The sequence below is a fragment of the Variovorax flavidus genome (genome assembly GCF_030317145.1).
GTDB classification, from domain to species: domain Bacteria; phylum Pseudomonadota; class Gammaproteobacteria; order Burkholderiales; family Burkholderiaceae_C; genus Variovorax; species Variovorax flavidus.
Window position 1 is genome coordinate 55,439 of sequence record NZ_JASZYE010000003.1, and the last position, 55,354, is coordinate 110,792.

Below are 55,354 nucleotides of genomic sequence, written 5' to 3' on the forward strand. Positions count from 1 at the left end.
GCTGCCGAGTATCAACAAGGCGGTGTTGCCAGAAACGATTGGCGCAAGCCCCGTGAGCACAGCCTTCGCGTCGCCTGGGCGCAAAGCTGGCTTATCCATAACGCTTGCCGGTTCGCAGAAAAGCCGGCACCTGTGAGGAGAAGATCATGAATACGGAAGCGATCTGGATTTTCCTGACGACGCAAGGGGTGGATTTTGGCCTGAAAGTGATCGGCGCCCTGATCGCCTGGGGCATCGGCCGATGGCTCATCGGCCTCGCGCAGCGACTCGTGGGCAAGGCGCTCGAGCGCGGCAAGCGCATGGACCCGACGCTGAGCAACTACCTGGTATCAATCCTCGGCGTGGTGCTCAACATCGTCCTGATCCTCGCGATCCTGGACATGTTCGGCGTCAAGACGACTTCGTTCGCGGTGCTGCTGGCCGGCGCCGGGCTGGCGATCGGCACGGCCTGGGGCGGCCTGCTCACGCACTTCGCGGCGGGCGTGTTCCTCCAGGTGCTGCGGCCCTACAAGGTCGGCGACTACGTGACGGTGGGCGGAGGCGTCAACGGCACCGTCAAGGAGCTGGGCCTGTTCGGCACGACGCTGGTCACGCCGGACAACGTCATCGCCACGGTGGGCAACAACAAGGTGCTGTCGGAAACGATCCAGAACTTCAGCCACCTGCCATTCCGGCGGGTCGACACCACCGCGAAGGTGGCCAACGGCGTCGACGTGAACCAGGCCATCGAGTTGCTCAGGGCCGAGGTGAGCAAGATCCCCAACGTCTCGACCGAGCAGCCGCCCGACATCGAGATCCTGCAGTTCACGCCCGAAGGCCCCCTGCTCGCCGTACGGCCCTACACGCACACGGACCACTACTGGCAGGTGTACTTCGACACCCATCGCGCGGTCGTCAAGACCTTTGGCGCGGCGGGCTACCCGACACCAGAAACACCGCTCGTGCGCCGGGCGGTCGGACCGGCAACCGCATAGCAAAAAACCCGCCGAGGCGGGTTTTTCGTTTCGGCATGGAGCCGAAAGTCAGGGCTTCTCGCCCTTCTTGACGGCCTCGTTCTGGGCGGTGCCGGGGATCTTCTCGCCGATCTTGTCGCCGACCTTGCGCGTGCCCGCGGCGGCGTCGCTGGCCACGTTGTCGACGGCCTTGCCGGTCGCCTTGGCACCCTTCTCGGTGGCCTTCACGGCCTTCTTGGTGCCGCTCTTGGTCGCGTCCCAAGCCTTCTCGGTGCCGCTCTTGGTGGCATCCCACGCCTTTTCGCCGGCGTTTTCGGCCTTTTGGGTGGTGCTTTGCGCACCTGCCGATCCGCCAATGCAGGCGAAGGCCAGGGCCACTGCGGCCGACAGGATGCGAACGTTGGATGAGGTCATTGGAAAGCTCCTTGTATGAGTTGGAGTGACTGGCTCGCCACTGTGATGCAACGACTGCACAAGGTCAAAGGATGACACCAAAAACCGTTGCGCCGCATGCATGAATCCAAGTCGGGCGCTTTGCCTACGCCGGGCGCGGGCGTTCGGCCGACACGCCGATCAGCGCCGACAGACGAGGCAGGGCCGCGACGGCGTTGCGAGTGGTCGCTTCGGCCAGCGCTGCCGCGTCGATTCCGCGCAGGCCGGCCACCACATCGGCGATTCGGGGCAACTCGCCCGGTTCGTTGCGCCCCTGCGGCTCGCCCGCATCGCGCTCGGCCTGCGTCCGGTAGAGCCAGTGCGGCTGGATATCGGGCGAATCCGTTTCCATCACCATCGCCTCCAGCGGCAAGGTCGCCGCGAGCCGGCGCAACTGCAGTGCGCGTTCGAAGGTCACTGCCCCGCCGAAGCCCAGCTTGAGGCCGAGGTCGATGCAGGCCTGCGCCTGCTGCGCGCTCCCGTTGAAGGCATGCGCGATGCCGCGCCACTTTTGCCCCGGTGCCACTTGCCGCAGGTGCTTCAACACCTTGTCGACCGAGCGCCGCACATGAATGATCACCGGCAGTTCGTGCTTGCGCGCAAGTTGCAACTGAGTGTGAAAAAAATGCTCCTGCTTGTCCGCGTCGAGCCCTTCGACGAAGAAGTCCAGGCCGATTTCCCCGACCGCCACCAGGCGGGGGTCATCGCGCCGCCGGGCGAGTTCCGCGTCGAGCAGGGAGAGGTGCTCGTCCAGCGCATCGCCCGTGCACATCGGATGGATCCCGAGCGCGTAGGCATCGCCCTGAAGATGCGCGAGCTCCCGCACCGCCGCAAAGTTGGAGGCGGCCACCGCGGGAATCACGCAAAGCGCCACGCCCCGAAGCTGCGCACGGGCCCGGACCTGGGGCATTTCGGCGCCGAATTCGGGCGCATCGAGGTGGCAATGGGTATCGACGAAGACGGCCATCGACCGATGATGCCCGAACGGATGCACAGCCGCGGAAAGCGTGCTACCGTGCCTCCTCAAGCGTTCTCTTTTGCCGGAGGTGCCCGATGCGCAGGCCAGCTTTCTACAGCCGCTCGCCCCGAGGGCCGCAGGATGCGGCCGAACCCGGTGCGCCCGATGCATCCGGCGCTCCGGACGCGCCCGCGGCGACGCCGGCGGCCGTTGCCGAGCCACGCTGGCAACCCGGCCGCCGCAGCTTCGGACTGCTGCTCGCCCTCGTTGTCGCGATGGGCGCCACCGGCGTCGTGATGTGGCCCAAGCAGGGTACGCACACGCTCACCCAGAAGGACATCGACTCGGCCGTCCTGCGCACATTGCAGACCGCCACCCTGCCCTCGCCGGCTGCCAAGGCAGCCGACATCATCCGGCCGTCCGTCGTGCGCGTGGTGGGCTACGGCACCGAGAAGACCACGCCCGAAGCCAAGACCGAGAAGCGCGGCCGCAATCTCGCCAAGGGCAAGCCACCGGAGGCACCGCCGGACGCGGTGGCGCCCGGCCAGCAGGTGGAGCGCGGCGTCGGCACCGGCGTGGTGATCGTGGACAAGGGCATCATCCTCACCAACCTGCACGTCGTGGCCGGCGCGGAGACCATCAAGGTCACCTTTGCCGACGGGCTCGAGGCCCCTGCCACCGTCACCGGCGTGCAGCCCGAAAACGACCTGGCCGTGCTGCAGGCGCAAAAGCTGCCCGACGACCTCATCCCCGCGACCATGCGTTCGACGGCCGACCTCCAGCCGGGCGATCAGGTGGTGGCCGTGGGCTTTCCATTCGGCATCGGACCTTCCGTCTCGGCCGGCGTGGTGTCGGGCCTCAAGCGCTCCTTCCGCTCGCCCGAAGGCAAGCAGGAACTCGGCAACCTGATCCAGTTCGATGCCGCCGCCAATCCCGGCAACTCGGGCGGTCCTCTCATCAATATGAATGGCGAAGTGCTGGGCATCGTGACCGCCATCCTCAACCCGACCCAGCAGCGCACCTTCATCGGCATCGGATTCGCCGTGCCGATCGAGAACGCCGCCACGGCCGCCGGCTCACCGCCGTTCTGATTCCACCGATCCAACGAAGGCACTCCGCATGAGCACAGAGACCGAATCGCCTGCCGCCGCCACTGCCACCGCCGAACTGATGGAGCAGATCCTCTACCAGGTCAAGCGGGTTGTCGTCGGCCAGGACCGCTTTCTCGAAAGAGTCATGGTCGCGATGCTCGCGGGCGGGCACCTGCTGGTCGAAGGGGTGCCCGGCCTGGCCAAGACGCTCACGGTGCGGACGCTCGCCGATACGGTGCGCGGACAGTTCAAGCGCATCCAGTTCACGCCCGACCTCGTGCCGGCCGACCTCGTCGGCACGCGCATCTACAACCAGAAGACCGGTGACTTCAGCACCTCGCTCGGGCCCGTCTTCTGCAATTTGCTGCTGGCCGACGAAATCAACCGCGCGCCAGCCAAGGTGCAGAGCGCGCTGCTCGAAGTGATGCAGGAGCGCCAGGTCACCATCGCCGGCGAGACGCACAAGGTGCCTCGCCCCTTTCTCGTGATGGCAACGCAGAACCCGATCGAGACCGAAGGCACCTACCCGCTGCCGGAGGCGCAGGTGGACCGCTTCATGATGAAGGTGCTGGTCGACTACCCGACCGACGAGGAGGAATTCGTCATCGTCGAGCGCGTCATCGGCCCGCCGGTCGAGGCCGCCCCGGTCGCAACCACCGACCAGCTCGCCGCCTTGCAGGCCGAGGCGCGTCGCGTCTACGTCGATCCTTCGCTGATCCAGTACGCCGTCAAACTCGTCTCGGCCACCCGCACGCCCGAGAAGCACGGCCTGAAGGACATGCGCCGCTTCATCACTTTCGGCGCCAGCCCACGCGCCAGCATCAACCTGACCGAAGGCGCACGCGCGCTGGCCCTTCTGCGGGGCCGCAGCTACGCGCTGCCAGAAGACATGACCGCGCTGGTGCCTGACGTGCTGCGCCACCGCGTGACGCTCTCCTACGAAGGCCTGTCCGAAGGGCTCACCCCCGACAGCCTCGTCGACAGGATCATGCGGGCCGTGCCCGCTCCAGCCAAACCACTCGAACATGAAAAGCTGGTGGCCTAGACGCGCGAAGGCAGCGAACGACGAACAGCTCGCCGCGGCAGAAGCCGCGGCGAGTGGGGTCGAGCGCGCCTTGCGCCGCCTTGAGTGGACCGTGATCCGCCGGCTCGACGGCCTCCTGCAAGGCGATTACCGCACGCTCATGCGCGGCACCGGACTCGACCTGGCCGATCTGCGCGAATACCAGCACCACGACGACGTTCGCCACATCGACTGGAACGTCACCGCACGCCTGCAGACGCCGCACGTGCGTGTGTTCACCGAAGACCGGGAGATGGCCGCGTGGTTCGTGCTCGACCTGAGCCGCTCGGTCGACTTCGGCTCCGGCACCCGGGCCAAGCGCGAGATCTCGGCCGGCTTCGTCGGCGTCATAGCCCGTCTGCTGACGCGGCATGGCAACCGGGTCGGTGCGATGGTCTACGGCAACGACGTGGAAGCCGTGATTCCGCCGCGCAGCGGGCGTCGCCACGTGCTGCATTTGCTGCATGCGATGGAGCGCCGCGCGGACAAGGGCGCGCCCAACCAGAAAGGCATGACCCGCCTCGCGGACCTGCTCAAGTCGGCCGCGATGCTGATGCCGCGCCGCTCGACCGTGTTCGTGGTGTCCGACTTCATGAGCGAACCCGGCTGGGAACGCCCCCTCGCGCACCTGGTTCAACGGCACGACGTCGTCGCCGTGCGCCTCTTCGACCCGCTCGAACTCGAACTCCCCGACCTGGGCCTGGTTCCGCTGCGCGACGCCGAGACCGGCGAGCAGCTCTGGGTCGACACACACGATGCGGGCTTCCGCAAGCGCTTCGCACGCATCGCCGCGGAACGCGAGACCGCCTTGCGCGAGACGCTGGCCAGGATCGGCGTCGACGCGCTTGAACTTTCGACAGACGACGACCTGGTGGAAGCCATCGTGCGCTTTGCCGACATGCGCAAGCGCCGCGTGCGCGCCGGGCCGGCGAATCCCAAGGCGGTGGCAGCATGAGCCGCCCAGCCGCTTCGAAGGCGAATACCGCAGCGCGTAGCGCGGAGGTTGTCGAATGACCTTTCTCTGGCCCCAATTCCTCTGGCTGCTGGCAGCGATACCGCTGCTGGTGCTGCTGTATCTCTGGCTGATGCGCCGCAAGAAGAAGCTGGCGCTGCGCTACGCCAGCCTCTCGATCGTGCGCGAGGCGATGGGTGCCGGCCAGACCGTGCGGCGGCACATCCCGCCCTTCCTTTTCATGCTCGCGCTCGTCGCGATGCTGATCGCGGCAGCGCGGCCGATGGCGGTGGTGGTGCTGCCCTCGAACCAGCAGACAATCATCCTGGCGATGGACGTCTCCGGCAGCATGCGTGCGGCCGACGTGCAACCCAACCGCCTGGTCGCCGCGCAGGAAGCGGCCAAGAGCTTCATCAAGGAACTGCCGCGCACCGTGAAGGTCGGCATCGTCGCCTTCGCAGGCAGCGCCCAGGTCGCGCAACTGCCGACCACCAACCGCGAGGACCTCGTCACCGCGATCGACTCGTTCCAGCTACAGCGCGCGACCGCCACCGGCAACGCCATCGTCGTCTCGCTCGCCACGCTGTTCCCCGACGCGGGCATCGACATCTCCGACTTCGGGCCGCAAACCCGCGAACGCGGGGTGTCGATCGATCGCATCGGCAAGCCGCCACCGAAGGAATTCACGCCGGTCCCGCCGGGCTCCTACACCTCGGCCGCGATCATCATGCTGACCGATGGCCAGCGCACCACGGGCGTCGACCCGCTCGACGCGGCCAAGGTGGCGGCCGAGCGCGGCGTGCGCGTGTACACCGTAGGCATCGGCACCGTCGACGGCGAGACCATCGGCTTCGAGGGTTGGTCGATGCGCGTGCGGCTCGACGAGGAAACGCTCAAGGCCATCGCCAACAAGACGCAGGCCGAATACTTCTATGCTGGCACCGCGAACGACCTGAAGAAGGTCTACAACACGCTGAGCTCGCGTCTGACCGTCGAGAAGAAGGAAACCGAGATCTCCGCCCTCTTCGCGATGGGCGCCGCTGCGCTGGCGCTTCTCTCGGCAGGACTGTCGCTGCTCTGGTTCAACCGCATCCTGTAGTCCCGCGGCGCACGGCCCTCTTGCACTTTGGTGCAACGAGGGCTGCCCCATGAGCAGGTAGGCGCCGCGCCCCACCCCCGCAATAATTCCGAGCGTCTCGGCGATCCCGAGGCAAGGGAGCCACGGCCGCGACACAGCGGCGGCGAGGGGAGCAGATTCGTGTTCAGTGAGCTCGTCGACATCCTGCGAACGCATCCGGAAATCGCGCTCTTCCTGGTGCTCGCCCTCGGCTACGCCTTCGGCCAGATCCGCTTCGGCCCGATCCAGCTCGGAGGGGTCTGCGGCACCCTCATCGTTGCGCTGCTCGTCGGCCAGCTGGGCATCACGCTGGCCGACAGCGTGAAGAACACCTTCTTCATGCTCTTCATCTTCGCGCTCGGCTATGCCGGCGGCCCCCAGTTCTTCGCGAACCTGGATGCCAAAGGGCTTCGGATGGGCCTGCTCTGCCTCGTCGAGGTCGTCACCGTGATCGCGCTGGTGGTTGGCGCCAGCAGCATGTTCGGATTCGACCAGGGCACGGCCGCGGGCCTGATGGCCGGCGCGGCAACCGAATCGGCGGTCGTGGGCACTGCCACCGACGCGATCTCCAAGCTGGCGCTGCCCGCCGCCGAGATCCAGCAACTGCAGGCCAACGTCGTCACGGCCTACTCGATCACCTACGTGTTCGGCCTGATCGCGATCGTGGTGCTGACGAGCCAGGTCTTCCCCTTGGTGCTCCGCATCAATCTTCGCCAGGAGGCCGACAAGCTCTGGCGCTCGATGGGCGGCAGCGAAGACAACGGGGCCACCGCGCCGGCCACACCCGAAATGGTCGGCCGCGTGTTCGAAGTGACGACGGGCCAGGGCCGCACGGTGGCGGAGCTGATGGGCCCTCTCGATCGGCATGCAGGCATCGAGCGCGTCAAGCGCAATGGGAAGGACCAGGCGATCACGGCGTCGCTGCGCCTCGAAGCAGGAGACCAGGTGCTGGTGATCGGCCAGCGCAGCGCGTTGGTGAATCTCGGCGATCAGCTCGGCCGTGAATTCGCGGACACCACCGCATTCGACGTGGTGGTCGAGACCGCCGAGGTCGTCCTCAACAAGCCGGAGTGGTTCGATGCCGAGTTGCGCGACCTGAAGACACCCCGCGCCGGCAGCACGCTCACGCGCCTGCCGCAGAACGTCCACGTCGTCGGCGTGATCCGGGACGGGCATGCGATGCCGCTGCTTCCCGACCTCCAGTTGAAGAAGCGCGATGTCCTGAAACTCTTCGGCCCCGCCGCCGACATGACGAAGGTGGTGCCGCGCTTCGGCGACCGCGTCATCCGCTCGGTGCGCAGCAACATCAGCTACATGGCCGCCGGCATCCTGCTGGGCGTGTTCATCGGCGGCTTCAGCATCAAGCTGGGCGGCATTCCCTTCTCCCTCGGCACCGGCGGCGGCGCGCTGCTGACCGGCCTGGCCTTCGGCTGGTACCAGGCGCGCAACCCCCACCGCCTGAGCATTCCCGAAGACGCCCTCGCGCTGATGAAAGACATCGGGCTCGCCACCTTCATCGCCTGCGTCGGCCTGGCTTCGGGACCGCAGGCGCTGACGCTCATCCGCAAGTTCGGCGTGGCGCTGCCGCTGCTCGGGGTCGCGATCGCGGTGATCCCGGCGTGCATCTCGCTGGTCATCGGGCGTCACCTGCTCAAGATCCCGACGCCGGTGCTGCTGGGCGCCATCGCGGGTCAGCAATGCAGCACGCCGGCGCTCAGCGCGATCCAGAACGTGGCGGGCAATACCACCCCGCTGCTGGGCTACACCATCACCTACGCCATTTCGAACGTCGTGTTGCCGCTGATGGGCCCATTGATCGTGGGCATCGTCGGCGCCATGCAGGTGGCGAAATGACGCCGACACCCTGATTCACAGAAAGGAGCCGGACCATGGAGTGGTTGCACGATCTCTTCAAGAGGTCGCCAGAGATGGCGCTCTTTCTCTCGCTGTCCGTCGGCTATGCCATCGGCAAGATCAAGTTCGGCAAGTTCCAGCTGGGCGGCGTGGCCGGCTCGCTGCTGGTGGCGGTCGTGGTCAGCCAGGTCGGCGTGAAGGTCGACGATGGCGTGAAGGCCGTGCTCTTCGCGCTGTTCATCTATGCGGTCGGCTTCGAGAGCGGCCCGCAGTTCTTCAGCTCGCTCGGCAAGCGCTCGCTGAAGGAGATCGTGCTGGCCGCCTTCATGGCAGTCACGGGGCTCGCGACGGTGATCATCATGGCCAAGCTCTGCGGGCTCGACAAAGGCCTCGCGGCCGGCGTCGCAGCGGGCGGGCTGACGCAGTCGGCCATCATCGGCACGGCCGGCGACGCGATCGCCAAGCTCGGCCTTTCAGCCGCCGAGACGACCCGCCTGCAAGGCAACGTGGCGATCGGCTATGCGGTGACCTACGTCTTCGGCTCCTTCGGCGCGATCATCGTGTGCGTCAACATCCTGCCGAAATTCATGGGCCGATCCATCCGCGACGACGCGATCGCGGCCGAGACCGAAATGCTGGCCGGCGCCGCCGCGCTGGGGCCCGACCAGCAAGCTGCCGCACCCGCGCTGGTCGGCCGCATCTACCAGCTCACGAGCGATCCGCAGCGAACGGTCGCCGGCATCGAATATGCGAATCCGGAAACCACCATCACCATCGAGCGCGTGAAGCGCGGCGGCAAGTTCATCGAAGTCGGGCCCGACCTGAAACTGCAGCAGGACGACATCGTGCTCGTGGTCGGCCGGCGCGACGCCGTGGTGAGCAGCGCGCCGCTGATGGGCAAAGAGCTCTACGACGTCGATGGCATGGAGCTCACCATGCAGAAGCGCGAGATTGTCCTTACCAACAAGGAGTTCGATCACAAGACCTTCGCGCAGATCCGCGACGAGACGGCGGGCGGTGCGCGGCACGGCATCTTCGTCACCCAGATCAGCCGCATGGGCAATGCACTGCCCATGAAGCCCGACACGGTGGTCCAGGTAGGCGACCTGGTCTCGATCTTCGGTGCGGAGCAGGACGTCAAGCGCGTGTCGGCGCGCATCGGCGACGTCATCGTCCAAAGCACGAAGACCGACTTCGTCTACCTCGGCGCAGGCCTGGTGGTGGGTCTGCTCGTCGGGCTGTTGAGCGTCAAGCTCGGCGACATTCCGCTCACGCTGGGCAGCGGCGGCGGCGCGCTGCTGTCGGGCCTGCTGTTCGGTTGGTATCGCGCAAAGAAGCAGACCTTCGGGGCGGTTCCCCCGGGCGCGGTCCAGCTGCTCAAGGATCTCGGTCTCGCCGGATTCGTGGTGGTGGTGGGCCTGTCGTCCGGCCTGCAGGCCGTCGAGACGATCAAGCAGCACGGGCTGACGATCTTCGGCGTGGGCGTGGTGGTGACCATCGTGCCGATGATCATCACCATGCTGTTCGGCCGGTACGTCCTGCGCTACGACAACGTGGCGACCTTCGCGGGTGCGCTGTCGGGCTCGCGCAGCGCCAACCCGGCCTTCGGCGAGGTGCTCGACAAAGCCGAGAACTCCATGCCGACCGTTCCGTTCGCGATCACCTACGCACTCGCCAATGTGTTTCTCACCTTGCTCGGTCCGTTGATCGTCGCATTGACCTGAGCGCACCCACCCCTCTTTCAAACGAACCAAGGAGCACGCCATGGACTTCAGCGACGTCGAAAAACTGAGCAACCTGAGCCCCTTCGAACTCAAGGATGCATTGATCAAGGTCGCCTCCGAAGGCGACCGGCTCATGCTGAACGCCGGGCGCGGCAACCCGAACTTCCTGGCCACGACGCCGCGCCACGGCTTCTTCCAGTTCGGCCTGTTCGCGATGACCGAGTCCGAGCGCTCGTATGTCTACATGGACGACGTCGGCGGCTTCCCGCAGCGCGAGGGCATCGAGGCACGCTTCGAGATCTTCACGCAGACCCACAGGTCGCGCCCCGGCGTGCGCTTCATCGAGGCCGCGGTCTCCTACGTCCGCGACCAGCTCGGCCTCTCGGCCGGCGACTTCATCTACGAGATGTGCGAAGCCATCCTGGGCTGCAACTACCCGGTGCCCGACCGCATGCTGCGCCTGAGTGAAATCATCGTTGGCCAGTACATCCACCGCGAGATGATCGGCACGCACCCCTTCGTGGGCAAGTTCGACATGTATGCGGTCGAGGGCGGCACCGCGGCGATGACCTACCTGTTCAACAGCATGCGCGAGAACCACCTGATCGAGCCCGGCGACACGATCGCGCTGGGCATGCCGATCTTCACGCCGTACATCGAGATTCCGCACCTCAACGACTATCGGCTGATCGAGCTGAACATCGAAGCCGAGCCGGAGAACAACTGGCAGTACACCCGGAAGGAGCTGCAGAAGCTGCTGGACCCCAAGGTCAAGGCCTTCTTCCTCTGCAACCCGAGCAATCCGCCCTCGGTGAAGATGAGCGACGAGGTGCTCGCGAACATCGTGGAGATCGTCAAGAAGCGGCCGGACCTCATCATCCTCACGGACGACGTGTACGGCACCTTCGCGGACGACTTCACTTCGCTGTTCGCGATGTGCCCGCACAACACGATCCTCGTGTACTCCTTCTCCAAGTACTTTGGCGCCACGGGCTGGCGCATGGGCGTGGTGGCCACGCACCAGACCAACATCCTCGACCAGAGGATCGCGGCGCTGCCCGAGGCACGGCGAAAGGAACTGGACGAGCGCTACAGCTCCATCACCACCGAGCCCCGCGCGCTCAAGTTCATCGACCGCCTGGTGGCCGACAGCCGCACCGTCGCGCTGAATCACACGGCAGGTCTGTCGACGCCGGTGCAGGCGCAGATGGTCATGTTCTCGCTCTTCTCGCTGATGGACGAACCGCAGGCTTACAAGGCGGCCATGAAGCGCATCGTGCTGCGCCGCAAGCAGGCGCTCTACCGCGAGTTGGGCATCCCGATGGTCGTCGACCCCAACTCGGTGCGCTACTACCACCTGCTCGACATGGAGGACATCGCGACGCAGATGCACGGCGCGGACTTCGCGAAATGGCTGCTGACGCAACTCAAGCCCAACGAGGCGCTCTTCCGGATGGCGCAGGAAACCGGCGTCGTGCTGCTGCCGGGCCGGGGCTTCGGCAGCCAGCACGCATCGGGTCGCGTGTCGCTGGCCAACCTCAACGAATACGACTACGCCAACATCGGGAAATCCATCCGCGGCATGGCCTCCGAGTACTTCGAGCGCTACCAGCAGCAGGCCGCCGGGAGCCGCGGCAGCACGGGCGGCGCGGCAGCCGCCGGCAAGTCCCGGTCCGGCAAGAAGGGCAAGAAATAGCGCCGGGCTGGCCGGGGCCTGTCGCTCAGGTCTTGAGCGTGTTCTTGTGGATCCTGCCGTCCTTCATGACGATCAGAAGGCTGCTGTCGGGGTTCGCAAGCAGCGCGATGTTCTCGAGCGGATTGCCGTCGACCAGCAACAGGTCCGCGTACGCGCCTTCCTCGATGACGCCCAGCTTTCCGGGATAAGGATTGCGCGGACCTGAAAGGCCCAGCAGTTCCGCGTTGGTGGAAGTGGCCATGGTGAGGATCTCGGCGTTCGAGTACCACTTCGTCAGGTGCGTCAGCATCGTGCCCTGGCGGAGGGCCAGCGCCGGATTGAACAGCATGTCGGACCCCCATGCGGTCTTGATCTTGTACTTCCTGGCGAGCCTGTAGGCGTTGTCGGTTCCGGCGAACACCTGGAGCGCGGCCACGCGGTTCGGGCCGGTCAATTGGCCCGTGTCCTCCTCCGACAGGAAGGGCTGGATACTCAGCCACACGCCCTTGTCGGCCATCATCTTGGCGGTCGTCTCGTCCATCAGGTGCGCATGCTCGACGCAACGGGCGCCTGCGGCGATGGCGCGCTGCACGGTCTGCGACGCATAGGCGTGCACCGTGACGTAGGTGTTCCAGTCCTTCGCGACCTCCACGCCCGCACGCAACTCCGCCTCCGAGAGCGTCGTCAGGTCCAGCGGGCTGCGCGGCGAGGAGACGCCGCCCCCGCCCACGAGCTTGATCTGCGAAGCGCCTTGCGTGAGCTGCTCGCGCACGCGCAGCCGGATCTCGTCCGGACTGTCGACGATGGCCGCTGCGCCGGTCTGCTCCGAGAAGCTCAGGGTGCCCGGGTTGCGCGGCACATCGGACAACGGGCGCAAGTCGCCGTGCCCGCCACTGCCCGTGATCATCGCGCCGGAAGGATAGATGCGCGGGCCCGGCGTCAGGCCCTGGTCGATCGCCAGCTTGAAGGCGAACGCCGGCCCCCCGAGGTCACGCACCGTCGTGAAGCCCCGCAACAGCGTGCGCTGGGCTTCCGCGCTCGCCGCCACATGGATATAGCCCATGTTTCCTTGCAGGAGCACCTGGAGCGGCAGGGCCGCGAACAGCGAATGCCAGTGGGCGTCGATCATTCCGGGCATGACGACCCGCCCGCCGCAGTTGATCGTCTGGGCGCCTTCAGGCGCTGCCGGCGCGCCGCTTCCCACCGACTTGATCCGGTCGCCGTCGATCACCAGATGGAGACCGTCTCGCAGCGTCGCGCCCTTGCCGTCGAAGAGGCGGAAGTTGGTCAGGACGATCGGCCGGGCTTGCGCGCCGGGAGCGGGTTGGGCGCCGGCACCAAAGGGGAGCCCCAGCGTCGCGACCGAGGCGGCCATGCCGGCCACGAAGCCGCGCCTGGACAGGTCCGCGTTGATGAGTCGGGTGAGTCTCCCGATCTCGGGCCGATGACAAAGGCAGATGGCCCGGCTGACCGCCGAACCGTCCGCCATGGATTCGCAGGCGTACATCAATGACCTCCAGGGCTTGGCAAGGGAAACGCGCTTTGCACGCGTTCCCCGAGTCTGCCGTCACCGGCGCTGGATGCCAAGGCGAACGAAAGCGGCTTCCTACTTGCGAACCTTGGCGATCTCTGCCATCAGTTCCTTGACGGTGCCCTCACCCACGGATGCCGTGTACTTCTCGATCACCGGCTTCACCTTGTCGCGCAGCTTCGCCATTTCGGCGGGCGGCAGTTCGGTGACGGTCATGCCGGCCGTCTTGAGCGCTTCGAGCGCGCTGTCCGCGGCGCCGCGGGACACCTGGCGCTGGAAGGTCGTGGCCTCGGTCGCCGCATCGGAAATGATCTTCTTCTCTTCAGCGCTCATGCTGTCCCAGGTCTTCTTGCTGACGATCAGCGCCTGCGGGTTGTAGATGTGGCGCGTCTGCGTGAGGTACTTCTGCACCTCCGCGAACTTGGACGACAGGATCACGGTGTTGGGATTCTCCTGCCCATCCACCGCCTTCTGGTCCAGCGCCGAGTACAGCTCGGGGAAAGGCAGCGGCGTTGCGTTGGCGCCCAGCGTGTTGAAGAGGTCGATGTAGATCGGCGACTGGATCACGCGGATCTTCAGCCCGGCGATGTCGTCGGCCTTCGCGATCGGGCGCTTGCTGTTCGTCAGGTTTCGGAAGCCCAGGTCCCAATAGCCGAGGCCGTGAAGACCCTTTTCCTCGAGCTTCGCCATCAGCTTCTGGCCGAAGGGGCCGTCGGTGACCGCATCCGCTTCCTGTCCGTTGTTGAAGAGGAAGGGGAAGTCATAGGCGGCGAACTCCTTCACCTGCGCGGTCAGGATGCCGGCGTTCAGCACGGTCATCTCGACGGTGCCGCCCTGGAGCGCGGAGACCGTCTGCAAGTCACCGCCCAGCGAGCCGCCGGGGAAGAGCTTGACCGTGATCTTCTTGCCCGACTTCTCAGCCACCAGGTCGGCGAACTTCTGCGCACCTTGCGCCTGGGGATGGCCGGTCTGGTTCTGGAACGCGAACTTGATCGTGCGCTCCTTGACCTGGGCGCCTGCGGTGGTCATCGCGAGCACGGCAGCAGCCGCCAACAGCGTCTTTTGAATGAAACGGGACATGGACGAGTCTCCTCTAGAGTTTTTGGGAAATCAGCTCAACCGCCGAACAGCTTCGCCGGCCATATGACCAACCACGGGAACAGGACCATGATGAACATGATCACGAACTCCGCGATCATGAATGGCACCACACCGCGCGTGACATCGTCCATCGATATCTTCCCTACGCCGGCCACCACGTTGAGCACGGTGCCCACGGGCGGCGTGACGAGGCCGATGGAGTTGTTGATGATGAACAGCACGCCGAAGTACACCGGGTCGATGCCCGCGGCCTTCACGATCGGCATCAGCACGGGCGTGAGGATCAGGATGGTCGGCGTCATGTCCATGGCCGTGCCCACGATCATCACGAGCACCATGATCGCGAACATCAGCAGGATCTTGTTGCCCATGAAAGGCTGCAGCAGCCCGACCACCTTCGACGGCAGGTCGGCCACGGTGATGAGCCAGGCGCTCACCATCGCGGCGGCGATCAGGAACATGACGATGGCGCTGGTCTTCGCCGCGCCGACGAAGATGCTGTGCAGATCCTTCCAGGTCAGTTCACGGTAGATCACGGTCGACACGAACAGCGCGTACACCGCAGCCACCACGGCCGCTTCGGTGGGCGTGAAGACGCCCATGCGAAGGCCCACGAGGATGATCAGCGGCAGCATCAAGGCCCACAGGGCGCGACGGAACGCGGTCAGGATCTCGGCCGGCGACTTGCGCGGCGGCGGAATGATCTTTTCGCGACGAACGAGCCACGCCCAGGTGAGCCACAGCGCGGCACCGATCAGCAGGCCCGGCACGATCGCGGCGAGGAAGAGCTTGGAGATCGAGACGTTGGCCGCGACGCCGAAGATCACGAGACCGATGCTCGGCGGAATGACGGGGCCGATGACGCCGGTCGCTGCGATCAACCCGCCGGCACGCGCCTTGTCGTGCCCGGCCTTGACCATCATGGGCAGCAGCAAGGCCGTGAGCGCAGCCGCGTCGGCAACCGCCGAGCCTGACAGCGCCGACAGCAGGCATCCGGCCAGGATGGTGACGTAGCCCAGCCCGCCCTTCACGTGGCCGACCAGTGCCAGCGCGAAATCGACGATGCGCTTGGACAACCCGCCGACGTTCATAATCTCGCCGGCCAGCATGAAGAAGGGAACGGCCAGCAGCGGGAAGCTGTCGGCACCGCCGATGACGTTCTGCGCAAGGATCTGTGCATCGAACAAGTCCAGATGCCACATCAGCGCCACGCCGCTCGCCAGCAGCGAGAAAGCGATCGGAATGCCCATCGCCATGGCGAGGAGCAAGGAGCCCACGAAGACAAGGATGGTCATTTCTTGCTCCCGTGCGCGAATTCAGGGGTGGACGATTTTTCGGGCTCCGATGCCGAGCCGAGGATCTGCTGCAGTTGCACAGCCTCTTCCGACTCCTGGACCATGACGAGGTCTTTCTCCGCGATCTGCCCGGTCAGCAGCCGGTAGAGGTCGAGCGCCAGGATGAACGCAGCCAGCACCGAGAAGACGATGCCCGACGAATAGACCACCGCCATCGATGCCCCGGTGACGGGCGCCGTGACGTCCCAGTTGATGCGGGCCTGGGCCAGGCTGCCCTGGAAGAGCAGCCAGACGATGTACAGCATGATGAGGTGACCCAGCGCGAGGCAGATCTTCTTGCCCAGGGGCGGCAGCTTCTGCACGACCATGTCGACCCCGAGGTGGCCGTGCTCCTTGAGAGCCACGACGGCGCCAAGGAAGGTCACCCAGATGAAGAGCCAGCGCGAGACTTCCTCGGACACGGTGATGCCCGAGTTGAAGCCGTAGCGCAGCACCACGTTGCCGAACACCAGCACCACCATCACCGCGAGGAAGAAGGCGATCACTGCTTCGATGCCGGTACAGCATCGGTCAATCCATCGATTCATGTTGTTTGTCCCTGTGTGAATCCCGGGCCACGAGCTCAGACCGCTGCTCTTTGCCCCTTACTTGCGGATGCGTGCCAGCTCGTCGTTGTAGAGCTTGACGATGGCCGGGTCATAACTGGCTGCGAACTTGTCGATCACAGGCTTCGCGATCTGGCGCATGCGGGCCTGCTCGGCCGGCGTGACTTCGTTGAACTGCATGCCCTTGGCCTGCAGGTCGCCCACGGCGCGTTGCGCAGCCGCACGACTCACCTGGCGCTGGTAGCCGCGGGCTTCATCGGCGGCTTCCCGCATCCACTTCTGCTCGGTGGGCGAGAGACCGTCCCAGAACTTCTTGCTGACGAGCACGATGTTGGCAGCGTAGACGTGGTTGGTTGCGCTCAGGTACTTCTGCACTTCGAAGAACTTGTTCGACAGGATCACCGAGAAGGGGTTTTCCTGGCCGTCCACCGCCTTCGCCTCGAGCGCGCCATAGAGCTCAGCGAAGGGCATGGGGACCGGGTTGGCCTTGAAGGCCTTGAAGGTCTCGAGGAACACGGGGTTCGGGATCACGCGGATCTTGAGCCCGTCGAGGTCCTCGGCCTTGGCGATCGGTCGCTTGCTGTTGGTGACGTTGCGGAAGCCGAGGTCCCAGTAGCCGAGGGCGACCAGGCCTTTTTCAGGCAGCTTGGAGATCAGCGTCTGCCCCAGCGGGCCATCGAGCAGTGCATCCGCCTGTGCAAAGTTGGCGACTGCAAACGGGAAATCGACCAGGCCGAACTCCTTGACGATGCCGGCCAGCGAGGTCGTGGCGGGCGCGGACATCTGCTGCACGCCGCCCTGCAGCGCGGACTGCTGCTGCATCTCGGTGCCGAGCTGGGAGGCCGGGTATTCCTGCACCTTCATCTTGCCGCCGCTCTTGGCCGCCAGCAGCTCGGCAAATCGCTTGACGCCGAAGCTCACCGGGTGGTCGGGGTTGTTCAGGTGGCCGAAACGGATGACGCGCTCGTGTTCCTGAGCAAGGGCCGGTGCGGCCATGGCGAGGGTCAGGCCGGCCACTGCGAGGGTGCGGAAAAGAAGTCTCAAGACACTGTCCATAAGGAAGATCGACGAACGACAGCACGGTCCGGAAAAGGACGAGCCGCTGGAAAAACGGCGCGATCATATTCATATAGTGGAAAGCCTTTCCATTAGTGAAAACACTTTACAAAATGCCGACGAGCCGGATTAGGGTCATGGTCCGATCCGGAAACGTTGTCGCCGACGCATGCCGGTCCACCGGCCTCCAAGAGATTCCATGAGCTCAATACTCGAACGCAGCTTCAAAGTGATGGAGCACCTGGCGCAGCACCCCGGCGGGAGTGCGCTGTCGGCCCTGGCCGCAGACCTGGAGATGCCGCTGAGCGCCACCCACCGCCTGCTGGCCGAACTGGCGCGCAACGGCTATGTGCGGCAGGACCAGCGCCATGGCGACTACACCCTGACGATGAAACTGGTGTCGCTGGGCCTGAGCTTCCTGAGCAACAGCGGCATCGTCGATGTCGCGCAACCACTGCTCGACCGCCTGGCCACGGAATCGGGCGAACTCGTGCGCCTCGCCGTCGTCGACGGCGACGAGCTGACCTTCGTCGCCAAGGCCCAGGGTGCGACGCGGGGCTTGCGCTACGACCCGGACATGGGCCTCTCCGTCAACCTGTCATGCAGTTCGGCAGGCCATGCATGGTTGTCGACGATGACGGACGAACAAGCCCTTGAGCTGGTCGCCAGGCAAGGATTCGGCAAGCCGAAAGACTTCGGCCCCAAGGCGCCGACCACGGTCAAGGCCCTGCTGGCCTACATCCGGGCGGCACGCAAGCGCGGGTTCAGCATGATCAACGAGGTGTTCGCGCCTGCGATGGCGGCGATGGCCGCGCCAGTGCGCAGCGGCAACGGCGCGGCCATCGGCGTGATCACCATTGCGGGTCCTTCGGTGCGGCTGACGGAGAAACGCATGCTCGCGCTCGGCCCTGCCCTGCTTGCAACCGCCTATGACGTCGCCTTGGCCAGTGGTGGCTCGGCGATGTTCAAAAGAAGGGCTTGAAGTCCGCGCGCGTCAGGCGCCTTGCAGCGAGAGCGGGTCGCCGAAGTTCGCGAGCAGCCGCTCGCGGCCGGCCAGCACGTGGCGCTCGGCTGCCGCGCGGGCACGCGACCGGTTCGATGCCGCGATCGCATCGAAGATCGCACGATGCTCCACGTTCGATCGGCGCATGTTGCCCGGCGCGTTGAAGTACTTGCGCCGCACGAGGTGCAACTCCTTCACGTAATCGTCATAGGCCTGGTGGGCGCGGCGATTGTTCGAGAGGGTGAGGATCAGCGCGTGGAACTGCAGGTTCAGCTCGTAGTAGAGCGTGCCGTCCTCCGCTTCGCAGGCGGCGTCCATGGCGGACAGCAGGTCTTCCATCTGCTTCCTGGTCTCTTCGGTCAGATGCTCGCAGGCGCGCTCGGCCGCATAGCCGAACATGAGCGCGCGCAACTCGTAGATCTCGACCATCTCGCGAAGCGACAACTGCCGCACGTACACGCCGCGGTTCGCGACCGCCGTGACGATGCCGAGCCCCGCCAGCACCTTGATCGCCTCGCGGATCGGACCTCGGCTGGTGCCCATTCGCAGGGCCAGTGCCGCTTCGTTGAGCCGCTCTCCCGGCTTGAACTCGCCGGTGTAGATGAGTTGCTTGAGCTCGCTGACGATGCCCTCCGACAGGGCGGAACCACGGGTGCTGGAAGAAGGGGGAAGCATGCGCAATCCTAACGTCAGACCCTCACTCGACCTTGACGTTCGCGCTCTTCACCAGCTTGACCCAGAACTTCCCGTCTTCGGCCAGGAAGCTGTTGAACTGTTCGGGCGATGACGAGATGGACACCTCGGTGCCATCGCGCGCCAGCGAGGCCTTCACCGAAGGCTGCTGCATCGCGGTGACGGTCGCGTTGTAGATCTTCTGGACGATGGCCGGCGGCGTGCCGGCGGGCACGAACATGCCGTACCAGAACTCAAGGTTGTAGTCGGGCAGCCCCGCCTCCTTCATGCCGGGCAGATTGGGCACCAGCGGCGAACGCTCGCGCGTGCTGACGGCCAGGGCGAGCAGGCGTCCCCCGCTGGCCATGGGCAGCACCGAGGGCGAAGTGCCGAAGGTGAGCTGGGTATCGCCCGCCATCACCGACTGGATCGCCAGGCTGCCGCCGCGGTAGGGGATGTGCGTCATCTCCGCGCCGGTGACCTGGCTGAACAGCGCGGCGCCCAGGTGCGGCGCGGAACCGTTGCCGGAGGTCGAGTAGTTGAGCTTGCCCGGATCTTTCTTCGCAGCCGCGATGAGATCGGCGACCGAGCGGATGCCCGTGGCGGGATTGACCGCGAGCACCAGCGGCGAGGTCGTCATCTTCGTCACGGGCGCGAGGTCGCGTGCCGTGTACGACAGCTTGGGATTGAGCGCCGGATTGACGGAGATGCTGCTCGGGCTGGCGATCAGCAGCGTGTAGCCGTCGGCCGGCGCCTTGGCGACGAGTTCCGCCGCGATGCTCGATCCGTTGCCCGGCTTGTTGTCGACCACGACCGGCTGTCCGAGCGCCTTGCCGAAGGCCTCGCTCATGGCGCGGGCCACGTAGTCGGCAGCGCCACCCGGCGCGAAGCCGATGACGAGGCGAATCGGCTTGCTCGGGTAGTCCCCCGGCTGGGACCATGCGGCGGTTCCAAGGGCACAGAGGCCCAATGCCAGGACGCTCTTCTTGATGTTCATGTCTTGTCTCCTTCTTTTTCTGGTTTCAGGCCGCGGCTGGCATGCGCAGCACGATCTTCCCGACGTGGCCGCCGCTTTCCATGGTGGCCTTGGCTTCCCTCAACTGCGGAAATTCATAGACCCTGTCGATCTGCGGCCTGATGCGGCCGGCGGCGATGTGCGGCAGCACGTCCGCCACGAACCCGGGAATCGCCGCCGCACGCTGCGCCTTGCTGCGCAGCTTGTTCGACACGCCGAACACCGTCAGCCGCTTCGCATGCAGGGCCGCGAGGTCCAGTTCGGCGTGCACGACGCCGTCGACGTAGCCCACGGTGGCGAGCCGGCCTTCGAAGGCCATCGCGCGGACGTTCTCGGCGAACACCGTTCCGCCGACCGTGTTGATGACGAGATCGGCGCCGTGCCGATCGGTCACCTGCATCACCGCTTCGCCGAAATCGGGCGCACGCGTGCAGACGGCGAGATCGAGGCCCAGGGCCTTCAGCTTCGCCAGCTTTTCGGCAGAGCCCGAGGTGCCGATCACCTTCGCGCCCAGCACCTTCGCCAGTTGGAGCGATGCGACGCCAACGCCGGACGACACGCCGTTGATCAACACCCACTCGCCGGACTGGAGCCTGCCTTGCAGCACCAGCATGTCGTATGACACGAGGAAAGTCAGCGCGACGCTGGCGGCTTCTTCCCACGACAGGCTCGCGGGCTTGGCCATCGCCTCGATCTCCTCCATCAGCGCGTATTCGGAGAAGGCGCCGGAACAACGGCCCATGACCGCATCGCCCGGCTTGAAGCGGGTGACACCGGCTCCGACGGCGACGACTTCACCGGCACCCTCCCCGCCGATGGCTTTCCAGCTTCCCGGCTGGCCGTGCAGGCCGTGGCCCGCCACGAACTCGCCGCGATTGAGCGACGCGGCATGCATGCGCAACAGCAACTGCTGCGGGCCAGGCTGCGGCGCGGCCGTCTCGCGCATTTCGAGCACGGTCGACTCGTCGGTCATCTGCATCCAGTAGGACTGCATCGTTGGATCTCCTCGTTGTTCCATGGCTATCGGCCCGTGAAGACCGGCTTGCGCTTCTGCATGAACGCGGTGCGGCCTTCGGTGTAGTCGGCGCTCTCGAAGCAGCCGCGGATCAATGACGCGCACAGGGGCTGGTCCAGTTCCGGCGAAGGCTTGAGGATTTCGCGGGTGATGGCCTTGCCTGCCGCCACGGTCAGCGGCGCGTTGTCGGCCAGCGCCTTCGTGTACTCGGCCAGCAACTCGTCGAGCCCTTCCACGGTGCTGATGCGGGTCACGAGGCCGAGCGTTTTCGCCTCCGCGGCATCGATGCGGCGAGCGGTGAAGAAGAGATCCTTGGCCGCGCCGGGGCCGATCAGGTCGACCAGGTTCTTCATCGCGGAGTAGCGATAGCCCAGCCCCAGGCGCGCGGCCGGGATCGAGAACACCGAGTCGTCGGATGCAATGCGGATGTCGCAGCTGATCGCCACGTTCACGCCACCGCCGATGCAGTAGCCGCGGATGCAGGCGAGCGTCGGCTTGGGGAAGTCGTGGATGCTCATCAGCGCTTCCTCGGCCATCGCCTCGTAGCGGGTCACGGCCTCGCGGGCGGCGCGCATGTCCTCGAACTGCGAGATGTCGGCACCCGACACGAAAGCCTTTTCGCCCGCGCCGGAGAAGACGACGAGGCGCACCCTGTCGTCGTCCTGCGCGATACGCAGCAGTGGCGGCACGGCCTCCCACATGTCGACCGACAGCGCGTTGTGCCGCACCGGGTTGTTGAAGCGGATGTGCAGCGTGGTGCCGTCGAGCCAGGTCTGGACTCGCTCGGTGGTGGATTCGTAGGTGGGATTCGTCATGTCAAAAAACTCCGGTCGCTTTCATGCGGGCGAGGTCGTCCGCGCCGATGCCCAGTTCGAGCAGGACTTCCTCCGTGTGTTCGCCGCGACGCGGGGCCGCGCGGGCAATGGTGCTGGGCGTGCGCTCCAGTTGCATCGGCTGGCCGACCAGCCGCTGCGGGCCGAGGCGGGCCGACACGACTTCCTTGACCATGCCGAGGTGCTCGATCTGCGGCTCCGCGAAGACTTCGCGCATATCGCTGATGAGGCCGCAGGCCACGCCGCCGGCGTTGAACTGCTCGATCCAGTGGCTGCGGTCGTGCGCGGCGAGACGCCGGTTGATCTCGGCATTGAGCGCATCGCGGTTGACGGAGCGCGAGGGCTTGTCGTGGTAGCGCTCGTCGGTGATCCATTCGGGCGCGCCGAGGATGTTGCAGAAGCGCTCCCAGATCTTGGAGCCGAAGACCGCGATGTTCAGGTAGCCGTCGCGGGCCTTGTAGACGCCGGTCGGGATGCTCGTGGGATGGAAGTTGCCCGCCTGGTGGCCGACCTCGTCGTCGATCAGGTAGCGCGAGGTCTGGAAATCCATCATGTAGACCATCGACTCCAGCAGCGAGGTGTGCAGCCACTGGCCCTTGCCGGAAGACTCGCGCTCCAGCAGAGCGACCAGGATGCCTTGCGCCGCGAAGATGCCGGCGCACAGGTCGGCGATCGGGATGCCGACGCGCACCGGCCCGTCGCCCGGCAGGCCAGTGACCGACATCAACCCGCCCATGCCCTGCGCGATCTGGTCGAAGCCAGGGCGCGCCGCGAGCGGACCCGACTGGCCGAAGCCGGAGATGCTGGCGTAGACCAGCCCGGGGTTGTCGACCGCGAGCGTCTCGTAGTCGATGCCCAGGCGGAATTTCACGTCGGGGCGGAAGTTCTCGACCACTACGTCGGCGCCCGCGATCAGGCGCTTCAGGGTGGCGATGCCTTCGTCTTCCTTGAGGTTGAGCGTGATCGAGCGCTTGTTGCGGTGCGTGTACTGGTAGTCGGAGCCGTCCTGGCCGCCCAGGGTGTCGTCGCCGCGCATGTGCTCGGGCATTTGCACCTGGATGACGTCGGCGCCCCAATCAGCGAGTTGGCGGCAGGCGGTGGGGCCGGCACGAACCTGGGTCAGGTCGACCACGCGGAAGCGTTGCAGGGCGGATGAGGCAGGCAGATGGGGCATTCGGAATGAACTTTGAGGGCCTTTGAACGGACTGGATTGTTTGCATCGACGCACAAAGTGTCAACACTTTTATTGAAAACGTGGACATTTCAGTCGGCTGTCGTATACGATATGCGAACCACAACGGACTTTCGCATGCTGCCCTGGCTCACCGACCTCCCTTCCGACCAGCTCTCGACCTTGCGCGACGTTCCCCTCGCCAAGCTGGTTCGCGACGACATGCTGGCGATGATCCTGCGCGGCGAGTTGCCAACCGGGCAGCGCATCAACGAGCCCGACATCGCCGCGCGCCTGGGCGTTTCGCGGGTGCCGGTGCGCGAAGCGCTGCGCGAACTCGAAAGCACGGGCCTCGTCGTGGCGCGCAAGCATGCAGGCGTGTTCGTGCGCGAGCCGGATGCCGAAGAGCTGCGCGACCTCTACGAAATGCGCGGCCTGCTCGACGGCTTTGCCGGCCGCCGCGCCGCACGGCTGGGCGACGAGGCGCGCATCGCGCTGGCCGATGCGCTCGATGCCTCCATCGCCGACATGAACGCCGCCTTCGCCGCGCACGACGTGCAGCGCTACTACCGCGAGAACCTGAACTTCCACTGGGCCATCGTCGAAGCCGCAGGCAACCATGCGCTGGCCGACACCTACCGCGGCGTGGTGCAGAAGCTGCACCTCTCGCGCCTCAAGAACCTTTCGCAGGACATGGGCATGCGCGCATCGATCGCCGAGCACGTGGCGATCGCCCGCGCGCTGCGCGACGGCGACGTTGCCCGCTGCGAAAAGCTCATGGCACGCCACGTCGGCGATGCCTACACCCGGCTTTCGGGCCTGACGGGCTGACGCCCGCCCACCTTCAAGACAACAAGGAGACAACACCATGAAAAGACGCGCCTTCGTCCTCGCGCTTCCCCCGACCCTCGCCGGGCTGCACGGACTGGCCCATGCCCAGGGCTATCCGAACAAGCCCATCCGCTACATCGTGCCGGTGTCCGCCGGCGGCGGCAGCGACATGATCGGCCGCACCGTCACCGAGCGCTGGGGCAAGGTGCTGAACCAGACCTTCGTCGTGGACAACCAGGCCGGCGGCGGCGGCGTGATCGCGTCGCAGAACACCGCACGCGCGCCCGCGGACGGCTATACGCTCATGCAAGGCTATGTCGCCACCCACGGCACCGCCCCGGCCACGCGGCGCCTGCCCTATGACGCGGTCAAGGACTTCACCGCCATCGGGATGATCGGCGGCACGCCCAATGTGCTGGTGGTCAACGCCGACGTGCCGGCCAAGGACTTCAAGCAGTTCGTCGCCTACGTGAAGGCCAATCCGAGCAAGGTCAGCTACGGCTCCTCCGGCGCGGGCTCGCTCACCCACCTGACGATGGAACTGTTCAAGCAGCAGGTCGGGGTGTTCATGGTGCACGTGCCCTATCGCGGCATCGCACCGGCGTTCACCGACCTCGTGGGCGGGCAGACCCAGGTGATGTTCCCGGGCCTCGCCGCGGCGATGCCGCACCTCAAGTCGGGTCGCGTGCGCGCACTGGCCGTCACGGGTCTGAAGCGCCATCCCGCGGCGCCGGACGTGCCGACGCTCGAGGAACTGGGCCTCAAGGGCTTCGACGCCATGCAGTGGTATGGCGTGGTCGGCCCGGCCAACATGCCCGCGGACATCGTCCGCCAGCTCAACGAATCGCTCAACACGGTGCTCAAGGCGCCGGACCTGCGCGACAAGCTGTCGGTCGAAGCCGTCGAGCCCATGCCGATGAGCCCCCAGCAGTTCTCCGACTACATCCGCACCGACATCGCGCGATGGACCAAGCTCGCCCGCGACCGCAAGATCGAACTCGACAGCTAGCGCGCCACACTCTCCGCTTTTTTCCGTTTTTCTCCCCAACCTTCCAGCTAGAGCTTTCACATGGCACGCAATACCCAGGTCGCAGCCGACCACAACGCCCCTCCCATCACCCGCATCCTGGCCGAGTACGTCGCCGGCCACGCCTCGCGCGGCTGGAGCGATGCGGTGGACCACGAAGCCCATCGCACCTTCCTCAACTGGCTGGGTTGCGCCGTTGGCGCTGCACGCCACGAAGCCGTCGAAGCCGCACTGGCCGCCGTGCAGGAACTGCAGCCGGCACCGCAGGCCGCGGTGCTCGGCCGCGCCGAGAAGGTCGACATCGCGAACGCCGCAATGCTCAACGGCATCAGCTCGCACACCTTCGACTTCGACGACACGCACCTCAAGACCATCATCCATCCGGCCGGCCCGGTGGCTTCGGCCGTGCTGGCGCTGGCCGAGCACACCGGTGCAAGCGGTCGCGCCGTGCTCGACGCGCTGGTTCTGGGCATCGACGTGGCCTGCCGTCTGGGCAACACGGTCTACCCCGACCACTACGACCGCGGCTGGCACATCACCGGCACCACCGGCATGCTCGGCGCAGCCGCGGCTTGCGCGCGCCTGCTCGGCCTGGACGCAGACCAGACCGCAATGGCGCTCGGCATCGCCGCGTCGCAACCGGTCGGCCTGCGCGAGCAGTTCGGCACCATGACCAAGCCCTTCCATCCCGGCGGCGCGGCACGCGCCGGCCTGATGGCTGCGCTGATGGCCAAGCACGGCTACACCGCGAGCCCGAAGGCGATCGAGGCGCCGCGCGGCTGGGCGCAAGTGGTGTCCACCAAGTACGCGTGGAATGAAGTCACCGACGAGCTGGGCGAGCGCTTCGAAATCTCCTTCAACAGCTACAAGCCCTTCGCTTGCGGCATCGTGATCCACCCGAGCATCGACGCCTGCGTGCAACTGCGCGAGCGCGGCGTGAAGCCCGAGCAGATCGAGCGCATCGAACTCAAGGTGCACTCGCTCGTGCTCGAACTCACCGGCAAGAAGGAACCGGTGGACGGCCTGCAAGGCAAGTTCAGCGTGTACCACGGCTGCGCGGCCGGGCTGGTGTTCGGTCGTGCGGCCGAGGAGGAGTTCGCCGACGACATCGTGAATCGCCCCGATGTCGTGGCGCTGCGCCGCAAGGTCGTGGCCATGGTGGACGACAGCATCGACGAAGCCAGCGCCGACGTGACCGCGGTGCTCACCGACGGTCGCCGCGAGCACGTGTTCATCGAACACGCGATCGGCTCGCTGCAACGCCCGATGAGCGACGCCGACCTGGAGCGCAAGTTCCACGGCCTGTCCGACGGCATCCTCGGCGCGCAGCGGACTTCCGACCTGCTGGCCGCGTGCTGGTCGCTCGGCGAGGCCGCCGACGTCCGCACCCTGACCAGCCTCGCGCGCCCCTGAGCGGCTCGCGCAGTCCGGGTCCGCGCGGCACGGCGCGGCGGCATCACTTCATTCAGGAGACAAGTCGATGAAATCCAAAGAGATGTTCCTTGTTCTGCTTCTCATGGGGTTCGCCGCCTCGGGCGCATCGGCCCAGGCCACCGACACGACCCTGTCGGTGGAAGGCGGAAAGATCCGGGGTGTGTCCACCGACGTCGCGGGGGTCACGGTCTACAAGGCCGTGCCCTTCGCCGCGCCGCCCGTGGGGCCCAACCGCTGGAAGGCGCCGCAGCCGGTGGTGCCATGGTCGGGCGTGCGGGAAGGCGCCGCGTGGCCCAACCGGGCCTATCAACTCGCCAGCGCCAATCTGCCCGGCACCTTCTATTTCAACGAGTTCTATTGGGATCCGACAAAGGACCCGAAGGACAGCGAAGACTGTCTGTACCTCAACGTCTGGACACCGCAGAAGCCCGCGAGCGGATCGCTTCCGGTGATGGTGTTCTTCCACGGCGGCGGCAACCGGCACGGCAACATCTCCGAGGTCGAGTTCAACGCAGCCAGGCTGGCGGCCAAGGGCATCATCGTCGTCACGCCGGCCTACCGGCTTAACATCATGGGCTTCCTGGCCCTGCCCGGCGCGAAGGAATACGGCGCGGGCAACTTCGCGATCCTCGACGGCGTGGAATCGCTCAAATGGGTCCAGAAGAACATCCGCGCCTTCGGCGGCGATCCCGGCAAGGTGACCATCGCCGGCCAGTCGGCCGGCTCGCGCAACGTGCGAACCCTCATGTCGACGCCGCTGTCGAAGGGGCTGTTCCAGCGGGCCATCATGCACAGCAGCCCCACCGTCATGGCGCAGCCGGACAAGGCGAACTTCGTGACGTTCGACGACAAGACGACTGCCGCGGCGCCGGTGTTCGAGAAGCTCTATCCGGGCAAGACGCTCGAGGACCTGAGAAAGATCCCGGCGGAGGACTTCTACAAGGACGACGCCCGGGCCGAGCAGATGTTTGCCGTGACGAGCGGCAAATACGCCGTCATCGACGGTACCGTCCTGACGAAGGAATCGGTCGACCTGCTGCGTCCCGGAGCACTCAATGGTGTGGACGTCATGGTCGGCACCGTGGCCGACGAGCGCACGGCGCTGGATGGCGCGCCGGACAAGCAGATGGAAGTCGCCGATTTCCACGCGTACTGGAAGAAGCTGCTGGGTGACGAGCTGTACGCGAAGTACCGCTTCGAGAAGCTCTACCCGGCATCCACCAAGACCGATGCCTACCGCCAGCACCTCAAGGCCCAGGCCGACATGGCGCTGGAGCAGAACCGGATCGCGGGCACGGTACTGAAGGGGCAGAACCCCGGCAGCAAGGTCTACGTCTTCTACTTCGACCATCCCGCTCCCGGGCGCGACCGCGAGTACTACGGCTCGTGGCATTCGTCGGACCTCTGGTACGTGCTCAACTCGCTTCGCAATGAGCCGGGGCAGCGGTCATGGAGTCCGGCCGACTTCGAGCTGGCGGACCAGGCTTCCACCCTCTGGGCCAATTTCGTCAAGACGGGCGACCCCAACGGCGAAGGCCTGCCGACCTGGCGCCAGAGCGATCGCGCCAACAACGGCAGCTACCTGTGGATCGGCGAGAAGTCGACCGCATCGACCAACGGCTCGCCGTACCACGGCACGAGCGCCGAAAACCGCAACGCGCTGTTCCACGACTACCAGGTCAGGTTCTACGGCGTGGACCGTTAGCCCCTTCCCAGTTCATTTCCGCCAGTTCATTTTTTCAACAAGAAGAGAGAGAAGCACATGAAGAAACTGAGTTCCCTGCTTTCCACCGCCGCACTCGCCGCAGCCCTCGCCGGGTGCGCAGGCACCGCCATGCAGGCGCCCGCGTTGCAGCCGACGCAACCCGGGACCATCGCCGCGGGCAAGGCCGAAGTGCTATGGCTCGGCCAGGCCACCATGCGCATCACCACGCCCGGTGGCAAGGTCATCGTGATCGACCCCTGGCTCACCACCAACCCGAAGACGCCTGCCGCCTTCAAGAAGCTGGATGCGCTGGGCAAGGTCGACCTGATCCTGGTGACGCACGCCCACTACGACCACTTCAACGACGCGCCCGCGCTCGCGAAGATGAACAACGCGCCGGTCTACAACGCCGGCGGCATGGGCCCGGCCATCGTGAGCCTGGGCATCTTGCCGACGGCGCAGGTGCAGCGCTTCGGCAAGAGCGGCACCGTCGCGCCCTTCGGTCCGACGGGCCTGAAGATCACGGCCGTCCATGCCGAGCATTCGTCCGAACTGGTGTGGAAGAACCCCGCCACCGACAAGGAGGAAACGCACTTTGGCGGCGAGCCGGTGGGCTACATCATCGAGCTGGAGAACGGCTTCAAGATCTGGCACATGGGCGATACCGGCCTGTACGGCGACATGAAGCTCATCGGCGAAACGTACAAGCCCGACCTGGTGCTGATCCCGATCGGCGGCCACTTCACGATGGGGCCGCAGGATGCCGCCACCGCCGTGCGCGACATGATCAAGCCCCGGTACGCGATCCCGATGCACTACGGCACCTTCCCGCTGCTGCGCGGAACGCCGGCCGAGTTCACGTCGGCGCTCGGAGCCTCGACGACACGGGTGCTGGTGCCCGAACCAGGCCAGAAGGTCGACTTCTGATGGATGCCGCACGCCGCACCTTCTGTGCCGCGGGCGGGTTGCTGCTGGCCGGCTGCGCGAGCTCCCGGCCGGACGCCCGCGCAGCGGCCAGGGCCGAACTGGGCGCGACGGGCAAGCTGCGCGCCGCGATCAACTTCGGCAACCCGATCCTCGCGAGCAAGGACGCGGCGGGCGAACCGCGCGGCGTGTCCGTGGACCTGGCGCGCGAGGCGGGCCGCCGCCTCGACTTGCCTGTCGAACTCGTGCTCTTCAACTCCGCCGGCAACGTGGTGGAAGCGGTCAAGGCGCGACAGGTCGACCTCGCCTTCGTCGCGATCGACCCGGTCCGCGCGGCGGACATGGAGTACACGGCGCCCTACGTGATCATCGAAGGCGCCTACCTGGTGCGCAACGGCTCGCCGCTGCAGCGCAACGAGGATGTGGACCGCCCCGGAACGCGGGTCGCCGTGGGCCGCGGCAGCGCCTACGACCTGTTCCTGACGCGCGAGCTGAAGTCCGCGGCTCTCGTGCGCGCACCGACCTCGCCCGAAGTGACCAACCTGTTCCTCGCCCAGAACCTCGAAGTGGCCGCCGGCGTGAAGCAGCAACTCGAAGCGGATGCGAAGCGGGTGGGCGGCGTGCGCCTGCTGCCGGGGCGTTTCATGGTCATCGAGCAGGCCATGGGCGTGCCCAAGGGGCGCGTCGCATCGCAAGCCTGGCTCAGCGGCTTCATCGAGGAAATGAAGGCCTCCGGCTTCGTGGCGGAGTCGCTCAGGAAGCACGGCATCGAAGGCGCCGGCGTGGCGCCTGCCGATGGTCGTAACAGACGCTGAAAGGCCCTCCCGGACGATCGCCACGCAGGCGGTCGTCGTCTCCTGGTGTTGTTGACGGTCGCTCGCGCGCGGCACAGCAAAAAGCAATGGCTGGCCGCAGCTTTTTGATGGCATGCGGCATGGGCGGAACAACACAATGGTTTGGCTGTGCGTGAGGGCGGTGTCGTGCCGCCTGCCACAGCACACGAAAACCAACAGGAGACTTCACATGGCAACTGCAACCACCGCGCCCCAGGCGCATCCGAGCATCGACGACCCACGTTTCACGCTGGAGGGCTCGATCGCCCGGCACCAGGACACCGTGCTCCTGCTGGCCCGTCTTGCGCTCGCGTACATCTTCATCGAGAGCGCGATCAATCACGCGATGAACCTCGCCGGCTTCGCCGCGACGTTCAAGAATTTCCAGCTCCCCGAGGCGCTCGGGATTCCCGCTGCAGCGCTCGGCGTGGTCGTCGAACTGCTGGGCGGCATCGCGGTGGCATTGGGCTACCGTGTTCGCGAGACGGCCATCCTGATGATCGTCTTCCTCTTCGTCACGATCTTCATCGGACACCGCTTCTGGGAGTTCGAAGGTGCCGCCAGGCGCCTGCACGTCATCCAGATCAAGAAGAACGTGGCGATCATCGGCGGCTTCCTCGCCGTGCTCGTGTGTGGCGGCGGACGCTTCGCGCTGTCGGCATGGTTCGCGCAGCGCACGACCGGTCAAGCCGGCAGGGCAGCCTGAGCGCCCTCGGGCGTCAGACGCGGGAGTGCAACGGAAAGATGGAATCCGTGAAGCCCGGCGTCGAAGGATGCCCGGGCGGCACCAGGCCGTCGACCCGGTCTTCGTCCTCGGCGCCGAGCTGCAAGTCCACGGCCGGCAGGTAGCCCTGCCACTGCGCGAGGGTGCGCGGGCCGGCGATGACGCTGCTCACGTGGCGATGGTGCAGCACCCAGGCCGTGGCCCACTGGGCCAGGGTCACGCCCCGTGCCTCCGCGTGGGTCTTGAGTGTCTGGGCGATGCGCAGCGACTCCTCGCGAAATTCGGTCTCGTGCATGCGCTTGTCGCCCCGGCCCGCGCGCGTGCCTTCGGCCGGCACTTGACCCGGCGCGTACTTTCCCGTGAGCACACCCCGCGCGAGCGGGCTGTACGGAATGACGCCGATGCCGTAGTGCCCGCAAGCCGGGAGGATCTCGACCTCGGGCATGCGGTTCAGCAGGTTGTAGCAAGGCTGGCAGACGACGGGCGCCGGCATGCCCAGCCTGCGCGCGATGTGCACCAGCTCGGCCATCCGCCACGCCCGAAAGTTGGAGACGCCCCAGTAGCGCAACTTGCCGGCACGCAGCAAAGCATCGAGCGCCATGAGCGGCTCTTCGAGGTTCATGCCGCCGTAGTCGCGGTGCAGGTACAGGATGTCCAGGTGATCGGTCTGCAGGCGCTGCAGGATGGCCTCGACCTCGCGCAGCATCCAGGTGCGTGAGTAGTGGCCTTCGTTGGCCCGGTCGCTCATCTTGTTGCCGAGCTTGCTGGCAACGATCCAGTCATGGCGCTGGCCCTGCAGGATCTGGCCCAGCATGCGCTCCGAGCCGCCCTTGGCGTAGATGTCGGCCGTGTCGATCAGGTTCACGCCGTGTTCGCGTGCATGGGCGACGATGCTCGCCGCCTCGGCGTGCCCGGTCTGGTCTCCGAACATCATGGTGCCCAGGCACAAGGCGGACACGCGCAGGTTGCTGCTGCCCAACTGGCGATATCGCATGGTCATCGCGCGCCCGGCGCGGTCAGCCGAAAAGGATGCCGCCTTGCGGTATCTGGCCCGTCCACTCCAGCAGTTGGAGCGCGTCCCACAGCACCGCCTGGTTGCTGGTGACGACAGGCACGCCCAGTCGCTTCTCGAGCACTGCGACGGCTTCGAAGGCGCGCACGTTCGCGCAGGACAGCAGGATCGCGTCCATGCCCTTCTCGGCGTGCTGCATGGCGATGCCGGCCAGCTCTTCAGGGTCCATCTGCGCGGCTTCCCTGGCATCCACGAAGTTCAGGCCCACGGACTTGATCACCTCGAAGCCGGCGGCTTCGAGCGAGGCCTTTTCCTCGGTGGAGAACTTGTCGGCAAAGGGACACACATGCACGATCTTCCGGGCGCCGACCTTCTGCAGCGCACGCTTGATCGCCGTCATGGTGTTGGACGACGGCACACCGAGTTCAGCGGTCATGCGCTCGGCCAGCCGCCGGTCGCCCTCGACGCCACAGGCCACACTGGCGCCCGTGCAGTTGAAGGTGATGACAGAGGGGTTCAGGTCCTTCAGGAAGGAGGCCTCCTCGATCGCCTCCAAATGGGCTCGCAGCAGGCTCTCGGGCGTGACGACACCCGCTTCCTTGCGCAGGCGGATGCGGTGCACGTGGTAGTGCACGTCGGCGGGGCAGAACCGGCGAAAGTCATCCTCCCCGATGGTGTTGAGCGAGGGGACGATCATCCCGATGCGCTTGTTGGCTTGGCTCACAGGCTTCGTCTCCTTGCAGGGTCTACTTCAGGGCGGCGCCTGTGTCCTTGATGATCTTTCCGTAGCGCGCAATGTCCACGGCGATCAGCTTCCCGAAGGCTTCGGGGGTGTCGTGGAACTTGTCGTTCTTCTGCGCGAGGAAGAAGGGTTCGGATTCAGGGTCGTCCTGGATCTTGCGGATCTCCTCGTTCAGGCGCTTGACGACGCTGGCAGGCGTCTGGGCCGGCGCAAGGATGCCCATCCAGTTCACCACCTCGAAGCCGGGCAGGTTGGCCGCTGCCGCGACTGTCGGCACGTTGGGCGCGAGATGCGTGGGCTTCGTGGTGGTGACGGCCAGCATCTTGAGCTTGCCCGACTGGACGAAGGCGTCGGACGACGCGTAGCCGCTCGACACCAGGTCGGTCTCGCCGGCCAGGGTCGCCTGCACCGAGGCCATGGTGCCCCCATAGGGGATGTATCGGAGCTTGAGGCCCGCCGCCCTTTCGAACATGGCCATGCCGAGGTACATGGTGGTCGACCCGCTGACCGCGCCGTAGGTCACCTTCTCCGGATTGGCCTTGGCGTACGCGATCATCTCGTGCAGCGTGTTGTAGGGCGCATCGATGCGTGCCGCGATGCCGTTGGGCGCCGTCGCCACGGGCGACACCGGCGCGAAGTCCTTCAACGAATCGAAAGGCAGGCTCGGATAGAAGCTCTGGTTGATCGAATGGGCCACGCTGGTGAACAGCAGGGTATGGCCATCCGGCCTGGCCTTGGCGACATGAGCGGCACCGATGGTGCCGCCCGCGCCGGCCTTGTTTTCGACGATCACCGGCTGGCCCAGCCGGTCGCCCAGTTTCCTGGCGATGTAGCGGGCCATCAGGTCGACGCCGCCGCCCGGCGCGAAGCCGACGACGAGTGTGACGGGGCGCGAGGGATACGCGGGCTCTTCGGCGCTGGCCGCGCCGCAGGCCAGCAGGCTGCCCAGCGCCAACACCTTCAGCAGAACTCTCTTTTGCATGGCGGTCTCGAAGATTCCTCGCGGCTCAGAACCAGTGGTGCATGCCGACCGTCATCACACGGGGGTCGACAGCCTTGAAGATGAGGGGCTTGCCCTCGCTGCCCTTCATGTCGGTCGCGATGTCGGCGTAGAGCGCGGTGCGCTTGGACAGCCTGTAGAGCGTGCCGACGTTGACGACCTGCGAGTCGATCCCGTCCTTGATGCCGTAGGCGCCTATCCCGTTGGTGCGGTGCTGGCCGAACTTCAGGTAGGGCTCGAAGACGCTGACCTGGTAGACGGCCGTGACGGCCCAGTCACTGGCCCGGGTCCACTTGGCGGCGGGCCCGGAGGCGGTCTCGTACTGGTAGATCGCTCCCACCGTCAGGTTCTCGAACCTGTAGGTGCCGCCGATCGTCGAGAGGTCGCCCTTGGCGTTCCACAGCGGATCCGGACGCACCGACTCGTACCCGATGCCCACGAACAGGTTCTTGTCGCTGTACGTCACGGTGGCACTCAGTTGATTGCCGGAACCGTTCTTGGCGAAGTTGCCAGCCTCGCCCAGGGCATACATGAGCTTGCCCTGGAAGCCGCCGATCCTGGGCGTGATGTACTGCGTCGAGTTGTTCTTGCGGTTGGAGTCGGCGGTGCCCGCCGTCCCGGTGCCGCCGGAGAACACGGAGACGCCGTCGTTGTTGTTGCCGCCGCGCCCCGGAGTCCCCGAAACCCAACGGCCGACCGTGGAAACGTCGCCGTTGTACATGATGCCGCTGCCGCCAAAGCCACTGCCGCACCAGAACTGGTCGACCTGGCACACCAGATTCGCGGTGGAAGTCAGAAATTTGCCCATGCGGATTTCACCCAGGCTCTGGCTGGAAAGGCTCACCGAAGAATTTCGATTGAAAGCCCCGAATCTGCTGAGTTCACCCGTATCCACCTGGGGGGCCATTTCCAGATTGAAATTGGCGGCAAGGCCTCCGCCGAGATCTTCGGTTCCGGCAAAAATGAGACGCGACGCGGCAAAAGCTCCATTTTGCAAACGCTTGACCGTAGTTCCGTTGGTAGCCTTGTAGTATTGGATACCAGCGTCCAATTCCCCCATGATTTTCACGTTGGATTGCGCCATCGCCAACCCGGCAAATCCGGGAAATAGCGCCGCAGTGGCAATCATTGCCTTGATATTCATTGTCTCTCCGTTGTTTGTCTGACTTATTTCCTGCACCCGGCGTCTTTAGATAAATGTCGGTGTGTGTGCAGGTGTAATTCTGACAAAGAACAATTTGGCAGCCCCATACAAAATCTGCGCGCGTTATAAATTTAGACTTATCTCCAACGGGCCGCGGGTTAACCATATAAGAGATAACACCGAAGGGATCCGTCAAATCAGGCGGGCAAAAAAAGAGGGATGCCGGGCATCCCTCGATCGGGCAAAAAAACGTCAGGATTCGGGCGTGAAGTTCAGCGCTTCCACCGCCTTCTTCCAGCTGGCGCGTTCCTTCCGGATGTTCTGCTGCAGCTGCTCCGGATCTCCCCACTTGGCAGCCTGGAGTTGCTTGCCCATGGCGGCCTGGACTTCGGGTTGGGCCAGCCCCTGCTTGAGCACGCCGCGCAATTGCTGGACCCGCGCATCGGGCGTGCCCGCCGCGACGAACACGGCAATCCACACACCCATGGCGTATTCGCCGAAGCCCTGCTCCGCGAAGGTGGGCACGTTGGGCACGAAACGGCTTCTCGCGTCGCCGGTGGTGCCGAGGATGCGCAGCTTGCCCTGCGCCGCGAATTCAGTGACATCCACCAGCGGGACGACGACGGCCGAGACCATGCCGCCCACCAGGTCCAGCACCGCCGGGCCGGGCCCGCGGTAGGGCACATGGCGAAGCTCGATGCCCGCGCTGCGTGCGGTCATGCTGCCGACGAAGTGCGGCATCGACCCGGCACCGGGGGAGCCGAAGTTGGCGTCGTTCGGGTTCTTCTTCGCCCACTCGAAGTAGCTTTTCAGGTCATGGACGCTCGCAGGCACCATCGGGCCGACGGCCAGCGCCAGGTCGAAGGTTCCGAGGCTGCCGACGGCGATCAGGTCCTTGTCCGGGTCGTAGGGGAGCTTCTTGTAGGTGACCGGATAGACCGTGAGCGGGGAGGACACGCCCACATAGACGTTGCTGCCGTCCTTGGCCAGGGTCTTGAGGTAGCTCACGGCCATGATGCCGCCCGCCCCCGTCTTGTTCTCGACGAAGGTGCTGGCCGCGTAGCCCGGCTTGATCAGCTCCGCCACCTGGCGGGCGATGTTGTCCACCATGGAGCCGGCCGATACGCCGAGCACCACGCGGACGGTTTCGAGCTTGTCGGTGGCGCCGAACGCCCATTGGGGCAGCGCGACGGTGGAGGCGAAGGACGCCCCCAGGATGGCGCTGAACTTTCGGCGCGAGAGTTGGATTTGCATGTCGATGTCTCCTTTTCTTGTCTATCTATGCGTCTTGAAGGCCGCCGTCGCCGTCACTTCCATTCGAGCAGGTCGAGGATGTTCTGCCCCATGACCCTGGCCAGATCGGCCTCGCCCAGATACGGCAGATGCTCCCGGAAGTGCGCTACGCACTGGGCATAGGAATGGTGCAGGCGGCTGAGGTCGCTGCCCCAGATCACGCGGTCGGCGCCGAAGGCATCGAAAACCTGCCGCAGCGGTGCTTCGAGCGACTTGAACGGATAGGGGTCCATCGCGTAGTCGCCCACGCCGACCGCCTTGACTCTCACATTCGGGAATTGCGCCAGTTCGAGCAGTTCCGGCAGATGCTTGAAGGCCGTGGCGCCCACCGCGCCGCGCGGCACGCCGAGATGGTCCACGATCAGCTTGAGCCGGGGATAGGCCTGTGCGACTTGCCGGGCGATCTGCAAATGTCCGGGCGCCAGCATCGCCACCACCAGGCCCGTTTCCTCTGCGATGGGCCACAAGGGATCCAGCAGTCCGTCCGCCCAGGGCTGGATGCGGTCCGGCGTGTTGAGGAGGAAGCGCACGCCGCGCATGCCGGCCTGGTCGCGCCAGTGGCGCAACTGCTGCGCAGCGTCAGGACGCGCCGCGTCGAGCAGGCCCATCACGGTGAACTTGTCGGGCAATTGGCGCGCCATCTCCAGCGCATAGACATTCCCATGGGGGTCCCAGAGCGGGGGCACCAGCACCACCCGATCCACGCCCGCGGCTTCCATTTCCTTTTGCAGCACGGCGCTGGTAATTGGATCCCTGCGGTGATGACCCGTTGATTCCCCCTGCGCCCATGGATGGACCTGCGCATCCACAACCTTCATAAATCCCTACTTTCCTGATTAACGCCAAAGATCAGATCGAGGGATATATTAGTAGCGCAGCCATTCAGCAATTCATAAGAAGCTGATCGATCATCATAAAAAACATGCGCTATGCGTTTAATAGGCAAGCGGAATTCTTGCGAAAAACGTCGACGAAGTATTTCTGGACATCGGTCAGCTGTTTCCCGCGGGTGGTCGTAATGCCCGCCGCCGGCTGTTCGCAGGCAATGGTGAATGGCAGCGGGGCCAGCAAGCCAAAATGGCGCTCGCTCAGGATTTCCACCCAGCTCAGCACCGTCAGCATGTCCGACTCCGCCAGCGAAATACGGATGGTGGAGAGCGAGTAGGTTTCGATCAAGGCCGGCGGGGTCGTTGTTTCCGCAAAGATGTGCTCGTAGGCGCGTCGTCTCGGCGAACTCGCGGGCGGCAGGATCCACTGGTAGTCCTGCAGGTCCTCCACGGTGAGTTGGCTCTTGAGGCTCAACGGATGGCCCCTGCGCGCCACGATGCAGTAGGACTCCTTGTAGAGCAGTTCCTGCTGCAATCCCATGTCGGACTGCTGCGCCTTGAGCAGCCCGACGATGAAATCGACCTCCTCCCTCAGCAGCTTGTTGACCAGGCTGTCGTAGGTGCCGTTGATGACCGCGATGCGCACGTCGGGGTACTGCTCATGGGTTTCCTTCATGGCATTCACGATGAGCATGGACGGGTCGAGCAGCATCACGCCGATGTTGATGGTCTTGCTGCGCGGGTAGGTGAAGCCCTGCATCGCATCGACCAGCGCGGTGACCTGGGCCGTGACGTGCTTGAGGCGCAAGGCCAGCGCGTCGCCCAGGTCGGTGGTCTTGATGCCGGCGGCCGTGTTCTTGTACAGCCCGCAGCCGATGTTGGATTCCAGCGTGCGGGCCGAGCGCTGGAGCGAGGCATCGGTGATCTCCAGCTTGGCTGCGGCGGCCCGGAACGAATGGCACTCGTGGATCGCGACGAGCGCCTGGCTCTGGGAGCGCGTGATTCTGGAAGCGACCGCCAGAGGCGCGATTTTCTTTTCGCCCGGAATCAGCTCCATGGCCCCTTCCAGGGACTCGATGATTCTTTGCGTCCGGATATGCGCGGCAATGCCGGCTTCGGTCAGATAGATTCCGGTCTTGCTTCTTTCGAAGAGGGTCGCGCCCAGTATCTTTTCCAGCGAATTGATGCAGATGGTGATGGCCGGCTGGGTGCGCAATAGCTCGCTCGATGCCTTGGTCACGTTTTCCAGGCGTGCCACGCAATCGAATACGCGCAATTGCCAGATACTGGGGAGATTGTTCATTATTTCCAGAAAACCAACGCGATGAATCCTCCGGCCTTGACGGAGGATTCATTGGTTTCCGTCAAGGCTGGACGATCCTGTTGCCCAGCATCCCGATCTTCTCGATGCTGATCTCACAGGTGTCGCCGGCGCGCATCCACACGGGTGGCTTCCTGGAGAAGCCCACACCACTCGGTGTTCCCGTGGCAAGGATGTCGCCCGGCTGCAAGGGCGCCATTGTCGAGACGTATTCGATGAAACGCGGAATCTTGTGCAGCATCAGTTCGGCTTTGTCGGACTGCAGCAACTCGCCGTTGAGTCGGGTGTCGATGCGCAGGTCGTAGGGATTGCCGATCTCGTCCGCCGTCACGATCCAGGGTCCGATCGAACCACTGCGGTAGAAGTTCTTGCCGGGCGTGATCTGCCGCGTGTGGAACTGCCAGTCGCGCACGCTGCCGTCGTTGAGGATCGTGTAGCCCGCAACATGCTCGAAGGCGTCTTCCGCCTTGATGCGATAGCCCTCCTTGCCGATCACGACGGCCAACTCCCCTTCATAGTCGAACTGCTCGCTGACGCCAGGGTGCCAGATGTCCTCTCCGTGCGCGACGAAGGTGTCGATATAGCGCGCGAACACCGCTGGCTCCTTGGGCAGGTCCTGCACACGGCCGGCGGATTCCACCTCCTTGTGGTGGTCGGCGTAGTTCACGGCCAGGCACCAGATGTGCGCGGGGTTCGTGATGGGCGTGAGCAGTTTGACGTCGGCGACGGCGCAGTCGGCCTCGTACCGGGATGGATCGCCGATCTTGTCCAGGCCCGCCGCCAGCAGGTCGCGCAGCGTCGGGTACTGGCCGCCGAAGGTCTTGCCGAGGTCGATGACGCGTTCGCCCACGACCACGCCGTAGGAGGCCTTGCCGTTGCGCTCGAAGCTGATGAGTTTCATGGTTGATTTCCTTACACGAGGCCGGCGTACGAGCCGCCGTCGAGTTGCAGGTTCTGGCCCGAGATGAAGCTGGCCTGCTCGCTGCACAGATAGGCACAGGCATCCCCGAACTCGTTGGGCTTGCCAAGCCGCTTGGCGGCGATCGTGTTGGCGATGCGCTTGCGCGCCTCTTCGACGGTGATGCTCTCGCGCTGGGACATGCGCTCGGCCATGAAGCGCTGGCGGTCGGTGTCGAAGCGCTCGGGCAGCAAGTTGTTGATGGTCACGTTGTCGATGACCGAATCCTTCTGCACCGACTTGCTCAGCGCCGTGAGCCCTGAACGCACGGCAGCCGACAGGCCCATCGTCGCGCTCGGCGACTTCACCATCGCGGACGTGATGTTGATGATGCGGCCGAACTTGCGCTGACGCATGCCAGGCAAATGGGCCTTGATCAGCATGATCGGCGCGAGCATGTTGCTCTCCACGGCCTCCTGCCAGTCCTCGTAGGACCAGTCGGCGATCTTGCCCGGCTCGGGTCCTGCGTTGTTGTTCACCAGGATGTCGGCATCCGGGCAGGCTGCCAGGATCTTCTCGCGCCCCTCTTCGGTGGCGATGTCCGCCACGATGATCTCGCAGCGATGGCCGGTCGCGGCTTCGATCTGCCTCGCGGCCTCGACCAGCTTGCTTTCGGTGCGGCCGTTGATCCAGACCTTGCAGCCCTCGCGCACCAGCGATGTGGCGCATGCCAGGCCCAGGCCCTGGGACGATGCGCAGACGACGGCCTTCCGGCCCTTGATACCCAGATCCATCGGGTCTTCCTTCTCTTCTTCAGTCTTGGATGTATTGCTTGAGGCGCGGGTAGACGCGCAGCACGTTGCCCGCAAACACGGCCTGGCGCTGCGCCGCCGACAGGCTCGTCGTGGCTTCGACGTAGCGCTTGGTGTCGTCGTAGTTGTGGCCGGTCTCGGGGTCCACGCCCTTGACCGCGCCGATCATTTCGGAGCCGAAGAGGATGTTCTCCGTAGGCACCACCTTCGTCAGCAGATCCACGCCGGCCTGGTGGTACACGCAGGTGTCGAAGAACACGTTCTTCAGCAGGCCTTCGTTGAGCTTTTCCATGCCCATGTCCTGCGCCAGCCCGCGATAGCGGCCCCAGTGGTAAGGCACCGCCCCGCCGCCATGCGGGATCACGAAGCGCAGCGTGGGAAAGTCCTTGAACAGCTGCGGCGCAAGCAGGAACTGCATGAAGGCCGTCGTGTCGCCATTGAGGTAGTGCGCGCCCACGTGGTGGTGGCAAGGGTTGCAGGAGCTGCTCACGTGGATCATGGCGGGCACATCCAGGTCCACCATCTTCTCGTACAGCGGGTAGTAGGTGCGGTCCGTCAGCGGAGGCACTTTCCAGAAGCCGCCCGAAGGATCGGGGTTGAGGTTGCAGGCGACGAAGCCCAGCTCCGTCACGCAGCGCTCCAGTTCATGCACGCTGGCCTGCACGCCGAAATCCCCGGCGGACGAGGACTGCGGAAGCTGGCAGACGCCCGCGAAGTTGCGCGGGTAGAGCTGGCACACGCGATGGATGAGGTCGTTGCAGACCTCGGACCACTCGACGCTTTGCTCGGGCGTGCCCAGGTGGTGGCCCATCTGGCCGGCGATGGGCGAGAACAGGGTCAGGTCGAGCCCCCGCTCCTTCTGGAAGCGCAGCTGCTTGCCTTCGAGGCTCTGGCGCAGCTCCTCGTCTGAAATGTGGAGCGGCTGGCCGTGGACGCCGCTTCCTTCCAGCTGTTTCTTGCGCCATTCGTGCAGGGCGGTGGGAACGGTCGTGAAGTGACCGTGACAGTCGATGATCATGGGAGTGTTCGCTTGCTGCGGATGGACTACGAAAGGATGGGAGAAGCCTGCTTCACGAAGCGCTCGGGCGGACGCTCGCCGCTGTCGTGGACCATGCCCGAGCCGATCTGGATCTCGTTGAAGCGGCTCTTGTCGTTCATCCTTTCGCTGGACGACCAGTGCTCGTGCATCACGTTGAACGGCGACATCCAGTAGTCGAAGATCTGGCTGCCCAGCGCGTGGCGGCCGATGCCGCGCACGTGGTCGTAGTTCAGCTCGTGCAGGTGGTCCCCGCCGGTAAAGATCTCATCGACACGCTCCACTTCGAAGGAACAGTGGTGCAGGCCGTCCTTGTCGCCCCGGAAGACGAAGAGGATGTGGTGGTACACGGGCTCGTCGCCCATGTCGGCCCGGACGAACCTGCCGAGGGTGTTACCTGGCTTCTCGATGTAGAGCTCGTCCGTGGCCAGGAAGCCGAAGTGGCTCTGGTACCAGTCGAGCGTCTCGTGCAGGCGCGTCGTGGCATAGGCCGTGTGCACCAGCCGCTCGATCTTGGCCGGGCCGCGGTCCTTGCTCATGCCATCCGTGCCGCGCAGCAGGTTGCGGCGAGGCAGAGGGGCCACACGCTCGCGGCCCTGCACCAGCTCCACGCTCTGGCCGTTGGGATCCTTCAGGCGCAGGCGTTTGCCGCCGCCGGGCTCGTCGATGGCCTCGACAGTGGCGCCGAAGCGCTCCTGCAGCGACTCGATCGGCACATCGGGGTGCACGTTGTAGCCCACGGCGAGCACGCCGGATTCGCCCAGCTCGGTCACGTGGATGAAAGGCTCGTCGGCGATGCCGCGCATGTAGAGGCGCCGGGCGTCGCGGTGCACCTTCACCAGGCCGAACTCGGTGAGGAATTTTTCCTGCACGTCCAGGTCGGGAGCACCCAGTCGCACGTAGGCGATGGAAGAAATGATTCCAGGCATGGGGTGTACCTCTTACTTCAGGATGTTCAGCACGTCGCCGTACAGTTCGTCGGGCGCATAGCGCTTCTTGATCATTTGCTGGTCGTACGCATAGTCGATGACCTTCCGCAGCGACAGGTCGAGTTTCTCGAATCCGAAGGGCTGCAGCTCGTTCACGCCTTCGGCGCCGGCCGCCTCGCGGCTCTCGACGAGCATGCGGTAGACCTCGGCCACGGCGTCGGGATGTTGCCGGACCAGTTCGTTCTTCACGACCACGACGTGGTTGATCGGGATCACGCCGGTGCGCTGGTTCCATTCCCTGGCCGACGCCTGCGGGTTGTCGATCACGTGGCGCAGCTTGTCCTTGTTCTCGATCGCGCCGCCGGCAATGATGGCGTCGACCTTGCCGTCGAGCAGCGCCTGCTCCAGGCCCAGCGTCTTGTCCAGGCCCTGCACCCCATCGGGGTCCTTGTACTCGGCCACGTGGGCGCCCTCCTGGCTCCACCATTGCACGTCCTGCATTTTCAGGCCGTACTCGTCGCTGAGGATGCCGCGCACCCACGTCGGCGTGGTCTGCGAATACGAGCGCATGGCCACGCGCTTGCCCCGGAGGTCCGCGGCGGAGAAGACGTCGTCGGCGCGCGAATAGAGGCTCTTATGGTGGAAGTTGCCGTTCATCACGAAAGGCAGCAGCGTGTAGGGATGGCCCGCGTCGTAGGCGAGCAGGTAGGTGACCACGGCGAGTTCGGCGACGTCGAACAGGTGGTTGCGCACCACGTCCTTGAACGCCTTCTGCGCCGTGTCCACCGGCGCGATGTCGAGGGACACGCGATCGGAGGCGATCTCGTGATTCTTGAGTGCGGCAGTCTTGGGGTAGCTGCCGAACATGGCTTTCAGTGTTGTCTTTTCCACGGCTCTATTTCCATTCGGCAACTTGGCCGGTGTTGGCGGTGCGGGGGTCGATGAAGATGTCTTCGGCACGCACTTCCTTGCCGATCAGCCCTTGCGCGTGGGCATAGCGGATCAGCGCCTGCAGCGAGGCCTTGTTCTCTTCGAAGCCATAGGGCAGCGGGTCGGGCATGAACTTGCGCAGACGCAGGTAGCGCTTGTCGTCGCCCGAGGGCTCCGCGATTGACGCCAGGCCATCCAGGTACGCCTGCTTGGAGTGCACGAAGTGCTGGTACAGGGCCTTGGGGAGGTCCGGGTGCTTCTCGACGAGTTCGTTGCGAACGACGATGACGCCATGGATGGGATAGATGCCGGTCTTCTCGAACCAGGCTTTCTCCACCTCCGCGTGATTGGTCACCAGCTCTTCCATCTCGATCCTGGCGTCACCGGCACCGGCGAGCCCGTCGAAGGCCACATCGATCTCGCCGGCCTCGATGGCCTGCACGATCTTCCGGCCTTCGGGGAGGCGCTGCACGTTGGGCGGCAACTGCAGGTCGTCCAGGTTCTCGGCCTCTTCCGTCACCCAGGTCACCTTGTCCGAGTTCAGGCCGTAGTCGTCGGCGAAGACGCCGCGCGTCCACACCGCAGCGGTGACGGAGAAATTGCGCACGCCGACCTTGCGGCCTTCCAGATCCTTCGGGCTGGCAAGCGCCAGGCCCTTGCGCTGCTTGATGCCCGAGTGCCTGAAGCGACGCGTCATCGGGAGCGGCAGCGCCGTGATCGCGGCCCCGCGCTCCAGCGCCATCAGGTACATGGTCGGCGCCATCTCACAGATGTCGTAGGGCTGCGTGCGCGCCATGTCGCGGTAGGCGTCGGGCATGCGCTTGACCTCGATGAACTCGAACGCCACGCCCGGCGCGATCTCGGACCGGGCGCGCACACCGTCCAGCTGGGCGTGTTTGCCCAGCACCGTCTTGAAGCGGACCATCTCAGAGTTCCTTGACGAGATGACGGCCGGTTTCCAGCGCCGAGAAGTCGCGCCGCGGATAGCTCATGAGAAAGCGGTAGCCCTGGTCGATGATGTCCCTGGCGTTCTGCCTGGTCATGTGCGGATGGCCCACGGCCACGCCGTGCGCCTTGCCCACCTCCAGCACGTGGTCCATCATGCGCAGCAGTTCGGGGTTCTCGTAGTCGCGCGGGCAGCCCAGCTCCTGCGTGAGGTCGCCCTCGCCGAGCAGCAGGACGCCGATGCCCGGCACTTCCTTGAGGATGGTCTCGATGTTGTTGACGCCCTGCACGTCTTCGATCATCAGCGCGACCAGGATCTCGCCTTCGGGCACCAGCGGCCACACATCGGCGCGCTTGTAGTACTCCTGCTGCGACAGCCCCCAGTAGCGTGCCGCCGCCATCGGCGCGTCGCCGCGCAGGCCGGCCGGCTCATGGTGGGGCCGGGAGGGCAGGCGCGGGTAACGGCAGGCGGCCACCGCGTTGTAGGCCTCCGCGCTGTTGCTGATGCGGGGCCACACGATGCCGTACGCACCCAGGTCCAGGGCCTGCTTGGCAAACCACTGGTTCATCTCGCTGCCGCTGGCGGGGATGCGCACCATCGGCGTCATGGGGTTGGCGATGCTGCCCGACTTGACGATCTGCTCGCGCAGCAGAAGGAACTGCATCGCGGTGCGCAGCGCGTTGATGTCCCAGGGGTTGTGCTCCAGCTCGAAGACCAGGCCGTCGTTGCTCGACTGGGCGAAATTCACCGCATTCTCGATTTCCGCCTGCACGAAGGACGTAAAGGCAATGCCCTGGCCGCTTTCCAATGCACGGATGATTCCATTCAGACGCATTTGATTTTCTCTTTTTTATTCTCAGATCATCGCCACGCAGAATGCGTCGCCGGCATTTTCGGGAAGCTGCTTTTCAAACCAGGACTGCGCGCCGTCGAAGGTGTAGAAAACTTGCCCACCGCGCGTCACCGAAATCACGCCCTCCGGGTCGTGCTTGTGGGCATTGATGCCCATGATCGTGCTCAATGGCGTCACCTGCGCGTCGGCGCGGCGCCAGTTCTTGCCGAGATCGTCGCTCGTATAGACTGCACCGGCATTGCTTCGCGAAGCAATACTGAAGCATGAATACATTTTCTCGGGCATGCCGGCGGCAATCCGGAGATCACGGCAATAGGCAAATGGTGCGTATTTTCCGACCTCCAAATCCCTGAAGGTCTTGCCCAGGTCCGTGCTCTCGAAAATACCCAGTCGACAGATATAGAAGATCGAATCCGGGGCTGCGGGCGTGGTGGTGACGACGTGCGCGTCGAACATGCCCTCCGAGTCGTCGTCCGTCTCGATCTTGCTCCTCAGATGCTCCAGCTTGGCAAGCTCCAGCAGTCCGCGCGGCTCGGCATTCCAGGTCTTGCCGCCGTCCAGGCTGAGCATGAAACCATTGATCTCGGCAATGCCGTACAGGATCTTTTCATCGGTTGGATGGAATGCGAGGCGCATGGCGCGGGATGCGCCGAAGCGGATCGCGAAACGCTCGGGGTTGTTGACCTCGCAGGCGGTCCATGTTTCGCCGCAGTCATGGCTTTCAAAAACGCCAATGGGCGACGTGCCTGCAAAAAGGTGGTTCGGATTGCGCGGATCGACCTCGATCGACCAGAACTGAAAACCGGGATCGAGCCCTTCGATCCGGCGCCAGGTCTGGCCCCTGTCCTCGGATTTATAAATACCCTTGCGCGCTGCCGCGAAAATGATCTGGTCGAATTCCGGATGCGGAACGATGGCCTGAACGGCGGCATCGTCCGCAATATCTTTTGCCTTCTCCCACCCTTTTCCGTGCTCCAGCCTATAAAGCGAACCGACGGCACCTTCGCGCGTCACCGCCGTGCCGGCGAACAAAACCCTATTCATCATTGCCTCCTGGTCATACATGGCAATGCGATCTTAGGATTTAGCGTTTGCGCACTCTAATTAGTTCAGAAGCCCATCTATAAGTTTGTGCTGAACCGGGGGGGGGGGGTGGGAGGCAGGTCTGTCAGCGGAGGTAGCGGCCGCCCGGCCCCACCATCGCCAGCTCGACGAAGCGCGACCCATGGTGGTTTTCGGGGCTGTAGTCGACCGTGTAGCCGCCGATATCGGTCATGTGCATGCCCTCCAGGGCCGCGACGAGCTTCTGCGGCGTGACGCCTTTGCCTGCGCGCTTCAGGCCTTCGAGCAGCACCTGGAGGTTGAGGTAGCCGAAGAAGTGGTCGTAGTCGACCGGCAGATCCGCCGCCTCCATCGCCGCGTGATACCTGCGCGTCAACGCGCTCGTGGCGCGGAAGGGATAGGGCACGATCTGCGCGATCGCCAAGCCGCGCGCCTCGTCACCGAGCGCTTCGATCACGGCGCGCGAACTGGCGATGCTCACGCAGTAGATGGGTGCCGCGATCTTCTGGCGAGCCGCCTTGACGAAGGGCACCAGCGACGGCCCGAAAGACATGAACATCAGAGCTTGCGGCTTGGCGGCCGCGAGCGTGGCGACGGCAGCGGCGGCATCGCTGCCGCTGACTTCGAGCGGCGCCTTGGCGACCAGGGTGGCACCAAGTTCCTTGCAGGTTTCCTCCACCACGGGCGCCATCAGTTGCCCGAAGGGGCTGTTCTGGTAGACGAGTGCAATCTCGGAGCGATGCAGCGTGACCAGATTGCGCACCATCTGCACCACTTCATCGCGATAGCTCGCCATGGTCGTGAAGAAGTAAGGGTTGTGCTTGGCGCGCAGTGCGGGCGACCCGCTGTAGACGCCGACGAGCGGCACCTTCTTCTCCGCAATGAGCGGCAGCGCGGCGCCCACGCCGGCGGTGTTCGTCAGGCCGAACAGCGCAACCACGTCTTCACGCGCGAGAAGCTGGTTGACGTTCGCCACCGTCTTCTGGGCGTCGTAGGCATCGTCCAGGGTGACGAGCTTGACGCTGCGCCCGCCCAATCCGCCCTTTCGGTTGAACTCGGCCAACGCCATGTCCTGTCCGCGCAGCACGGCCTGGAGGGTCGGCGCCAGCGGCCCGCTCAGGTGCGCGCTCTGGCCGATGACGATGTCGCCGGCGGCCTTGGGCGCCGTGCCGCCCTTCGCGGGCTTTTCGGCGCTGGGCGTATCCAGCGCAAGCGCCGGCAGTGCAGTGACGCCACTGGCGACGGCGACGATGGCCATTGCAGCCTGTCGGCGATTGAGTGCAGTCGTCGATCCTCGGGTCATGGAAATGTCTCCTTGTCGTTGTTTGAGGCGGCCGGATGCTGCTGCCCGCGCCAGTTCAGGCGGTGTCCTGCCGGCGACAACCAAGTAACGAATGTCAAAACTTCGTGAATTGCTTCACTGCCGCGGTGAGTCCCGGCCCCCGGCCGATCGCGGCTTGCAGCCAACGACCTTGAACTGCAACATACGTTGCGCTGCATGGAGGCACTCCCGATGAACACCTCTTCGACCTTCCTGGCCACGCAAGGCGATGCCTACGAGAAAGTGATGGGGCGCTGGAGCCGGCAACTCGCGCTTCCCTTCCTGGACTTCGTCGGCACGGCGGAAGGCGATCGCGTGCTCGACGTCGGCTGCGGCACCGGCCACCTGACCTTCGCGGTAGCCCGGCGATCGGGCTCCGGCGAGTTGCGCGGCATCGACATGGCCCAGCCCTATATCGAGCATGCGAGGCGCCACAACCAGGATGCGCGCATCGTCTTCGAGGTCGGGGATGCCTGCGCCCTGCCCTTTCCGGAACGGAGCTTCGATCGGGTGCTGTCGCTGCTGGTCCTGCACTTCGTGCCGCAGGCGGAGCAGGCGATCGCCGAGATGCGGCGCGTCGCAAAACCCGGTGGGGTGGTCGGCGCAGCCGTATGGGATGTGCGCGGCGGCTTCGTCGCGAACCGGATGTTCTTCGATACCGCTGCTGCAATCGATCCCAAGGCCAGGGAGCGTCGCGCACGAAACTACACGCGGCCCATGACGCGACCCGGGGAACTGCAACGGGCATGGCGCACTGCCGGGCTGAAGGACGTGGTGGAAACCACGCTGATCATGCGGATGGAGTTCGCCTCCTTCGCCGACTACTGGACTCCCTATGAGGGCAGCGAAGGCCCCGCCGCAGAGTACGTCGCCAGCCTCACCGACGCGGAGCGCGAGCGACTGCGAGAGGCTGTCGAGGCGGCCTATCTGGGCGGCGAGGCCGATGGCCCACGCTCCTATGCGGCGCTGGCGTGGGCCGTGAAAGGAACGGCACCTTCCTGAGGACATGGTGGCGCCGTCGAAGCCACTGTCACATGCGTGCGACACACGACGGGCACCTGCGCCGTCGACTGCATCGTATTCGTCGATGCAACGCTCTTGCTGCCCGATTGCGTGCGCCATTGCGGTCCGCCGGGGTGCGGCGTATCGTGGCTGCACCATGAAGGAGCGGAACATGCCTTCACGAAGAAACCTTTCGGGCGGAACGACGCGGCACATGCCGCCGCCGATGCCGCCGAGTTCGATGGGCTACCCCATGGAACTGACGAAGCCGTCGGATGCCGAGTTGTGCGAACGCGCGGTGCAAACGATATGGCGCAGTCTGGATGAGCACGACCTCGTGGACGAACACGTCCGACAGGAACTGGCCGCAGTCCTCGAGCCGCTGACCTGCCTCGCCCTGGGGGATCGCCCGCAGCGCCTGATCAATGTCTTGAAGTTGCCCAACCCGATCGATGCTTCCCATCTGTATTGGCTCACCCGCCGCCTTCTGACGCTGGTGCCTGAGCTGCAAGCCGCGGCCATTGCGCGCAAGCTTTAGCGCCACCCTGTGGCAATAGTCACGAAATCGATCGTGACGATGTGGTCGCGTCGCATCGCTGGAATCTCCTTCGCTAGAGTGCCGGACAAATACGTCCGGCGCCGCCGCACGAACAACAACGAGGAGACAACATGCCGCGACGCAAGAAGACCGGACCGTTGGAGGACATGGTCGAGGTGGTGTCAATGCTGCCCTGGTGGGTCGGCGTTGCACTGGCGCCGGTGATCTACTTCCTTGCGCATGCATGGGCCGTCCGAATCACAGCCGAGATGGTCACCAAGCCGCAGATCACATCCAGTCTCTATTTCGCGCTGGCGTCGGTTGGACAGTACCTGGTGCCTTTCGTGTGCCTCGCTGGCGCGGCCTTGTCGGCATGGCGCCGCCATCAAAGGAAGCAACTGGCCGACAACGTGGCTGCCGCGAAGACCGCGGACGCGCTTGAAGGCATGACCTGGCGCGAGTTCGAACGCCTGGTCGGCGAGGGCTTCAGGAGAAAGGGCTTCCAGGTCGAAGAGCTGGGCGGCAGCGGGCCCGATGGCGGTGTCGACCTCGTCTTGCGCAAAAGCGGCGAGAAGCATCTCGTGCAATGCAAGCAATGGCGGGCCTACAAGGTGGGCGTGCAGGTCGTGCGCGAGCTGTACGGCGCAATGGCTGCTGACGGTGCGGCGGGCGGTTTCGTCGTGACTTCCGGACGATTCACCGAAGAGGCGCGAGCCTTTGCCGAAGGACGGAACGTCCAACTGCTGGATGGCGACGCGTTGTTCGCCATGATTCGATCTGCGCGAAGCGTCAAGCACGGCGACGACCCCGCGCAAGCAGCGAAGCCAATGCCTTTGCCTCCCGACAACGCGACAACAGCACTCCAGACGCCCTGCTGCCCGAAATGCTCGGGCGCGATGGTGCGCCGGACTGCAAGGAAAGGCGCACACGCCGGCGATTCATTCTGGGGATGCGCCGCCTATCCGAAATGCAGAGGAACCGCATGAAGAACGTGATCGTCCTGTTGATCCTGTGTCTCATCGGTTGGAAGGCATACACCCACTTCGAGCAGCGACAGCAGCAGGGAGTCCGTGTTGCGGTTCCGGACAAGGCGTGGAGCCCTTCAACCTCCGGTCGCCCCACGACCGAAGCGAACAACGCTTCGTTCAGGTGCGACGGGCGGACGCACTGCTCGCAGATGACATCGTGTGCCGAAGCGACCTTCTTTCTGAAGAGCTGCCCCGGCGTCAAGATGGATGGCAACGGCGACGGCGTTCCGTGCGAAAAGCAGTGGTGCCGTTGACCACCTGAAGAAGATCTCTCAGTCGACGACCAGCCCGCGGTCCCAGATCTGTGCCGACAGTACTTTCGTTTCGTTTGCGATCGTGCCGCGACAACGAGGCGTACTTCGGTCGGTTCTTCAAGTAGCACACCGGCCATCAGTCGACCGAATTCCGTGACATGGCGCGCACGAAGCTGGCGACGCCGTGACGACGCAGCACAATGACGGACAGCCCTTCCATCCACCCGGGCCGCCGGCCCGCTCATGACCATTGCGAGGCCTCACCATGTCGGACATCGGCCTGACCCATGTAGCGCTTCCCGTGCATTCGCTTGCGGCCAGCGTGGCGTTCTATGCAAAGTACGCAGGCATGCAAGCCGTGCATTCGCGGCCGGGGGTGGTCTGGATCAGTGACCGCACGAGGCCGTTCGCCATCGTTCTCATCGAAACGTCGAATGAGATCAAACCGCTGCTGCCGATGGCGCACCTCGGCGTCGGCGTGCGGTCCCGGGAAGAAGTCGACAGGCTCTGCCAGCTTGCACGCGAGGATCAATGCCTGGCGCGGGAGCCCCAGGATTCGGGCCCTCCGGTCGGCTACTGGGCGCTGATGCGGGATCCGGACGGCCACACGCTCGAGCTTGCGTACGGGCAGGAACTGGGTCACGCGGTCGAGGACGCGGCGTGAGCATCCGGGGCGCCATCACAATCGCCATGCCGTCGATTTCTTCTCCTTCAGCGATCCATGTTCACCCTGACCCGCTTGACAATTCAACGCGCCAAGAAAGAGCGCTTGCCCCAGGTCGCCGGGAGCCTCACGTTCACGACCTTGTTGTCCATCGTGCCCTTGCTCGCAGCGAGCTTCGCGCTGTTCACGCGATTCCCGATCTTCAAGCGGTTCAAGGACGCGCTGCAGGAGTTCCTGCTGAGCAGGCTGCTTCCGACGGACATCGCGCGCACGGTCCTGAAGTACCTCAACCAGTTCGCGGCGAACGCCAGCGGCCTCACATGGGTCGGCTCGCTCTTCCTGCTGGGCACGGCCATCGCGATGTTGCTGACCGTGGAGAACGCACTGAACCAGATGTGGGAGGTCCGGAAGAACCGGCCATTCTTCAGGAGGGTCGGCCTCTACCTGCTGATGCTGGCGGTCGGGCCGCCCGTTCTGGGCCTGAGCCTGTGGGCAACGTCGTATCTGCTGGGCATCTCGATGGGCGTGATCGGCGCGCTGCCACCATCGCTCGCATTCGTGCTTGACCTCGGACCGCTCATGCTCGGCGTCGCCGTACTGACGAGCATGTTCTACCTGGTCCCCAACGCCAAGGTACGGCTGCGCGACGCCGTCGCGGGCGGCTTGATCGCCAGCGTGGCCTTCGAGCTCGGCAAGCGCGGCTTCACCGCGTACCTCGTCAAGGTGCCGACGTACAAGGCGCTGTACGGGACGTTCGCCGCCCTCCCGATGTTCCTGCTGTGGGTGTACTTCTCGTGGCTGGTCACGCTGGTCGCGGCCATGATGACGGCCAACCTGGCGCTCACCCGGCGGCGATCGGGGGGCAAGTCCGCTCGCGGGTAGCCGCGTCGAGGCCGGTGGACAATCCCAGTCCCGAGACAATCCACCTGAATCTCCCGTACCGGCAATGTCCCTCACGCTCCTTTTCCTGCAGCTCACCGTCATCCTGGTCACCGCACGCGCTTGCGGCCTTGCGCTGCGCGCGGTGGGCCAACCCATGGTCATTGGCGAGATGGCGGCCGGCATCCTGCTCGGACCGGTGGTGTTCGGCGCGCTGTTCCCGCAGTGGCATGCGCAGCTCTTCCCGCCGGCGTCGCTGCCGGGCCTGTCCTCGCTGGCGACGATGGGCGTGGTGCTGTTCATGTTCATCGTCGGTGCGGAACTCCGCGCGCCCAGCGGCATGGGCGCCCAACTCAAGGCCGCGGGCTGGGTCGGGCTGTCGAGCATGGCGTTGCCGATGGTGCTGGGCGTGGCGATCGCACCCGTGCTGCATCCGTCGCTCGCGCCGCAGGGCGTTGCCTTCTGGCCGTTCGCGCTTTTCCTGGGCGTGGCGCTGTCGATCACCGCTTTCCCTGTCCTGGCGCGCATCCTGAAGGATCGCAACATGACCCGCACGCGTGTCGGCCAGTTGTCACTGGGCGCCGCTGGCGTAGTGGACGCGCTGGCATGGGTGCTGCTGGCGCTGGTCGTCGCGCTGGCGAGCACGGGCGGCGGCCTGCAGGGTTTCCTGCGCATCGCGCTGGGGTTGGCGGTGATGGTGGCCGTGGTGTTGCTGATCGTGAGGCCCCTGCTGGCCCGGCAGCTTCGCAGGCACGCACCCGACGGCGTGCCCTCTCCGATGGTGCTCGCCGCGCTGCTCATCGGCCTTTTCGTCTGCGCCATGCTCACCGAATGGCTGCACCTGCACGCGGTGTTCGGCGCCTTCCTGTTCGGCATCGCGCTGCCGCGCGACGACCGGCTGCTGCGCGCGCTGGAAGCCCGGATCGAGCCACTGTCGATCGTCGTGCTGATGCCGATCTTCTTCGCGCTGGCCGGCCTGGGCACCTCCTCCGGCGCGTTCGCCAATGCGGGCCTGGGTGCGCTCGGCCTGATCCTGCTGGTGGCCTGCGCAGGCAAGATCGTCGGCGGAGCGGCCGGCGCGCGTGTGTGCGGCTACGGATGGCGCGAAAGCCTGGCGACCGGCGCGCTCATGAATTCGCGCGGGCTCATGGAACTCATCGTCATCAAGGTCGGCCTTGACACCGGACTAATCGGCGCCGAGTTGTTCACAATGCTTCTGGTGATGGCGCTGGTTACCACGGCCGCGACCGGGCCGCTGCTGTCCCTGATCGGCCGGAAGAGCCTGGAAGCCGTCGACCAGGCCAAGCGTACCTAGACCCGGCGGTTCTGTCGGGGCGTTCATCATCGGCGGCGTTCACGCCACCCCCTTCAATTCGAAAGAGAGTTCCTTCATGGAAGCAAGGCAGGAGTGCGATGTTCTGGTGATCGGCGGCGGGCCGGCGGGCTCGACGATCGCGACGTTGTTGGCGCAAGAAGGCCGCCGGGTGGTGCTGCTCGAAAAAGACCATCACCCGCGCTTCCATATCGGCGAGTCCTTGCTGCCGGGCAACGTCGAGTTGTTCGAGAAGCTGGGCGTGCGCGAGCAGGTCGCGAAGATCGGGATGCCGAAGTTCGGCATCGAGTTCGTGCCGCCGGACCTGGACTACTGCAGCTACGTGGACTTTTCGGAAGGATGGGACCCATCCAAGGATTCCGCCTGGCAGGTGCGCCGCTCCGAACTGGACTTGCTGCTGTTCCGCAACGCGGAGCAAAAGGGCGCGCTCACGCTCGAAGGCGCGAAGGTGCGCCAGGTGGACTTCGACGACGCGGGAGCAACCGTGCGCGCGCAGCTCGAGGACGGCACCGCGCGCCAATGGCGGGCGCAATTCGTGGTCGACGCCAGCGGCCGGGACACCTTGCTGGCCAACAAGTTCAAGTGCAAGCAGAAGAACGCTGCCCACAACAGCACCGCGCTGTTCGGCCACTTCCGCAACGCGCGGCGTCTGGAAGGCCGGCGCGAGGGCAACATCAGCATCTGCTGGTTCGAGCACGGCTGGTTCTGGTTCATCCCGCTCGCCGACGGCACGACCAGCGTCGGCGCGGTCTGCTGGGCCTACTACCTCAAGGCGCGCGACAAGCCGCTGAAGGACTACTTCTACGACACCATCGCGCTCTGCCCCGAGCTCAAGGACCGCCTGAAGGACGCCACGCTGGTCGACGACAAGGTACACGCCACGGGCAACTTCTCGTACTCCAGCACGCACGCCACCGGCGATCGCTACCTCATGGTGGGCGACGCCTACACCTTCATCGACCCGATGTTCTCCTCCGGCGTGTTCCTGGCGATGCAGAGCGCCTTCGACGGCGCGAAGCTGGTGGCCACCGCGCTCGACCGGCCGGGCGAACTCGCGCCGGCACGCGTCGAGCTCGAGCAGCGCATGCGCGTGGGCCCGCGCGACTACTCGTGGTTCATCTATCGGGTGACCAACCCGACGATCCGCGACATGTTCATGCACCCGAACAACGCCTTCAACGTCAAGCAGGGACTCATGTCGCTGCTGGCGGCCGACATCCACCACGGGCCCGCGTACCGTCGCTCGCTCTTCATGTTCAAGGCGATGTATTACTTCGTGTCGCTCCTGAACTGGCGGCGCACCTACGCTGGCTGGAAGCGCCACCGCTTCAACATCCGCGACATGGGGCCGTTGAAGGGAGAGACGATCCAGCAGGCGGATTGACGCGGCCGCCGAGGCAGCTCAGGACTTGGGCTTCTTCGAGGCTTTCGACTTGCCCGAACTGTTCAGGTCGATCGCTTCGCGAATCAGTGCCTTGAAGGCGGACGCCTCGACCTCTTCGCCTTCCTTGATGTCTATCGCGCGGCGCGTGTTTCCGTCGAGGCTCGAATTGAAGAGGCCGGCCGGATCTTTCAGGGACGCACCCTTGGCGAAGGTGAGCTTCACGACGCTCTTGTAGGACTCGCCAGTGCAGATGATGCCGTCGTGCGACCAGACCGGCGTGCCCATCCACTTCCATTCCTCGACGACGTCGGGGTCCGCCTGTTTGACGAGCTCGCGCATCCTGGCAAGGGTTTCGCCGCGCCAATCGCCGAGATCGGCGATCTTCTGCGTGATGAGTTCCGATGCCGACTGGCCTTCGCTGGCGACCGACTTTTTCATGCTTTCATCCTAGGAATTGCAGGAATGGTTCGTTTGCAAGACTGTGGAGGATAGCGATGTCGGACGGCGGGAAGGCGCGTCAGCGAGGCATCGTGCGCGACAGCGTCTTCTGCAACAGGTAGGCGGCAACTCGCACGCTAAGCACCAGGTCTTCCCGCACGCGTGGGTGCCCGGCTGTGTCCATCGAACTGGGGATGGCCGCGCGACGGATCTTGGAGATGATGGCTCCCTACAGTCGCGTCAGGGAGGTGCACCTCACCCTTGCCTTGATCACTGCGCGCCCGCACAAGGAGACTGCCATGAAGCCATCTGACTTCTTCTTCGGAGCGATGGACTTCTTTGCCGTTCTGCTCCCAGGCGCCATCCTCACGTTTCTCCTGATCCCTCTGGGTTCCGTCTTTGCTCCGGTCGTGCCAGCGTTCAGTACCGCGCCTGAAAAATGGCTCGCTTTTGGGGCATGCTCCTATCTTTTCGGGCACCTGCTGCACCACGCGGCTTCCTTCCTGGATGCTCTCTACGATGGCTATGCCAAGCACCGACGGCGGCGGTTCGGAGACGATTTGCTGCTGACGGAGGCCAAGCGCCTTACGACAGAAGACCTTGGCGAGAACTACTCCGACGGGACATCGACCTTCCACTGGGCGAGTTCGTATGTCAAAGCCAACAACGCGGCCGCCTCCGCCGAGATCGAGCGCTCCGGAGCCGATTCGAAATTCTTCCGCAGCCTGTGCCTCGTCTCCGGCATTGCGACCGTGCTGTTCCTCATGCGTGGCTGGCCGAGCGAGGGACTCGTACCTGCTGCACTCGCCTTCGCCCTGACGGTGTTTGCCTACCAGCGGTTCCGCAAGCTGCGCTGGGAAACCACCAAACGGGTCTATGAGTACTTCGTGCTCCTGCGCAAGAAGGCGCCGCGATGAACGGCGCCGAATCCCCGGCCGGCGCCAAGAGCAACTGAGGAAAGCGGTCCTGATCATGGGGGTCATCCGATGAGGGCGCCGCGCCTTGGCTCGGGCACCCGGTAGATGTTGCTGCCATCGTCCGCAGTCCTGGGAAGCCCTCGTGGGGCGGCGCCCGTGCCCGCCACGCGCCGCGTGCAGGTTACAACTCCCGACCA

55 protein-coding genes (1 of these 55 only partly in view) are annotated in these 55,354 nt (G+C 65.2%); 25 read left to right on the forward strand and 30 right to left on the reverse strand.

Annotated features, from left to right (window positions below; translation table 11 throughout):
* On the reverse strand, window positions 1-99 hold the start of the coding sequence (locus QTH90_RS15545) for a DNA-deoxyinosine glycosylase (RefSeq protein WP_286665469.1). It extends 435 nt beyond the left edge of the window; only the first 99 of its 534 coding nucleotides appear in the window; the start codon lies at window positions 97-99; its stop codon lies beyond the left edge, outside the window.
* Window positions 100-146: 47 nt separating this feature from the next.
* Between QTH90_RS15545 and QTH90_RS15550 the strand changes: the two genes are divergently transcribed.
* Window positions 147-974, forward strand: coding sequence for a mechanosensitive ion channel family protein (locus QTH90_RS15550; RefSeq protein ID WP_286665470.1), 828 nt, complete (start codon window positions 147-149; stop codon window positions 972-974).
* A 48-nt stretch (window positions 975-1,022) separates the two neighbouring features.
* On the opposite strand, the gene QTH90_RS15555 is transcribed toward QTH90_RS15550, so the two are convergent.
* Window positions 1,023-1,367 carry a hypothetical protein gene (locus QTH90_RS15555; RefSeq protein WP_286665471.1) on the reverse strand — a complete coding sequence of 115 codons (345 nt, stop codon included), beginning with the start codon at window positions 1,365-1,367 and terminating at the stop codon, window positions 1,023-1,025.
* Between the two features lie 124 nt (window positions 1,368-1,491).
* Window positions 1,492-2,352 carry a TatD family hydrolase gene (locus QTH90_RS15560; protein WP_286665472.1) on the reverse strand — a complete coding sequence of 287 codons (861 nt, stop codon included), beginning with the start codon at window positions 2,350-2,352 and terminating at the stop codon, window positions 1,492-1,494.
* 86 nt (window positions 2,353-2,438) lie between these two features.
* Between QTH90_RS15560 and QTH90_RS15565 the strand changes: the two genes are divergently transcribed.
* The 7 genes from QTH90_RS15565 to QTH90_RS15595 all read left to right on the forward strand — a co-directional run bounded on the left by QTH90_RS15565 (window position 2,439) and on the right by QTH90_RS15595 (window position 11,840).
* On the forward strand, window positions 2,439-3,434 hold the full coding sequence (locus QTH90_RS15565; RefSeq protein WP_286665473.1) for a S1C family serine protease: 996 nt from the start codon (window positions 2,439-2,441) through the stop codon (window positions 3,432-3,434).
* Between the two features lie 28 nt (window positions 3,435-3,462).
* Window positions 3,463-4,479, forward strand: a complete 1,017-nt coding sequence (locus QTH90_RS15570) for an AAA family ATPase (protein WP_286665474.1) — start codon at window positions 3,463-3,465, stop codon at window positions 4,477-4,479.
* Entirely contained in the window at window positions 4,460-5,452 is a 993-nt protein-coding gene (locus QTH90_RS15575; protein ID WP_286665475.1) for a DUF58 domain-containing protein, read from the forward strand. The genes QTH90_RS15570 and QTH90_RS15575 overlap by 20 nt, the downstream gene beginning before the upstream one ends.
* A gap of 55 nt (window positions 5,453-5,507) precedes the next feature.
* The gene (locus QTH90_RS15580) at window positions 5,508-6,548 is read left to right on the forward strand and encodes a VWA domain-containing protein (RefSeq protein ID WP_286665476.1); all 1,041 of its coding nucleotides are present in this window, start codon (window positions 5,508-5,510) and stop codon (window positions 6,546-6,548) included.
* 159 nt (window positions 6,549-6,707) lie between these two features.
* Window positions 6,708-8,420: an aspartate-alanine antiporter gene (gene aspT, locus QTH90_RS15585; RefSeq protein ID WP_286665477.1), complete on the forward strand. Its 1,713-nt coding sequence runs from the start codon at window positions 6,708-6,710 to the stop codon at window positions 8,418-8,420.
* A 35-nt stretch (window positions 8,421-8,455) separates the two neighbouring features.
* On the forward strand, window positions 8,456-10,144 hold the full coding sequence (gene aspT / locus QTH90_RS15590; RefSeq protein WP_286665478.1) for an aspartate-alanine antiporter: 1,689 nt from the start codon (window positions 8,456-8,458) through the stop codon (window positions 10,142-10,144).
* Between the two features lie 40 nt (window positions 10,145-10,184).
* The gene (locus QTH90_RS15595; protein ID WP_286665479.1) at window positions 10,185-11,840 is read left to right on the forward strand and encodes a bifunctional aspartate transaminase/aspartate 4-decarboxylase; all 1,656 of its coding nucleotides are present in this window, start codon (window positions 10,185-10,187) and stop codon (window positions 11,838-11,840) included.
* A gap of 25 nt (window positions 11,841-11,865) precedes the next feature.
* Here the strand turns inward: QTH90_RS15595 and QTH90_RS15600 are convergent, their stop codons facing one another.
* The 5 genes from QTH90_RS15600 to QTH90_RS15620 all read right to left on the reverse strand — a co-directional run bounded on the left by QTH90_RS15600 (window position 11,866) and on the right by QTH90_RS15620 (window position 17,395).
* Window positions 11,866-13,326 carry a metal-dependent hydrolase family protein gene (locus QTH90_RS15600; protein WP_286665480.1) on the reverse strand — a complete coding sequence of 487 codons (1,461 nt, stop codon included), beginning with the start codon at window positions 13,324-13,326 and terminating at the stop codon, window positions 11,866-11,868.
* A 99-nt stretch (window positions 13,327-13,425) separates the two neighbouring features.
* Window positions 13,426-14,430 carry a TRAP transporter substrate-binding protein gene (locus QTH90_RS15605; protein WP_286665481.1) on the reverse strand — a complete coding sequence of 335 codons (1,005 nt, stop codon included), beginning with the start codon at window positions 14,428-14,430 and terminating at the stop codon, window positions 13,426-13,428.
* 35 nt (window positions 14,431-14,465) lie between these two features.
* Window positions 14,466-15,746, reverse strand: a complete 1,281-nt coding sequence (locus QTH90_RS15610; RefSeq protein ID WP_286568247.1) for a TRAP transporter large permease — start codon at window positions 15,744-15,746, stop codon at window positions 14,466-14,468.
* Complete coding sequence (locus QTH90_RS15615) at window positions 15,743-16,333, reverse strand: TRAP transporter small permease (RefSeq protein ID WP_286665482.1); 591 nt, start codon at window positions 16,331-16,333, stop codon at window positions 15,743-15,745. Before QTH90_RS15615 ends, QTH90_RS15610 begins: the two co-directional genes overlap by 4 nt.
* 57 nt (window positions 16,334-16,390) lie before the next feature.
* Window positions 16,391-17,395, reverse strand: coding sequence for a TRAP transporter substrate-binding protein (locus tag QTH90_RS15620; RefSeq protein WP_286665483.1), 1,005 nt, complete (start codon window positions 17,393-17,395; stop codon window positions 16,391-16,393).
* A gap of 211 nt (window positions 17,396-17,606) precedes the next feature.
* Here QTH90_RS15620 and QTH90_RS15625 point away from each other — a divergent pair, with 211 nt between their 5' ends.
* Window positions 17,607-18,389: an IclR family transcriptional regulator gene (locus QTH90_RS15625; protein ID WP_286665484.1), complete on the forward strand. Its 783-nt coding sequence runs from the start codon at window positions 17,607-17,609 to the stop codon at window positions 18,387-18,389.
* Between the two features lie 12 nt (window positions 18,390-18,401).
* On the opposite strand, the gene QTH90_RS15630 is transcribed toward QTH90_RS15625, so the two are convergent.
* Genes QTH90_RS15630 through QTH90_RS15650 form a run of 5 tightly spaced genes read right to left on the reverse strand, consistent with a single transcriptional unit; the run spans window position 18,402 to window position 23,119 of the window.
* On the reverse strand, window positions 18,402-19,085 hold the full coding sequence (locus tag QTH90_RS15630; RefSeq protein WP_286665485.1) for a GntR family transcriptional regulator: 684 nt from the start codon (window positions 19,083-19,085) through the stop codon (window positions 18,402-18,404).
* Window positions 19,086-19,107: 22 nt separating this feature from the next.
* On the reverse strand, window positions 19,108-20,079 hold the full coding sequence (locus QTH90_RS15635) for a Bug family tripartite tricarboxylate transporter substrate binding protein (protein ID WP_286665486.1): 972 nt from the start codon (window positions 20,077-20,079) through the stop codon (window positions 19,108-19,110).
* 25 nt (window positions 20,080-20,104) lie between these two features.
* Window positions 20,105-21,091, reverse strand: a complete 987-nt coding sequence (locus tag QTH90_RS15640; RefSeq protein WP_286665487.1) for a quinone oxidoreductase family protein — start codon at window positions 21,089-21,091, stop codon at window positions 20,105-20,107.
* 26 nt (window positions 21,092-21,117) lie between these two features.
* Window positions 21,118-21,927 (reverse strand): enoyl-CoA hydratase, encoded by an 810-nt coding sequence (locus QTH90_RS15645; protein ID WP_286665488.1) that lies wholly within the window; start codon window positions 21,925-21,927, stop codon window positions 21,118-21,120.
* A 1-nt stretch (window position 21,928) separates the two neighbouring features.
* Entirely contained in the window at window positions 21,929-23,119 is a 1,191-nt protein-coding gene (locus QTH90_RS15650) for a CaiB/BaiF CoA transferase family protein (RefSeq protein WP_286665489.1), read from the reverse strand.
* A 135-nt stretch (window positions 23,120-23,254) separates the two neighbouring features.
* Here QTH90_RS15650 and QTH90_RS15655 point away from each other — a divergent pair, with 135 nt between their 5' ends.
* The 7 genes from QTH90_RS15655 to QTH90_RS15685 all read left to right on the forward strand — a co-directional run bounded on the left by QTH90_RS15655 (window position 23,255) and on the right by QTH90_RS15685 (window position 30,576).
* Window positions 23,255-23,947, forward strand: coding sequence for a GntR family transcriptional regulator (locus tag QTH90_RS15655; protein ID WP_286665490.1), 693 nt, complete (start codon window positions 23,255-23,257; stop codon window positions 23,945-23,947).
* A gap of 37 nt (window positions 23,948-23,984) precedes the next feature.
* Window positions 23,985-24,956, forward strand: a complete 972-nt coding sequence (locus QTH90_RS15660) for a Bug family tripartite tricarboxylate transporter substrate binding protein (RefSeq protein ID WP_286665491.1) — start codon at window positions 23,985-23,987, stop codon at window positions 24,954-24,956.
* Window positions 24,957-25,016: 60 nt separating this feature from the next.
* On the forward strand, window positions 25,017-26,387 hold the full coding sequence (locus QTH90_RS15665) for an MmgE/PrpD family protein (protein WP_286665492.1): 1,371 nt from the start codon (window positions 25,017-25,019) through the stop codon (window positions 26,385-26,387).
* Window positions 26,388-26,454: 67 nt separating this feature from the next.
* Entirely contained in the window at window positions 26,455-28,113 is a 1,659-nt protein-coding gene (locus QTH90_RS15670; protein WP_286665493.1) for a carboxylesterase/lipase family protein, read from the forward strand.
* 57 nt (window positions 28,114-28,170) lie between these two features.
* A complete protein-coding gene (locus QTH90_RS15675) occupies window positions 28,171-29,040 on the forward strand; it encodes a metal-dependent hydrolase (RefSeq protein ID WP_444814728.1) in 870 nt (289 codons plus the stop codon).
* A complete protein-coding gene (locus QTH90_RS15680) occupies window positions 29,040-29,852 on the forward strand; it encodes an ABC transporter substrate-binding protein (RefSeq protein ID WP_286665494.1) in 813 nt (270 codons plus the stop codon). Before QTH90_RS15675 ends, QTH90_RS15680 begins: the two co-directional genes overlap by 1 nt.
* 208 nt (window positions 29,853-30,060) lie before the next feature.
* Window positions 30,061-30,576: a DoxX family protein gene (locus QTH90_RS15685; RefSeq protein WP_286665495.1), complete on the forward strand. Its 516-nt coding sequence runs from the start codon at window positions 30,061-30,063 to the stop codon at window positions 30,574-30,576.
* Between the two features lie 13 nt (window positions 30,577-30,589).
* On the opposite strand, the gene QTH90_RS15690 is transcribed toward QTH90_RS15685, so the two are convergent.
* The 16 genes from QTH90_RS15690 to QTH90_RS15765 all read right to left on the reverse strand — a co-directional run bounded on the left by QTH90_RS15690 (window position 30,590) and on the right by QTH90_RS15765 (window position 46,702).
* Window positions 30,590-31,588, reverse strand: a complete 999-nt coding sequence (locus QTH90_RS15690) for an aldo/keto reductase (RefSeq protein ID WP_286666269.1) — start codon at window positions 31,586-31,588, stop codon at window positions 30,590-30,592.
* A 22-nt stretch (window positions 31,589-31,610) separates the two neighbouring features.
* Complete coding sequence (locus QTH90_RS15695) at window positions 31,611-32,330, reverse strand: maleate cis-trans isomerase family protein (RefSeq protein ID WP_286665496.1); 720 nt, start codon at window positions 32,328-32,330, stop codon at window positions 31,611-31,613.
* A gap of 22 nt (window positions 32,331-32,352) precedes the next feature.
* On the reverse strand, window positions 32,353-33,330 hold the full coding sequence (locus tag QTH90_RS15700; protein ID WP_286665497.1) for a Bug family tripartite tricarboxylate transporter substrate binding protein: 978 nt from the start codon (window positions 33,328-33,330) through the stop codon (window positions 32,353-32,355).
* Between the two features lie 25 nt (window positions 33,331-33,355).
* Window positions 33,356-34,492: a porin gene (locus QTH90_RS15705; protein WP_286665498.1), complete on the reverse strand. Its 1,137-nt coding sequence runs from the start codon at window positions 34,490-34,492 to the stop codon at window positions 33,356-33,358.
* 252 nt (window positions 34,493-34,744) lie between these two features.
* Window positions 34,745-35,746 carry a tripartite tricarboxylate transporter substrate-binding protein gene (locus QTH90_RS15710; RefSeq protein WP_286665499.1) on the reverse strand — a complete coding sequence of 334 codons (1,002 nt, stop codon included), beginning with the start codon at window positions 35,744-35,746 and terminating at the stop codon, window positions 34,745-34,747.
* A gap of 53 nt (window positions 35,747-35,799) precedes the next feature.
* Complete coding sequence (locus tag QTH90_RS15715; RefSeq protein ID WP_286665500.1) at window positions 35,800-36,603, reverse strand: amidohydrolase family protein; 804 nt, start codon at window positions 36,601-36,603, stop codon at window positions 35,800-35,802.
* Between the two features lie 109 nt (window positions 36,604-36,712).
* The gene (locus tag QTH90_RS15720; protein ID WP_286665501.1) at window positions 36,713-37,915 is read right to left on the reverse strand and encodes a LysR family transcriptional regulator; all 1,203 of its coding nucleotides are present in this window, start codon (window positions 37,913-37,915) and stop codon (window positions 36,713-36,715) included.
* A gap of 61 nt (window positions 37,916-37,976) precedes the next feature.
* Complete coding sequence (locus tag QTH90_RS15725) at window positions 37,977-38,834, reverse strand: fumarylacetoacetate hydrolase family protein (protein ID WP_286665502.1); 858 nt, start codon at window positions 38,832-38,834, stop codon at window positions 37,977-37,979.
* An 11-nt stretch (window positions 38,835-38,845) separates the two neighbouring features.
* Entirely contained in the window at window positions 38,846-39,625 is a 780-nt protein-coding gene (locus QTH90_RS15730) for an SDR family oxidoreductase (protein ID WP_286665503.1), read from the reverse strand.
* Between the two features lie 19 nt (window positions 39,626-39,644).
* Window positions 39,645-40,661 carry an amidohydrolase family protein gene (locus QTH90_RS15735; protein WP_286665504.1) on the reverse strand — a complete coding sequence of 339 codons (1,017 nt, stop codon included), beginning with the start codon at window positions 40,659-40,661 and terminating at the stop codon, window positions 39,645-39,647.
* A 26-nt stretch (window positions 40,662-40,687) separates the two neighbouring features.
* The gene (locus QTH90_RS15740; protein ID WP_286665505.1) at window positions 40,688-41,608 is read right to left on the reverse strand and encodes a VOC family protein; all 921 of its coding nucleotides are present in this window, start codon (window positions 41,606-41,608) and stop codon (window positions 40,688-40,690) included.
* 12 nt (window positions 41,609-41,620) lie between these two features.
* Window positions 41,621-42,499, reverse strand: a complete 879-nt coding sequence (locus QTH90_RS15745; RefSeq protein ID WP_286665506.1) for a substrate-binding domain-containing protein — start codon at window positions 42,497-42,499, stop codon at window positions 41,621-41,623.
* Window positions 42,500-42,503: 4 nt separating this feature from the next.
* Window positions 42,504-43,463: a substrate-binding domain-containing protein gene (locus QTH90_RS15750; protein ID WP_286665507.1), complete on the reverse strand. Its 960-nt coding sequence runs from the start codon at window positions 43,461-43,463 to the stop codon at window positions 42,504-42,506.
* Window position 43,464: 1 nt separating this feature from the next.
* Window positions 43,465-44,319, reverse strand: coding sequence for an HpcH/HpaI aldolase family protein (locus QTH90_RS15755; RefSeq protein WP_286665508.1), 855 nt, complete (start codon window positions 44,317-44,319; stop codon window positions 43,465-43,467).
* 21 nt (window positions 44,320-44,340) lie between these two features.
* Complete coding sequence (locus tag QTH90_RS15760) at window positions 44,341-45,402, reverse strand: WD40/YVTN/BNR-like repeat-containing protein (RefSeq protein WP_286665509.1); 1,062 nt, start codon at window positions 45,400-45,402, stop codon at window positions 44,341-44,343.
* 103 nt (window positions 45,403-45,505) lie between these two features.
* Window positions 45,506-46,702: an ABC transporter substrate-binding protein gene (locus QTH90_RS15765; protein WP_286665510.1), complete on the reverse strand. Its 1,197-nt coding sequence runs from the start codon at window positions 46,700-46,702 to the stop codon at window positions 45,506-45,508.
* A gap of 210 nt (window positions 46,703-46,912) precedes the next feature.
* Between QTH90_RS15765 and QTH90_RS15770 the strand changes: the two genes are divergently transcribed.
* The 8 genes from QTH90_RS15770 (at window position 46,913) to QTH90_RS15805 (ending at window position 53,802) form a co-directional block, all read left to right on the forward strand.
* A complete protein-coding gene (locus tag QTH90_RS15770) occupies window positions 46,913-47,722 on the forward strand; it encodes a class I SAM-dependent methyltransferase (RefSeq protein ID WP_286665511.1) in 810 nt (269 codons plus the stop codon).
* A 172-nt stretch (window positions 47,723-47,894) separates the two neighbouring features.
* Window positions 47,895-48,260, forward strand: coding sequence for a hypothetical protein (locus QTH90_RS15775; protein ID WP_286665512.1), 366 nt, complete (start codon window positions 47,895-47,897; stop codon window positions 48,258-48,260).
* A 131-nt stretch (window positions 48,261-48,391) separates the two neighbouring features.
* Window positions 48,392-49,246, forward strand: a complete 855-nt coding sequence (locus tag QTH90_RS15780; RefSeq protein WP_286665513.1) for a restriction endonuclease — start codon at window positions 48,392-48,394, stop codon at window positions 49,244-49,246.
* Complete coding sequence (locus QTH90_RS15785; RefSeq protein WP_286665514.1) at window positions 49,243-49,542, forward strand: excalibur calcium-binding domain-containing protein; 300 nt, start codon at window positions 49,243-49,245, stop codon at window positions 49,540-49,542. Before QTH90_RS15780 ends, QTH90_RS15785 begins: the two co-directional genes overlap by 4 nt.
* A 265-nt stretch (window positions 49,543-49,807) precedes the next feature.
* Window positions 49,808-50,206 carry a VOC family protein gene (locus tag QTH90_RS15790; RefSeq protein WP_286665515.1) on the forward strand — a complete coding sequence of 133 codons (399 nt, stop codon included), beginning with the start codon at window positions 49,808-49,810 and terminating at the stop codon, window positions 50,204-50,206.
* Window positions 50,207-50,263: 57 nt separating this feature from the next.
* Window positions 50,264-51,088, forward strand: coding sequence for a YihY family inner membrane protein (locus QTH90_RS15795; RefSeq protein WP_286665516.1), 825 nt, complete (start codon window positions 50,264-50,266; stop codon window positions 51,086-51,088).
* Window positions 51,089-51,152: 64 nt separating this feature from the next.
* The gene (locus tag QTH90_RS15800) at window positions 51,153-52,400 is read left to right on the forward strand and encodes a cation:proton antiporter (RefSeq protein ID WP_286665517.1); all 1,248 of its coding nucleotides are present in this window, start codon (window positions 51,153-51,155) and stop codon (window positions 52,398-52,400) included.
* Window positions 52,401-52,476: 76 nt separating this feature from the next.
* Complete coding sequence (locus QTH90_RS15805) at window positions 52,477-53,802, forward strand: NAD(P)/FAD-dependent oxidoreductase (RefSeq protein ID WP_286665518.1); 1,326 nt, start codon at window positions 52,477-52,479, stop codon at window positions 53,800-53,802.
* A gap of 18 nt (window positions 53,803-53,820) precedes the next feature.
* On the opposite strand, the gene QTH90_RS15810 is transcribed toward QTH90_RS15805, so the two are convergent.
* On the reverse strand, window positions 53,821-54,240 hold the full coding sequence (locus QTH90_RS15810) for a DUF1801 domain-containing protein (RefSeq protein WP_286665519.1): 420 nt from the start codon (window positions 54,238-54,240) through the stop codon (window positions 53,821-53,823).
* A gap of 299 nt (window positions 54,241-54,539) precedes the next feature.
* Here QTH90_RS15810 and QTH90_RS15815 point away from each other — a divergent pair, with 299 nt between their 5' ends.
* A complete protein-coding gene (locus QTH90_RS15815; protein ID WP_286665520.1) occupies window positions 54,540-55,157 on the forward strand; it encodes a hypothetical protein in 618 nt (205 codons plus the stop codon).
* The last annotated feature ends 197 nt before the right edge of the window (window positions 55,158-55,354 follow it).

What these genes read in the sequence shown, in the direction of transcription:
- QTH90_RS15765 (WP_286665510.1), bottom strand. Translation starts at nt 46,702, where the DNA reads ATGACCCGAGGATCGACGACTGCACTCAATCGCCGACAGGCTGCAATG.
- QTH90_RS15630 (WP_286665485.1), bottom strand. Translation starts at nt 19,085, where the DNA reads ATGCTTCCCCCTTCTTCCAGCACCCGTGGTTCCGCCCTGTCGGAGGGC.
- QTH90_RS15565 (WP_286665473.1), top strand. Translation starts at nt 2,439, where the DNA reads ATGCGCAGGCCAGCTTTCTACAGCCGCTCGCCCCGAGGGCCGCAGGAT.
- QTH90_RS15780 (WP_286665513.1), top strand. Translation starts at nt 48,392, where the DNA reads ATGCCGCGACGCAAGAAGACCGGACCGTTGGAGGACATGGTCGAGGTG.
- QTH90_RS15660 (WP_286665491.1), top strand. Translation starts at nt 23,985, where the DNA reads ATGAAAAGACGCGCCTTCGTCCTCGCGCTTCCCCCGACCCTCGCCGGG.
- QTH90_RS15690 (WP_286666269.1), bottom strand. Translation starts at nt 31,588, where the DNA reads ATGCGATATCGCCAGTTGGGCAGCAGCAACCTGCGCGTGTCCGCCTTG.
- QTH90_RS15775 (WP_286665512.1), top strand. Translation starts at nt 47,895, where the DNA reads ATGCCTTCACGAAGAAACCTTTCGGGCGGAACGACGCGGCACATGCCG.
- QTH90_RS15575 (WP_286665475.1), top strand. Translation starts at nt 4,460, where the DNA reads ATGAAAAGCTGGTGGCCTAGACGCGCGAAGGCAGCGAACGACGAACAG.
- QTH90_RS15770 (WP_286665511.1), top strand. Translation starts at nt 46,913, where the DNA reads ATGAACACCTCTTCGACCTTCCTGGCCACGCAAGGCGATGCCTACGAG.
- QTH90_RS15785 (WP_286665514.1), top strand. Translation starts at nt 49,243, where the DNA reads ATGAAGAACGTGATCGTCCTGTTGATCCTGTGTCTCATCGGTTGGAAG.
- QTH90_RS15655 (WP_286665490.1), top strand. Translation starts at nt 23,255, where the DNA reads ATGCTGCCCTGGCTCACCGACCTCCCTTCCGACCAGCTCTCGACCTTG.
- QTH90_RS15790 (WP_286665515.1), top strand. Translation starts at nt 49,808, where the DNA reads ATGTCGGACATCGGCCTGACCCATGTAGCGCTTCCCGTGCATTCGCTT.
- QTH90_RS15705 (WP_286665498.1), bottom strand. Translation starts at nt 34,492, where the DNA reads ATGAATATCAAGGCAATGATTGCCACTGCGGCGCTATTTCCCGGATTT.
- QTH90_RS15650 (WP_286665489.1), bottom strand. Translation starts at nt 23,119, where the DNA reads ATGCCCCATCTGCCTGCCTCATCCGCCCTGCAACGCTTCCGCGTGGTC.
- QTH90_RS15550 (WP_286665470.1), top strand. Translation starts at nt 147, where the DNA reads ATGAATACGGAAGCGATCTGGATTTTCCTGACGACGCAAGGGGTGGAT.
- QTH90_RS15760 (WP_286665509.1), bottom strand. Translation starts at nt 45,402, where the DNA reads ATGTATGACCAGGAGGCAATGATGAATAGGGTTTTGTTCGCCGGCACG.
- QTH90_RS15740 (WP_286665505.1), bottom strand. Translation starts at nt 41,608, where the DNA reads ATGCCTGGAATCATTTCTTCCATCGCCTACGTGCGACTGGGTGCTCCC.
- QTH90_RS15615 (WP_286665482.1), bottom strand. Translation starts at nt 16,333, where the DNA reads ATGAATCGATGGATTGACCGATGCTGTACCGGCATCGAAGCAGTGATC.
- QTH90_RS15685 (WP_286665495.1), top strand. Translation starts at nt 30,061, where the DNA reads ATGGCAACTGCAACCACCGCGCCCCAGGCGCATCCGAGCATCGACGAC.
- QTH90_RS15555 (WP_286665471.1), bottom strand. Translation starts at nt 1,367, where the DNA reads ATGACCTCATCCAACGTTCGCATCCTGTCGGCCGCAGTGGCCCTGGCC.
- QTH90_RS15670 (WP_286665493.1), top strand. Translation starts at nt 26,455, where the DNA reads ATGAAATCCAAAGAGATGTTCCTTGTTCTGCTTCTCATGGGGTTCGCC.
- QTH90_RS15600 (WP_286665480.1), bottom strand. Translation starts at nt 13,326, where the DNA reads ATGTACGCCTGCGAATCCATGGCGGACGGTTCGGCGGTCAGCCGGGCC.
- QTH90_RS15645 (WP_286665488.1), bottom strand. Translation starts at nt 21,927, where the DNA reads ATGACGAATCCCACCTACGAATCCACCACCGAGCGAGTCCAGACCTGG.
- QTH90_RS15720 (WP_286665501.1), bottom strand. Translation starts at nt 37,915, where the DNA reads ATGAACAATCTCCCCAGTATCTGGCAATTGCGCGTATTCGATTGCGTG.
- QTH90_RS15815 (WP_286665520.1), top strand. Translation starts at nt 54,540, where the DNA reads ATGAAGCCATCTGACTTCTTCTTCGGAGCGATGGACTTCTTTGCCGTT.
- QTH90_RS15605 (WP_286665481.1), bottom strand. Translation starts at nt 14,430, where the DNA reads ATGTCCCGTTTCATTCAAAAGACGCTGTTGGCGGCTGCTGCCGTGCTC.
- QTH90_RS15570 (WP_286665474.1), top strand. Translation starts at nt 3,463, where the DNA reads ATGAGCACAGAGACCGAATCGCCTGCCGCCGCCACTGCCACCGCCGAA.
- QTH90_RS15675 (WP_444814728.1), top strand. Translation starts at nt 28,171, where the DNA reads ATGAAGAAACTGAGTTCCCTGCTTTCCACCGCCGCACTCGCCGCAGCC.
- QTH90_RS15700 (WP_286665497.1), bottom strand. Translation starts at nt 33,330, where the DNA reads ATGCAAAAGAGAGTTCTGCTGAAGGTGTTGGCGCTGGGCAGCCTGCTG.
- aspT (WP_286665478.1), top strand. Translation starts at nt 8,456, where the DNA reads ATGGAGTGGTTGCACGATCTCTTCAAGAGGTCGCCAGAGATGGCGCTC.
- QTH90_RS15725 (WP_286665502.1), bottom strand. Translation starts at nt 38,834, where the DNA reads ATGAAACTCATCAGCTTCGAGCGCAACGGCAAGGCCTCCTACGGCGTG.
- QTH90_RS15730 (WP_286665503.1), bottom strand. Translation starts at nt 39,625, where the DNA reads ATGGATCTGGGTATCAAGGGCCGGAAGGCCGTCGTCTGCGCATCGTCC.
- QTH90_RS15680 (WP_286665494.1), top strand. Translation starts at nt 29,040, where the DNA reads ATGGATGCCGCACGCCGCACCTTCTGTGCCGCGGGCGGGTTGCTGCTG.
- QTH90_RS15635 (WP_286665486.1), bottom strand. Translation starts at nt 20,079, where the DNA reads ATGAACATCAAGAAGAGCGTCCTGGCATTGGGCCTCTGTGCCCTTGGA.
- QTH90_RS15810 (WP_286665519.1), bottom strand. Translation starts at nt 54,240, where the DNA reads ATGAAAAAGTCGGTCGCCAGCGAAGGCCAGTCGGCATCGGAACTCATC.
- QTH90_RS15755 (WP_286665508.1), bottom strand. Translation starts at nt 44,319, where the DNA reads ATGCGTCTGAATGGAATCATCCGTGCATTGGAAAGCGGCCAGGGCATT.
- QTH90_RS15750 (WP_286665507.1), bottom strand. Translation starts at nt 43,463, where the DNA reads ATGGTCCGCTTCAAGACGGTGCTGGGCAAACACGCCCAGCTGGACGGT.
- QTH90_RS15710 (WP_286665499.1), bottom strand. Translation starts at nt 35,746, where the DNA reads ATGCAAATCCAACTCTCGCGCCGAAAGTTCAGCGCCATCCTGGGGGCG.
- QTH90_RS15610 (WP_286568247.1), bottom strand. Translation starts at nt 15,746, where the DNA reads ATGACCATCCTTGTCTTCGTGGGCTCCTTGCTCCTCGCCATGGCGATG.
- QTH90_RS15560 (WP_286665472.1), bottom strand. Translation starts at nt 2,352, where the DNA reads ATGGCCGTCTTCGTCGATACCCATTGCCACCTCGATGCGCCCGAATTC.
- QTH90_RS15795 (WP_286665516.1), top strand. Translation starts at nt 50,264, where the DNA reads ATGTTCACCCTGACCCGCTTGACAATTCAACGCGCCAAGAAAGAGCGC.
- QTH90_RS15640 (WP_286665487.1), bottom strand. Translation starts at nt 21,091, where the DNA reads ATGCAGTCCTACTGGATGCAGATGACCGACGAGTCGACCGTGCTCGAA.
- QTH90_RS15735 (WP_286665504.1), bottom strand. Translation starts at nt 40,661, where the DNA reads ATGATCATCGACTGTCACGGTCACTTCACGACCGTTCCCACCGCCCTG.
- QTH90_RS15800 (WP_286665517.1), top strand. Translation starts at nt 51,153, where the DNA reads ATGTCCCTCACGCTCCTTTTCCTGCAGCTCACCGTCATCCTGGTCACC.
- QTH90_RS15580 (WP_286665476.1), top strand. Translation starts at nt 5,508, where the DNA reads ATGACCTTTCTCTGGCCCCAATTCCTCTGGCTGCTGGCAGCGATACCG.
- QTH90_RS15665 (WP_286665492.1), top strand. Translation starts at nt 25,017, where the DNA reads ATGGCACGCAATACCCAGGTCGCAGCCGACCACAACGCCCCTCCCATC.
- QTH90_RS15805 (WP_286665518.1), top strand. Translation starts at nt 52,477, where the DNA reads ATGGAAGCAAGGCAGGAGTGCGATGTTCTGGTGATCGGCGGCGGGCCG.
- QTH90_RS15715 (WP_286665500.1), bottom strand. Translation starts at nt 36,603, where the DNA reads ATGAAGGTTGTGGATGCGCAGGTCCATCCATGGGCGCAGGGGGAATCA.
- QTH90_RS15595 (WP_286665479.1), top strand. Translation starts at nt 10,185, where the DNA reads ATGGACTTCAGCGACGTCGAAAAACTGAGCAACCTGAGCCCCTTCGAA.
- QTH90_RS15625 (WP_286665484.1), top strand. Translation starts at nt 17,607, where the DNA reads ATGAGCTCAATACTCGAACGCAGCTTCAAAGTGATGGAGCACCTGGCG.